The organism is Pantoea sp. RSPAM1, assembly GCF_038816185.1.
Classification (GTDB): domain Bacteria; phylum Pseudomonadota; class Gammaproteobacteria; order Enterobacterales; family Enterobacteriaceae; genus Pantoea; species Pantoea ananatis.
In genome coordinates this window covers 2,935,666-2,992,395 of sequence record NZ_CP046137.1, presented here as the reverse complement: position 1 = coordinate 2,992,395, position 56,730 = coordinate 2,935,666, and the positions used below count along the sequence as shown (strand labels likewise).

Annotated in this window: 58 protein-coding genes (2 of these 58 cut by a window edge); 38 read left to right on the top strand and 20 right to left on the bottom strand. The window is 54.7% G+C overall.

Annotated features, from left to right (window positions below):
• Window positions 1–850: the 5' portion of an AraC family transcriptional regulator gene (locus tag GKC68_RS14535; RefSeq protein WP_342656281.1), read on the bottom strand. It extends 5 nt beyond the left edge of the window; only the first 850 of its 855 coding nucleotides appear in the window; it begins with the start codon at window positions 848–850; its stop codon lies beyond the left edge, outside the window.
• 154 nt (window positions 851–1,004) lie between these two features.
• Here GKC68_RS14535 and GKC68_RS14530 point away from each other — a divergent pair, with 154 nt between their 5' ends.
• From GKC68_RS14530 to GKC68_RS14505, 6 genes are all read left to right on the top strand, one after another.
• Window positions 1,005–1,433, top strand: coding sequence for a MarR family transcriptional regulator (locus tag GKC68_RS14530; protein ID WP_028722387.1), 429 nt, complete (start codon window positions 1,005–1,007; stop codon window positions 1,431–1,433).
• A 2-nt stretch (window positions 1,434–1,435) separates the two neighbouring features.
• Complete coding sequence (locus GKC68_RS14525) at window positions 1,436–3,121, top strand: MFS transporter (protein ID WP_014606155.1); 1,686 nt, start codon at window positions 1,436–1,438, stop codon at window positions 3,119–3,121.
• Window positions 3,118–4,224 carry an HlyD family secretion protein gene (locus tag GKC68_RS14520; RefSeq protein WP_342656280.1) on the top strand — a complete coding sequence of 369 codons (1,107 nt, stop codon included), beginning with the start codon at window positions 3,118–3,120 and terminating at the stop codon, window positions 4,222–4,224. Before GKC68_RS14525 ends, GKC68_RS14520 begins: the two co-directional genes overlap by 4 nt.
• Window positions 4,221–5,600, top strand: a complete 1,380-nt coding sequence (locus tag GKC68_RS14515; protein ID WP_064367289.1) for an efflux transporter outer membrane subunit — start codon at window positions 4,221–4,223, stop codon at window positions 5,598–5,600. The genes GKC68_RS14520 and GKC68_RS14515 overlap by 4 nt, the downstream gene beginning before the upstream one ends.
• A gap of 156 nt (window positions 5,601–5,756) precedes the next feature.
• Window positions 5,757–5,900 (top strand): hypothetical protein, encoded by a 144-nt coding sequence (locus GKC68_RS14510; RefSeq protein ID WP_014606152.1) that lies wholly within the window; start codon window positions 5,757–5,759, stop codon window positions 5,898–5,900.
• Window positions 5,901–5,932: 32 nt separating this feature from the next.
• Window positions 5,933–6,106 carry a hypothetical protein gene (locus GKC68_RS14505; protein WP_173647320.1) on the top strand — a complete coding sequence of 58 codons (174 nt, stop codon included), beginning with the start codon at window positions 5,933–5,935 and terminating at the stop codon, window positions 6,104–6,106.
• Here GKC68_RS14505 and GKC68_RS14500 read toward each other — a convergent pair.
• Window positions 6,097–7,257 (bottom strand): beta-glucosidase, encoded by a 1,161-nt coding sequence (locus GKC68_RS14500; protein ID WP_342656279.1) that lies wholly within the window; start codon window positions 7,255–7,257, stop codon window positions 6,097–6,099. The genes GKC68_RS14505 and GKC68_RS14500 overlap by 10 nt on opposite strands.
• Window positions 7,258–7,413: 156 nt before the next feature.
• Here GKC68_RS14500 and GKC68_RS14495 point away from each other — a divergent pair, with 156 nt between their 5' ends.
• Entirely contained in the window at window positions 7,414–8,874 is a 1,461-nt protein-coding gene (locus tag GKC68_RS14495) for a phospholipase D family protein (RefSeq protein ID WP_028722391.1), read from the top strand.
• 31 nt (window positions 8,875–8,905) lie between these two features.
• Here the strand turns inward: GKC68_RS14495 and mdoC are convergent, their stop codons facing one another.
• Window positions 8,906–10,030 carry a glucans biosynthesis protein MdoC gene (gene mdoC / locus GKC68_RS14490; protein ID WP_110145833.1) on the bottom strand — a complete coding sequence of 375 codons (1,125 nt, stop codon included), beginning with the start codon at window positions 10,028–10,030 and terminating at the stop codon, window positions 8,906–8,908.
• Window positions 10,031–10,311: 281 nt separating this feature from the next.
• Here mdoC and GKC68_RS14485 point away from each other — a divergent pair, with 281 nt between their 5' ends.
• The 3 genes from GKC68_RS14485 to GKC68_RS14475 all read left to right on the top strand — a co-directional run bounded on the left by GKC68_RS14485 (window position 10,312) and on the right by GKC68_RS14475 (window position 14,782).
• Window positions 10,312–11,850, top strand: a complete 1,539-nt coding sequence (locus tag GKC68_RS14485) for a glucan biosynthesis protein G (protein WP_342656899.1) — start codon at window positions 10,312–10,314, stop codon at window positions 11,848–11,850.
• Window positions 11,843–14,395, top strand: a complete 2,553-nt coding sequence (gene mdoH / locus GKC68_RS14480) for a glucans biosynthesis glucosyltransferase MdoH (RefSeq protein WP_028722394.1) — start codon at window positions 11,843–11,845, stop codon at window positions 14,393–14,395. The genes GKC68_RS14485 and mdoH overlap by 8 nt, the downstream gene beginning before the upstream one ends.
• 147 nt (window positions 14,396–14,542) lie before the next feature.
• Window positions 14,543–14,782 carry a YceK/YidQ family lipoprotein gene (locus GKC68_RS14475; RefSeq protein WP_047713787.1) on the top strand — a complete coding sequence of 80 codons (240 nt, stop codon included), beginning with the start codon at window positions 14,543–14,545 and terminating at the stop codon, window positions 14,780–14,782.
• Here the strand turns inward: GKC68_RS14475 and GKC68_RS14470 are convergent.
• From GKC68_RS14470 to GKC68_RS14460, 3 genes are all read right to left on the bottom strand, one after another.
• Window positions 14,773–15,174 (bottom strand): MysB family protein, encoded by a 402-nt coding sequence (locus tag GKC68_RS14470; RefSeq protein ID WP_028722396.1) that lies wholly within the window; start codon window positions 15,172–15,174, stop codon window positions 14,773–14,775. The genes GKC68_RS14475 and GKC68_RS14470 overlap by 10 nt on opposite strands.
• 175 nt (window positions 15,175–15,349) lie before the next feature.
• Entirely contained in the window at window positions 15,350–15,700 is a 351-nt protein-coding gene (locus tag GKC68_RS14465; protein ID WP_028722397.1) for a DUF3147 family protein, read from the bottom strand.
• Window positions 15,701–15,844: 144 nt separating this feature from the next.
• Complete coding sequence (locus GKC68_RS14460) at window positions 15,845–17,332, bottom strand: MFS transporter (RefSeq protein ID WP_342656278.1); 1,488 nt, start codon at window positions 17,330–17,332, stop codon at window positions 15,845–15,847.
• A 114-nt stretch (window positions 17,333–17,446) separates the two neighbouring features.
• On the opposite strand from GKC68_RS14460, the gene GKC68_RS14455 reads away from it, so the two are divergent.
• Complete coding sequence (locus tag GKC68_RS14455) at window positions 17,447–18,055, top strand: TetR family transcriptional regulator (protein WP_047713785.1); 609 nt, start codon at window positions 17,447–17,449, stop codon at window positions 18,053–18,055.
• Between the two features lie 26 nt (window positions 18,056–18,081).
• On the opposite strand, the gene GKC68_RS14450 is transcribed toward GKC68_RS14455, so the two are convergent.
• A complete protein-coding gene (locus tag GKC68_RS14450; RefSeq protein WP_013025329.1) occupies window positions 18,082–19,005 on the bottom strand; it encodes a Kdo(2)-lipid IV(A) acyltransferase in 924 nt (307 codons plus the stop codon).
• Window positions 19,006–19,265: 260 nt separating this feature from the next.
• On the opposite strand from GKC68_RS14450, the gene GKC68_RS14445 reads away from it, so the two are divergent.
• On the top strand, window positions 19,266–20,315 hold the full coding sequence (locus tag GKC68_RS14445; RefSeq protein ID WP_028722400.1) for a rhodanese-related sulfurtransferase: 1,050 nt from the start codon (window positions 19,266–19,268) through the stop codon (window positions 20,313–20,315).
• Window positions 20,316–20,353: 38 nt separating this feature from the next.
• Here the strand turns inward: GKC68_RS14445 and GKC68_RS14440 are convergent, their stop codons facing one another.
• The 8 genes from GKC68_RS14440 to GKC68_RS14405 all read right to left on the bottom strand — a co-directional run bounded on the left by GKC68_RS14440 (window position 20,354) and on the right by GKC68_RS14405 (window position 26,005).
• A complete protein-coding gene (locus GKC68_RS14440) occupies window positions 20,354–20,929 on the bottom strand; it encodes a YceI family protein (protein ID WP_028722401.1) in 576 nt (191 codons plus the stop codon).
• A 1-nt stretch (window position 20,930) separates the two neighbouring features.
• Window positions 20,931–21,506, bottom strand: a complete 576-nt coding sequence (locus GKC68_RS14435) for a cytochrome b (protein WP_047713784.1) — start codon at window positions 21,504–21,506, stop codon at window positions 20,931–20,933.
• Between the two features lie 295 nt (window positions 21,507–21,801).
• Window positions 21,802–22,917, bottom strand: coding sequence for an N-methyl-L-tryptophan oxidase (gene solA / locus GKC68_RS14430; protein ID WP_342656277.1), 1,116 nt, complete (start codon window positions 22,915–22,917; stop codon window positions 21,802–21,804).
• Window positions 22,918–23,013: 96 nt separating this feature from the next.
• A complete protein-coding gene (gene bssS, locus GKC68_RS14425) occupies window positions 23,014–23,268 on the bottom strand; it encodes a biofilm formation regulator BssS (protein WP_013025334.1) in 255 nt (84 codons plus the stop codon).
• Between the two features lie 247 nt (window positions 23,269–23,515).
• Window positions 23,516–23,788: a hypothetical protein gene (locus tag GKC68_RS14420; protein WP_014606143.1), complete on the bottom strand. Its 273-nt coding sequence runs from the start codon at window positions 23,786–23,788 to the stop codon at window positions 23,516–23,518.
• A 145-nt stretch (window positions 23,789–23,933) separates the two neighbouring features.
• Window positions 23,934–24,179 carry a DNA damage-inducible protein I gene (gene dinI / locus GKC68_RS14415; RefSeq protein ID WP_028722405.1) on the bottom strand — a complete coding sequence of 82 codons (246 nt, stop codon included), beginning with the start codon at window positions 24,177–24,179 and terminating at the stop codon, window positions 23,934–23,936.
• Between the two features lie 62 nt (window positions 24,180–24,241).
• A complete protein-coding gene (gene pyrC / locus GKC68_RS14410; RefSeq protein WP_013025337.1) occupies window positions 24,242–25,285 on the bottom strand; it encodes a dihydroorotase in 1,044 nt (347 codons plus the stop codon).
• A 156-nt stretch (window positions 25,286–25,441) separates the two neighbouring features.
• Window positions 25,442–26,005 carry a lipoprotein gene (locus GKC68_RS14405; protein WP_014593411.1) on the bottom strand — a complete coding sequence of 188 codons (564 nt, stop codon included), beginning with the start codon at window positions 26,003–26,005 and terminating at the stop codon, window positions 25,442–25,444.
• A gap of 433 nt (window positions 26,006–26,438) precedes the next feature.
• On the opposite strand from GKC68_RS14405, the gene rimJ reads away from it, so the two are divergent.
• The 5 genes from rimJ to GKC68_RS14380 all read left to right on the top strand — a co-directional run bounded on the left by rimJ (window position 26,439) and on the right by GKC68_RS14380 (window position 32,313).
• Window positions 26,439–27,029: a ribosomal protein S5-alanine N-acetyltransferase gene (gene rimJ / locus GKC68_RS14400; RefSeq protein WP_014606141.1), complete on the top strand. Its 591-nt coding sequence runs from the start codon at window positions 26,439–26,441 to the stop codon at window positions 27,027–27,029.
• 15 nt (window positions 27,030–27,044) lie between these two features.
• The gene (locus GKC68_RS14395) at window positions 27,045–27,686 is read left to right on the top strand and encodes a DUF480 domain-containing protein (RefSeq protein ID WP_064367281.1); all 642 of its coding nucleotides are present in this window, start codon (window positions 27,045–27,047) and stop codon (window positions 27,684–27,686) included.
• Window positions 27,687–28,607: a Gfo/Idh/MocA family oxidoreductase gene (locus GKC68_RS14390; protein WP_028722409.1), complete on the top strand. Its 921-nt coding sequence runs from the start codon at window positions 27,687–27,689 to the stop codon at window positions 28,605–28,607.
• A 119-nt stretch (window positions 28,608–28,726) separates the two neighbouring features.
• Window positions 28,727–30,265, top strand: a complete 1,539-nt coding sequence (murJ, locus tag GKC68_RS14385) for a murein biosynthesis integral membrane protein MurJ (RefSeq protein WP_221611094.1) — start codon at window positions 28,727–28,729, stop codon at window positions 30,263–30,265.
• A 356-nt stretch (window positions 30,266–30,621) separates the two neighbouring features.
• A complete protein-coding gene (locus tag GKC68_RS14380) occupies window positions 30,622–32,313 on the top strand; it encodes a methyl-accepting chemotaxis protein (RefSeq protein ID WP_342656276.1) in 1,692 nt (563 codons plus the stop codon).
• 370 nt (window positions 32,314–32,683) lie between these two features.
• Here GKC68_RS14380 and flgN read toward each other — a convergent pair whose 3' ends face one another.
• The 3 genes from flgN to flgA form a co-directional block, all read right to left on the bottom strand.
• Window positions 32,684–33,115: a flagellar export chaperone FlgN gene (flgN, locus tag GKC68_RS14375; RefSeq protein WP_028722412.1), complete on the bottom strand. Its 432-nt coding sequence runs from the start codon at window positions 33,113–33,115 to the stop codon at window positions 32,684–32,686.
• Window positions 33,116–33,120: 5 nt separating this feature from the next.
• On the bottom strand, window positions 33,121–33,423 hold the full coding sequence (gene flgM / locus GKC68_RS14370; RefSeq protein WP_028722413.1) for a flagellar biosynthesis anti-sigma factor FlgM: 303 nt from the start codon (window positions 33,421–33,423) through the stop codon (window positions 33,121–33,123).
• A 103-nt stretch (window positions 33,424–33,526) separates the two neighbouring features.
• The gene (flgA, locus tag GKC68_RS14365; RefSeq protein WP_047713776.1) at window positions 33,527–34,186 is read right to left on the bottom strand and encodes a flagellar basal body P-ring formation chaperone FlgA; all 660 of its coding nucleotides are present in this window, start codon (window positions 34,184–34,186) and stop codon (window positions 33,527–33,529) included.
• 153 nt (window positions 34,187–34,339) lie between these two features.
• On the opposite strand from flgA, the gene flgB reads away from it, so the two are divergent.
• From flgB to flgL, 11 genes are all read left to right on the top strand, one after another.
• Window positions 34,340–34,753: a flagellar basal body rod protein FlgB gene (flgB, locus tag GKC68_RS14360; RefSeq protein ID WP_015700561.1), complete on the top strand. Its 414-nt coding sequence runs from the start codon at window positions 34,340–34,342 to the stop codon at window positions 34,751–34,753.
• 2 nt (window positions 34,754–34,755) lie between these two features.
• Window positions 34,756–35,160, top strand: a complete 405-nt coding sequence (gene flgC, locus GKC68_RS14355; RefSeq protein WP_013025348.1) for a flagellar basal body rod protein FlgC — start codon at window positions 34,756–34,758, stop codon at window positions 35,158–35,160.
• Between the two features lie 12 nt (window positions 35,161–35,172).
• Window positions 35,173–35,844: a flagellar hook assembly protein FlgD gene (flgD, locus tag GKC68_RS14350; protein WP_028722415.1), complete on the top strand. Its 672-nt coding sequence runs from the start codon at window positions 35,173–35,175 to the stop codon at window positions 35,842–35,844.
• Window positions 35,845–35,870: 26 nt separating this feature from the next.
• Window positions 35,871–37,118, top strand: coding sequence for a flagellar hook protein FlgE (flgE, locus tag GKC68_RS14345; RefSeq protein ID WP_014606134.1), 1,248 nt, complete (start codon window positions 35,871–35,873; stop codon window positions 37,116–37,118).
• A gap of 20 nt (window positions 37,119–37,138) precedes the next feature.
• Window positions 37,139–37,897 carry a flagellar basal body rod protein FlgF gene (locus GKC68_RS14340; protein ID WP_028722416.1) on the top strand — a complete coding sequence of 253 codons (759 nt, stop codon included), beginning with the start codon at window positions 37,139–37,141 and terminating at the stop codon, window positions 37,895–37,897.
• A 17-nt stretch (window positions 37,898–37,914) separates the two neighbouring features.
• Window positions 37,915–38,697 (top strand): flagellar basal-body rod protein FlgG, encoded by a 783-nt coding sequence (gene flgG / locus GKC68_RS14335; RefSeq protein WP_006118820.1) that lies wholly within the window; start codon window positions 37,915–37,917, stop codon window positions 38,695–38,697.
• A gap of 65 nt (window positions 38,698–38,762) precedes the next feature.
• Window positions 38,763–39,467: a flagellar basal body L-ring protein FlgH gene (locus tag GKC68_RS14330; RefSeq protein WP_014593420.1), complete on the top strand. Its 705-nt coding sequence runs from the start codon at window positions 38,763–38,765 to the stop codon at window positions 39,465–39,467.
• 9 nt (window positions 39,468–39,476) lie between these two features.
• Window positions 39,477–40,586: a flagellar basal body P-ring protein FlgI gene (locus GKC68_RS14325; protein ID WP_047713775.1), complete on the top strand. Its 1,110-nt coding sequence runs from the start codon at window positions 39,477–39,479 to the stop codon at window positions 40,584–40,586.
• Entirely contained in the window at window positions 40,586–41,530 is a 945-nt protein-coding gene (gene flgJ / locus GKC68_RS14320) for a flagellar assembly peptidoglycan hydrolase FlgJ (protein ID WP_028722417.1), read from the top strand. Before GKC68_RS14325 ends, flgJ begins: the two co-directional genes overlap by 1 nt.
• 124 nt (window positions 41,531–41,654) lie before the next feature.
• Complete coding sequence (flgK, locus tag GKC68_RS14315) at window positions 41,655–43,295, top strand: flagellar hook-associated protein FlgK (RefSeq protein WP_110982977.1); 1,641 nt, start codon at window positions 41,655–41,657, stop codon at window positions 43,293–43,295.
• A 14-nt stretch (window positions 43,296–43,309) separates the two neighbouring features.
• Window positions 43,310–44,272, top strand: a complete 963-nt coding sequence (gene flgL, locus GKC68_RS14310) for a flagellar hook-associated protein FlgL (RefSeq protein ID WP_110145825.1) — start codon at window positions 43,310–43,312, stop codon at window positions 44,270–44,272.
• Window positions 44,273–44,559: 287 nt separating this feature from the next.
• Here flgL and rne read toward each other — a convergent pair whose 3' ends face one another.
• On the bottom strand, window positions 44,560–47,832 hold the full coding sequence (gene rne, locus GKC68_RS14305) for a ribonuclease E (protein ID WP_342656275.1): 3,273 nt from the start codon (window positions 47,830–47,832) through the stop codon (window positions 44,560–44,562).
• 571 nt (window positions 47,833–48,403) lie between these two features.
• Between rne and rluC the strand changes: the two genes are divergently transcribed.
• Window positions 48,404–49,360 carry a 23S rRNA pseudouridine(955/2504/2580) synthase RluC gene (gene rluC / locus GKC68_RS14300; RefSeq protein ID WP_028722421.1) on the top strand — a complete coding sequence of 319 codons (957 nt, stop codon included), beginning with the start codon at window positions 48,404–48,406 and terminating at the stop codon, window positions 49,358–49,360.
• Between the two features lie 11 nt (window positions 49,361–49,371).
• On the opposite strand, the gene GKC68_RS14295 is transcribed toward rluC, so the two are convergent.
• Window positions 49,372–49,959, bottom strand: coding sequence for a nucleoside triphosphate pyrophosphatase (locus tag GKC68_RS14295; protein WP_028722422.1), 588 nt, complete (start codon window positions 49,957–49,959; stop codon window positions 49,372–49,374).
• A 140-nt stretch (window positions 49,960–50,099) separates the two neighbouring features.
• Between GKC68_RS14295 and yceD the strand changes: the two genes are divergently transcribed.
• From yceD to pabC, 9 genes are all read left to right on the top strand, one after another.
• A complete protein-coding gene (gene yceD, locus GKC68_RS14290; RefSeq protein WP_028722423.1) occupies window positions 50,100–50,621 on the top strand; it encodes a 23S rRNA accumulation protein YceD in 522 nt (173 codons plus the stop codon).
• A 14-nt stretch (window positions 50,622–50,635) separates the two neighbouring features.
• Window positions 50,636–50,806, top strand: coding sequence for a 50S ribosomal protein L32 (rpmF, locus tag GKC68_RS14285; protein ID WP_013025362.1), 171 nt, complete (start codon window positions 50,636–50,638; stop codon window positions 50,804–50,806).
• Between the two features lie 25 nt (window positions 50,807–50,831).
• Entirely contained in the window at window positions 50,832–51,872 is a 1,041-nt protein-coding gene (gene plsX / locus GKC68_RS14280) for a phosphate acyltransferase PlsX (RefSeq protein WP_110145823.1), read from the top strand.
• Window positions 51,873–52,826, top strand: coding sequence for a beta-ketoacyl-ACP synthase III (locus GKC68_RS14275; protein ID WP_013025364.1), 954 nt, complete (start codon window positions 51,873–51,875; stop codon window positions 52,824–52,826).
• 16 nt (window positions 52,827–52,842) lie between these two features.
• Window positions 52,843–53,775: an ACP S-malonyltransferase gene (gene fabD / locus GKC68_RS14270; protein WP_263794254.1), complete on the top strand. Its 933-nt coding sequence runs from the start codon at window positions 52,843–52,845 to the stop codon at window positions 53,773–53,775.
• A gap of 10 nt (window positions 53,776–53,785) precedes the next feature.
• Window positions 53,786–54,520: a 3-oxoacyl-ACP reductase FabG gene (fabG, locus tag GKC68_RS14265; RefSeq protein WP_047713769.1), complete on the top strand. Its 735-nt coding sequence runs from the start codon at window positions 53,786–53,788 to the stop codon at window positions 54,518–54,520.
• A gap of 153 nt (window positions 54,521–54,673) precedes the next feature.
• Complete coding sequence (gene acpP / locus GKC68_RS14260; protein ID WP_003849865.1) at window positions 54,674–54,910, top strand: acyl carrier protein; 237 nt, start codon at window positions 54,674–54,676, stop codon at window positions 54,908–54,910.
• Window positions 54,911–54,995: 85 nt separating this feature from the next.
• Window positions 54,996–56,237, top strand: coding sequence for a beta-ketoacyl-ACP synthase II (gene fabF, locus GKC68_RS14255; protein ID WP_028722427.1), 1,242 nt, complete (start codon window positions 54,996–54,998; stop codon window positions 56,235–56,237).
• Between the two features lie 122 nt (window positions 56,238–56,359).
• Window positions 56,360–56,730, top strand: the beginning of a protein-coding gene (gene pabC, locus GKC68_RS14250; protein WP_176438557.1) for an aminodeoxychorismate lyase. 445 nt of this gene lie beyond the right edge of the window; only the first 371 of its 816 coding nucleotides appear in the window; it begins with the start codon at window positions 56,360–56,362; its stop codon lies beyond the right edge, outside the window.

Here is a 56,730-nt window from a genome sequence, read left to right as displayed (position 1 = left end):
CGTCTGGAAGATTTGTGCACAGTTGCTGGTAATGCGCGGGCGTCAGTTGGCAGGCGCGTTTGAACCAGCGCCCCAGATGGCTCTGGTCGGCGAAACCCAGTTCGGCTGCAACCTGTGCGGGCGATTCACCAATAGCCAGCCGACGGCGCGCCTGGCTCAGGCGCCACTGCACTAACCAGGCGTGCGGCGGCAGGCCCCATTGTTTTTGAAACAGCCGGGAGAGGCGAAATCGATCGACGTTGAGCGCCTGCGCCAGCTCGGCAATGCCGGGATTTTCTGCATGATAAGCCATCAACCAGTCGCGCGCCTGATGCGCCAGCGACGGTGCTGTCTCTGCAGGGGCGACGCGCAAGACGGGAGAATAACGGAGTTGCTGGAATAAACGATCCAGTGCTGCATCTTTAATAAGCTGGGGATGATCGTGCCAGAATGCGTCAAACGCGTGAAACGCGTGCCAGACCGCCCAGGAGAGTTGCCCATCGTCTTTCAGCGTGCTGGCAAAGCGCAGCTCTCCGCAGGGAAGTCCATCAGGACAGGCTGGCGCAAGCTGCTGATGTAGCTGGTGAGGCGAAAAATACAGCATACGGTAGGTAAAACCCTGGGCATCAACGGCATCGCCGTCATGCAGTTCTTCAGGTTCTAACATAAAAACGGTGCCGGGGCGGCTGTGATGACGCTGACGTCGGGAATGGAACTGCTGTACCCCTTGCTCAGTCACGCCAATTAAATAGCTGTCATGACAGTGAGGATCGTAGGCATGACCGGTAAAATGCGCCCGTAAAGATTCAATACCGCTGTTTGGGTCGCGACGCAAATCCACCCAGCTGTCTGTTGAGTCTTTCACACGCATTTTACTCCACTAAACTTTTACGACAGTATCAACCTGGACATTCTGCCGCGATTATCCAGTATTTAACAGAGCAGACACTTTTCATTCGTAATTTGCTTTGCGTATAATAACTTATTCGACTAATTAGATCTCTAATCATTAGGTTGCTATTTAAATGTCATCTACCCGTACCTTTACGCACTTGCTCCATCTTACTGCTCATGCCTGGCGTCTGGCCGTCGATCGTCATTTGAAAGACAGTGGCTTGAGTACCAGCAGTTGGATGGCGATTGGGCTTATCGCCAGCGAACCTCAGCGGCTTACGCAAACGGAACTGGCGCAACGGATGGGGCTGGAGGATGCCAGTATGGTGCCGCTGGTGGATCGTCTGGTGAAGCAGGATTTACTGACGCGCGTGCAGCCAGCTGAAGATCGCCGCAAACGTCACCTGGTGCTGACCGAAAAAGGGAATGAAGCGTTCGCCAACGTTAAAACCCACGCGGATGCCTTACGTGCCGAGCTGCTGGCTGATATCGATCCTCGGGAGCTCGCGGTGGTTGAGCGAATTTTAGAGACACTGCTGACCCGAATGGGAACGATGTAATTATGGCCCGGCGCAATCCCTACGCTGCGCGTGAATGGTTGCCACATGAAAAACCTATGCTGCCGGGGTCGCCTTCGACGCCGCTGCACTCAACGCCTAAACGCATTGCGTTTGGGCTCATTGGCCTGCTGATCTCCCTGACCGGTGCACTGAGCAATGCGCTGGTCAGTGCAAACCTCACGAACCTGCAAGGAACCTTCGCCGCTTACTCCAATGAAATCGCCTGGCTACCGGCGGTCTATGTGATGGGGAATATCTCCATCAACCTGCTGCTGGTGAAATTTCGTCAGCAGTTTGGACTGCGGGTTTTCACCGAAGCCTTTCTAGTGCTTTATGTCTTAGTCGCCTTTTTCCATCTCTTTGCCAACGATCTCAGTTCGGCGATTATCGTTCGCACCGCCCATGGCATGGTGGGCGCTGCCCTGAGCTCGCTGGGAATCTATTATCAGGTGCAGGCGTGGCCGGCTAAACATCGCCTGAAGGCCCTGGTTATTGGCCTGACCGTTTCGCAGTTGGCGATTCCGCTGGCCCGACTCTTTTCCAGCGAGTTGCTCCAGCTTGAGGAGTGGCGCGGGCTTTACCTGTTTGAACTGGGATTAGCGCTGATTGCGTTAGGCGCGGTATTAGTCGTCAAGCTACCGCCGGGCGATCGTATTAAGGCGTTTGAGAAGATGGATTTCGTCACCTTTATGCTGCTGGCGCCGGGCATGGCCCTGCTGTGCGGCGTACTGTCACTGGGCCGAATTGAATGGTGGTTTAGCACGCCCTGGCTCGGCGTTTGTGCTGCGCTGGCGTTGGTGCTGATCGTGACGGCTTTCGTGATTGAGCATAACCGCCGTAATCCGCTGATCAATACGCGCTGGCTCAGCAACGGGATGATTGTGCGTCTGGGCATCGTGATGATCATGATTCGTATCGTGCTGGCGGAGCAGAATACCGGTGCGATAGGTTTTCTGCAGCAGATTGGCCTCCAAAACGATCAGCTGCACGGCTTAGCCTGGGCGATCATCGCCGGAGTGATTGCCGGCATTGCAGCCAGTGCGCTAACCATTAAGCCAACGCATCTCAACTGGCCGATTGTGGTGTCACTCATCGTGATGATCATCGCCTCACTGATGGACGCGCAATCCAGCCCGGTTACCCGCGCGAACAACATGTACTTAAGCCAGTTTTTACTGGGATTCGGCAGCGCCTTTTTTATGGCGCCCGCCATGCTGATGGGCATTGGTAGCGTGGTGACCCAGCCGAAAAATCTGGTCAGTTTTGTGGTGTTGTTTGGCATGAGCCAAAATCTGGGCGGCTTAATCGGCTCGGCGATTCTGGGCACCTTTCAAACCTGGCGTGAAAAATATCACTCCAGTCTTCTTGGCGATCAGTTATCGTTACTGGATCCCAACGTCAGTGAACGGCTTAGCCAGTATGGCGCCCTGTTTACCAGTCAGATCAGCGACAGCGCCCTGCTAAGTGCACAAAGTACCAGTCAGCTTCAGTCAGTCGCAACCTTACAGGCCAACGTACTGGCCTATAACGATACCTATCTGCTGACGGCGGCTCTGGCGCTGATTACCCTGATGTGGGTGCTGTGGCGCTTAACGCGTCGGCGCTATCTCGACTGGCGACAGGCCACCTTCAATCTGGCAGAGCAGCGTCAGCTTGCCGCCGCACAAGAACGAACGGAGCAACAATGAGTCAACAGGATGAACTTCAGGCAGCAGAGCGCGATCGGGCCAACCGCCGTCGTATTCTCTCGATTGCCTTAGGCAGCGGTATTGTGGTGACGGGCGTGCTGGTGATTCTGTATGCCTGGCAGCTTTGGCCTTTCACCAGTTCCGTGCAGAGCACGGAAAATGCCTATGTCCGCGGGCAGGTCACGTTTATCAGCCCGCAGGTCAATGGTTATCTCACCCAGGTGGATGTGGTTGACCTGCAGCCGGTTAAAAAAGGTCAGTTACTGATGACCATCGACGATCGTATCTATCGTCAGCGCGTGCACCAGGCTCAGGCGCAGCTGGCCATGAAGCAGGCTGCACTCAATAATAATCAGCAGCAGCGCCTCAGCGCGCAGGCCACGATTCAGAGCAATAAAGCGGCGCTGGAAAACGCCAAAGCCCAGGCGGTCAAAAGCGGTCTGGATCTAAAACGTGTTGAAAATCTGGCTGCAGACGGATCGCTCTCGGTGCGCGAACGCGATGCAGCGCGCGCGGCGAATGCGCAGGGATTGGCTCAGCTGCATCAGGCGGAAGCGCAGGTTGCGGTGGCTCAGCAAAACTTGCAAACGGTCATTGTTAACCGTGCCTCGCTTGAAGGGGACGTGGCCAGTGCGAAGGCCGCTCTGGAACTGGCGGAAATCGATCTGGCCAACACGCGCATTACCTCACCTGATGAAGGGCAACTCGGACAGTTGTCCGTGCGTAAAGGCGCCTACGTGACAGCCGGTACGCGCCTGACGTCGGTGGTGCCCAACCATAAGTGGATTATCGCGAATTACAAAGAAACGCAGCTGGCGCATATTCGTCCGGGGCTGCCGGTAACGATTCGTGTGGATGCACTGGACGGTAAAACCTTCCAGGGTCGCGTTGAATATCTCTCACCTGCTGCAGGTTCAGAATTCAGTGCCATATCGCCGGACAATGCGACCGGCAACTTCGTTAAAATCGCTCAGCGTATTCCGGTACGTATTGATGTGGCGCCAGAGGTTCAGCAACAGCTGCGTCCCGGTATGTCGGTTGAGGTCAGCATTGACACGGCTGCACACGTGGACGGAGAGGGAGAGGGAGAGAATACGCCATGAAGGGCTTGCGTATAGCCGCTGCCGTGCTGGCGGCCGTGCTGGCAGGGTGCAGCACCCAGGTCGACAAAGCCCCGTCCGCCTTGCCCATTCCCCCACAGTGGCGCGATCGGGTAGGGCCTTCTGCGCCACCGGAAGCCGCATGGTGGCAGGCTTTTGGCGACGCCGATCTGAATCGCCTGGTGGACCAGGCATTGCGTCATAATCCGGATATCCTGATCGCCCGTTCACGGGTTGATCAGTATCGGGCCCAGCTACGTGCAACGGAAGGGGACAATTTTCCGACGCTCAGCGGCGGTGTCGCGGCGACGCGTCAGCGCGCATTATCCGCGGCGACGGGACAGCCTAATGACACCTCGGTTTTTCAGGGACAGCTACAGGCCAGCTACAATGTAGATTTGTGGGGCGCGCGCAGCCGGTCAATCGATGCGGCGCAGGCGACGCTGGAGGCCCAGCAGGCCGCCGCCTCGGCAGCCGAGCTGACCATCGCCAGTTCGGTGGCATCCGGTTATATGACGCTGTGCGCGCTGGATGAGCAACTGCGCGTTACCGAGGCTACGCTGGCAACGCGGCACAACTCGCTCACACTGGCGCAGCGCCAGTTCGAAACGGGATATACCTCCCGGCTGGAGTGGATGCAGGCTTCATCTGAGTATCAGTCCGCTAAAGCTCAGGTTCCGCAACTTCAGCATCAAATTGCGCAACAGGAAAATGCACTCAGCATCCTGGTAGGGATGAATCCACGAGAAATTGCACGCCATCGGGCGTTCACGGCCATCATGCCGCAGGTTATGCCGGGCGTGCTGCCATCTGCATTGCTGAATCGTCGTCCTGATATCGTGCAGGCACAGCGTCAACTGCTGGCCGCCGATGCGACGCTGGCGTCATCCAAAGCGAAGCTGCTGCCGGGAATTAACCTCACTGCCTCAGGCACGCTTCAGAGTTCCGTGCTGCATCAGCTGGTGGACGATCCTTTCCGCCTGTGGAGCGTCGGCGGCAGCATTCTGGCCCCTTTACTCAATCGTGAAGCCTTAACCGCGCAGGTGGATGTCTCCATGGCTTCGCGTAATCAGGCGTTGTTCAGCTATGAGAAAGTGGTGCGAAACGCCTTTTCAGAGGTGAATAATGCACTGGATGCGATTCGCCAGGGCGAGGCGCAGCAGGAAGCGCTTCGTCAACAGGAACAGTTTGTCGCCGACGCGTTACGCATCGCGACCGAACGCTACCAAAACGGTTATGCCTCTTATCTGGACGAGCTGGATGCACAGCGCACCCTGTTTGCGACTCAGCTGAACCTCGTGACGGTCAAAAATAATCTCCTGCAGGCGCAAATTGAGCTGTATCGCGCGCTGGGCGGCGGCTGGTCTGCCGGGAAATAGCCCTGCACGATTCGCTATGGCGGGAGCTGAAGGGCGGCACATCCCGGTCGTGCCGCTCCATCAGGCGGGTTTGTAAAATAACGGATTCCTGAATAAGATTGCTCTACACTGTAGCCCGCAAATGCACCTTTGAGCCACGCGTTAACCAGGAAGAGCATGCTTTTACCCAGCCCACCAGAAGAGCACGATGAACCTGTGGTTCAGCCCCTTGCCGATGCTCATTTTGCGATTGTGGTGCTGGCAGTAACCTCGGTCACGCTGATTATTTTCGTTTTAATCGTCACGCTTTGGATGAGTTAGTGTTTATCAACCGGACCTGAAAGGAGTGAGGGATGGAATCGAGAGATGATAAACTGATTGCGATTATTGGCCTGCTGACCGCTTGCCTGATCGGTGTCACTTTCTTGTTTGTGGTGACGTGGCTAAACGACAGCCACCTTGCCTCGCCGCCGGAGCGCCTCGATACGCAAACCTGTTATCCTAAACCGCCCTCGCGTCAGCTCTGATCGCGCTTAGCGAACTTTATCTGCTGACTACGCAGCACCAGTGCCAGGTCCTCATGCACGGTGCGGTTGCCATTAGGATCGGCGAGGCCCAGCAGTGGCCCCGGAGAACGCCTGTCGTCTGCCCATGCCGGGTACTCCACCACGGGATACAGCGAAATGCCCTCCATCGCAATGCCTTGATCCAGGGCAACGGCAACGTTTTCACTGACCTCCTGTAGCCAGGGCGCGCGCGCTTCGCCTTCGGCACCGGTTTCGGCTATTAGCATGGGACGTTGATAACGCTGCCAGTATTCTGCCAGCAGAATATGAAGCGGGGCGCGTACCGGGTCGTCTCTGTCCATTGGCCGATCGGGGAAGAACCAGTGGTTATCCGGATAGTAGTTCAGTCCCAGAATATCCAGAAAATCTTCGTGCCCGCCCAGTTCTTTATCGACACGTCCGGCTAACATATCCCAGGCTTCAAACTGCGCCTGATGCTGTGCATCAGCCCCGGGTTTACTGTCGGGGTTATCAGGATGATGGGCAATCTGCACCAAAGGATCGGTCAGCACAAAACGGGCGTCGGGTATCACCTCACGAATTGCCTGCATGGCAGCCAGAGAAGCACGAACCAGTTGCCGCTTAAGCTCTTTACCACGCTGACTGGCATGGGGATTAAACCAGGCCACGTCGGCACCTGCCCAGGACCAGAATGAGATCTGGTTTACAGTCGTGAAAAAAGCCTGCTGGATGCCCTGATCGCGGATAATGCGCGCCATTTCCCGGGCATAACGTTCGAAGTGGTCGACGAACCCGGCTTTCCAGACAGAAATATGATCGGGATAGCCAAAGTGGGCCAGTTCCCAGATGACCTGTAACTGGTTATCCCGTGCCGCTTCGACCATTGGCAGGAAACTGCTCCAGTCGTACTGGTTAGGCGTTTTTTCAATCAGGTGCCAGCGTGCACCATCCCGCGCGGTCAACAGATGCAGATCGACCAGTGACGCATAGTCTTTTTTAAGCAGCATATCGTGCCCGCTGCTGATCACCATATCCAGCCGTTTGCCCGGCGTGCGGCAGGCGGTGGAACAAGGGAAGCTGCCCTGAAAAAAGCTCTGGAACAGGCGGGGATGATGGCGTAAACGGTCGTCAGTTAAGGGCGATTGACTCATATTCCTCTCCTGCCGGACAAATGACAGTCACAGATCGTTCGACTAAGTCTAGACTAAAAAACGGTGCCATCAGCATGGCTGATGTGCAACGGGCGCTGGCATACCCTGGCGCCCGGAGGAATAATAATAAATGACAGTATGATTCAGGGAATCGCCATGACCGAAGCGTTTGATTTGCCCCAGAGCCCCTCACGGCAGAGCTGGCTTGAAGAGCGGCTGGTTCCACTTTGTTTGCACCATCCGGGGTTAAGCGGCATTCATCCACTCAGTGACGGGCTGGATGCTTTTGCCGCACGTTACCTGCTGATGGAGAAAGCCGCGAAGACGCTGGATATACAATACTATATCTGGCAAAACGATATGTCGGGCAGGTTGCTGTTCAGTGCCATGCTGGAGGCCGCCAATCGCGGGGTGATCGTACGGCTGCTGCTGGACGATAACAATACGCCAGGGCTGGATGATACGCTGGCGCAGCTGAATCACCATCCCAACATTACCGTCAGGCTGTTCAATCCGTTCTCCTTTCGTACCCTGCGCGCGCTGGGCTATCTCACCGACTTCGCTCGCCTCAACCGGCGGATGCATAACAAGAGCTTCACGGCGGATGGCGTCACAACGGTCGTCGGTGGACGTAACATTGGCGACGAATATTTTGGTACGGGCAACGAACCGCTGTTTGCCGATCTCGACGTGCTGGCTATCGGCTCGGTGGTTAACGAAGTGGCCGAAGATTTTGAACGCTACTGGAACAGTAAACCCGTTTCGCCGCTCAGCGAGGTGCTGGATCAGCCGATGTCGGCGCATCCGGATGTGGTGTTACCCCCGGAGTGGCGTGAAAGCGAGACCGTACAGCACTATCTTCAGCGCCTGAATAAGTCCTCGCTGATCGAGCAACTGACTCAGGACTTTCTGCCTTTTGTCTGGGCCAAAACGCGACTGTTGAGTGACGATCCGCGTAAGGGCCTGGGAAAAGCCCGACGCAAGTCACTTCTGCCTCAGCGTATGATGGAAGTGATCGGCGCACCTCAGCACCAGTTCGACATCATTTCCGCTTACTTTGTGCCGACCCGCGCGGGCGTTGCCCAACTGCTGGCGATGAAGCGCAAAGGGGTGAAGATCGCGGTGTTAACCAACTCGCTGGCGGCAAACGATGTGTCCATTGTGCATGCGGGCTATGCAAAATGGCGGAAAAAACTGTTGCGGCATGGCATTTCGCTTTTCGAATTAAAACCCCAGGCCGGCCTGAATGACACGCCGCACGATCGCGGCTTGACCGGTAATTCGGGCTCAAGTTTGCACGCGAAAACCTTTTCAGTGGATGAAAAAATCCTGTTTATCGGCTCATTTAACTTCGATCCACGCTCGGCGGTGCTCAACACGGAAATGGGGCTGGTCATTGAAAGTGAAAAACTGGCCGCCGAAACCCATCAGCGTTTCAGCGACTCGATGCGCGATCGGGCCTGGACGTTGCGGCTGGACAAGTGGGGAAGAGTAAACTGGCTGGAGTATCCCGGCGAGCCGCAGCAGGTTGTTCACAAGCATGAACCCGGCTGTAGCTGGTGGCAGCGTCTGCAGGTTCGACTGGTGTGGCGATTACCTATTGAGTGGCTGCTCTGAAGCAAGGCGATCGGCAGCGATCGCCTTATCATTAGCGCTTCTGCGGCTTACCGGAAAACAGAAAACGCAGAACAGGAATGCGCAGGTGCAACTCATACAACGTGAATGACACGCCAAATACCATGACCAGACCCAGCAGGAAGCCCAGCGTATTGTTATGCAGTACAGGCGTCACATAAATGCCGTACAACAGCGTCAGGGGATGGTGCACCAGATAAATAAACAGCGAGGCATTAACCAGATACATAATGCCTGGCGAATGCGAGTTAAGCAGTTTATGTCCCAGGCTGTAACAGACGTTCAGCATGCAAAGCCCCATCATGCTGCTGATTAACGCGTCCAGCTCATACAACCAGCCTTCACCACTGCTTGTGCGTTGATTGACAATGTATGCCACCAGCAGCAGCACTGCGCCAATGAACAGCACGGGATTCACCCGCACGAACAGCTGTTTCAGCGCCTGATGTTTCCAACTGAGTGCGCCCAGCATAAAAAAGGGCAGGTAGAACAGGGACTGCATCACCACGAAATTAAACAGCGCATCGCTTAACAGGCTGGGATTCGTGTAAAAGACAACACGTCGAAAAGCGCCCCACATCAGGCCCCAAATTAACAGGCCAAGCGCCAGTTTCCCCCAGCCCACGCGTTGATAATCAATGTTACGCTTTTGATCCCGCAACCAGCGGAACGTGATCATGCCGAGTGTGGTAAGAATTAACAGCACCAGTAAAAACCACAGATGGGAGATCAGCTCCCACATCAGGTTGTTGAATTTCGCGTAGGGCGGCAGGGTGCTCCAGTCCGCGTATTTGCTTGTCCATGCCTTCAGCATAAAGAACTGCGGCAGCGTAATTAAGGGCACCGCCGTCAGCATCGGAATGCCGACCCGCTCCAGACGAACTTTCAGAAAGCGTCGGGGCTGATAGCGCAGATAGAGCATGTAAGAGAAGTAGCCGGAGATGACAAAAAACACCTGCATGCGGAACGCATGAATAAAATCATTCAGGGTCGTAAGCCATAGCGAAGCATCGCTGCTGTTGACGGCCCATTTCTGTGACGAATAGATCAGGGAAACGTGAAACGGCACGCCCAATAACATCAAACAGGCCCGGATCGAGTCGAGAAAATACTCACGCTCAGTTTTTGTTGTACTCATAAAGTTCCAGTTCGTTAGTACGTTTTTAGCCGGTTTCGCCCTGAAACCGTATTATGTCGGAAGGAAATTCTAGCTGCAGATAACAGAGTATACTATCAGTTGAATCTCAGTTGAGCCCGTAACGTTTAATTGTCCTAAAATCACCCCTCGAGCAGAGGATTATCGGGAACATTGTTGTGCATGTGCTGTCGGAAAGCCGAATTATCCATTAAGATAAGCGGGTTTGTATTAAGCACACGAAAGGGGGGGATGTGCTGACTAAAGAAAAAAATTATGTTGGGCTGACGAAAATGCGCTGGATTGGCGCGGCAGTCCTGCTGGCTTTGTATGCCAACAACAGTTGGGCGTTTAATTTTGATGATGTGGCAAAACAAGCCAAAGATCTGTCCGGAAAAAGCTTCGAAGCGCCAAAAAGCAATTTACCCTCTCAATTTCGTGATATGAAATTTGCTGACTACCAGCAGATTCAGTTTAACCACGATAAAGCGTATTGGGGCAAACTGCGCACGCCGTTCAAACTCGAATTCTACCATCAGGGGATGTACTTTGATCTGCCGGTGAAAATTAACGAGATCACCGCCAATACCGTACGCGAAATCAAATACAGTCCTGATTATTTCAACTTCGGCAACGTGAAACACGATGCCGATGCGGTGAAAAACCTCGGCTTTGCGGGTTTTAAAGTGCTGTATCCGTTGAACAGCAAGAACAAGAAAGATGACGAAATCGCCAGCTTCCTCGGTGCCAGCTATTTCCGCGTGATCGGTGCGGGTCAGGTTTATGGTCTGTCTGCCCGTGGTCTGGCTATCGACACTGCGCTGCCGTCAGGCGAAGAGTTCCCGCGTTTTAAAGAGTTCTGGATTGAACGACCCAAACCGCAGGACAAGCAGCTGGTGATCTACGCACTGCTGGATTCTCCACGCGCGACCGGTGCTTACCGCTTTACTATCCATCCAGGCCAGGAATCCACGGTTGATGTGCAGACCAAAGTCTATTTACGCGACAACGTAGGTAAACTGGGTATCGCACCGTTAACCAGCATGTTCCTGTTTGGCCGCAATCAGCCGTCGCCAGTGTCTAATTTCCGTCCTGAACTGCATGATTCAGACGGTCTGTCGATTCACAGCGGCAACGGTGAGTGGATTTGGCGTCCGCTGAATAACCCGCGTCACCTGGCTGTCAGCACCTATACCATTGAAAATCCAAAAGGCTTCGGGCTGTTACAGCGCGGACGTGATTTCAATAACTATCAGGACCTGGATGACCGTTACGACCTGCGTCCAAGCGGCTGGGTTGAGCCAATCGGCGACTGGGGTAAAGGGCGCGTTGAGCTGGTTGAGATTCCTACCGCAGATGAGACGAACGATAACATCGTGACGTTCTGGACACCGGAAAACATGCCGGAGCCGGGTAAAGCGATGGATTTCAAATACCGTCTGCACTTTGGCCGTAATGAAAACAAACTGCATTCTGGCGATGTTGCCTGGGTGAAAGATACGCTGCGTTCAGCGGGCGATGTGAAGCAGTCGAATTTAGTCCGTCAACCGGATGGCACTGTTGCCTTCACCATCGATTTCGTCGGCAAAGACATGAGTGAAATGCCTGCTGACAGTCAGGTTGCGCCGCAGGTCAGCGTAGGCAAGAACGCCGAAGTGGTCGAACAAAGCGTTCGCTACAATCAGGTCACCAAAGGCTGGCGTCTGGTATTGCGTCTGCGCGTGAAAGATAACAAGCAGGCGACAGAGATGCGTGCAGCGCTGGTCAGCGGTGACAAGACATTGACGGAAACCTGGAGCTATCAGTTACCTGCCAATGAATAATTTGACTTTTACACCTCAACGCTATGTAGAAGCCCTGCCGCTGGATGCGGCAGGAAAAACGCGTCTGGCCGCTTCGTTGCAAAATGCGCAGACGTTTCACCAGTTACACGAATCGCTGGGCCAGGATGTGGCTGCCAGCGATCGCCCTGAGGATGCACCTTTAAAATCGGTGTCGTCACGAGTGGAAATGGCCTGGCCCGATTCACTTGCCGGGGGACAGCAGTTAGGCAAGGACTATCTTGATCGCACCACGTTAAAGGCGATGCCAAAAGTGAAGCGTTCCTTGATGTTCCCGGAAGCCTGGCGCACTAACCCGCTGGCGCGCGCATGGGACTCACTACGGGGACACAAGTCTGTTCCCCGTTATGCTTCGGCCGAAGAGCAGCGCGCTGAAGAGAAGTGGCGCCATGTGGGGTCCATTCGTCGTTATATTCTGTTGATCCTCACGATTATGCAGACCGTGGTGGCGACGTGGTACATGAAAACCATTTTGCCTTACCAGGGCTGGACGCTGCTGGATCCCATGGACATGATCAACCAGAACTGGCAGCAGTCAGTTATGCAGATTCTGCCTTATGTGTTGCAGACCGGGATTCTGTTCCTGTTTGCGATCCTGTTCTGTTGGGTCTCGGCGGGTTTCTGGACGGCGTTGATGGGCTTCCTGCAACTGCTGATTGGTCGGGATAAATACAGCATTTCCTATTCTACCGTCGGTGATGAACCCCTTAATCCCGCGCATCGTACCGCGCTGATCATGCCTATCTGTAATGAAGATGTGGGACGCGTTTTTGCCGGTTTACGGGCGACCTGGGAATCAGTGGTGCGTACCGGCAATGCTGAGCACTTTGATGTTTACATCCTGAGTGACAGTTACGATGCCGACATCGCTATCGCTGAGCAGAAAGCCTGGATGGAGCTGGTACGTGACGTCGGTGGCGCGGGCAAAATTTTCTATCGCCGTCGTCGGCGCCGTGTGAAGCGTAAAAGCGGCAACATTGATGACTTCTGCCGTCGCTGGGGCAGCAACTATAGCTACATGGTGGTGCTGGACGCCGACAGCGTCATGAGCGGTGAATGTCTGACGGGCCTGGTGCGCATGATGGATGCTAACCCTAATGCCGGTATCATCCAGTCTTCGCCAAAAGCTTCGGGCATGGACACGCTTTATGCGCGTTGTCAGCAGTTTGCGACCCGCGTTTACGGCCCGTTGTTTACCGCCGGTCTGCACTTCTGGCAGTTGGGTGAGTCGCACTACTGGGGCCATAACGCCATCATTCGTGTGAAGCCGTTTATCGAGCACTGCGCACTGGCACCGCTGCCGGGTGAAGGTTCGTTTGCCGGTTCCATCCTGTCGCATGACTTCGTGGAAGCGGCACTGATGCGCCGTGCTGGCTGGGGCGTCTGGATCGCCTATGATTTGCCGGGTTCGTATGAGGAGCTTCCGCCAAACCTGCTGGACGAACTTAAGCGCGATCGCCGCTGGTGTCACGGTAACCTGATGAACTTCCGCCTGTTTCTGGTGAAAGGGATGCACCCGGTGCACCGTGCTGTGTTCCTGACGGGCGTGATGTCTTATCTGTCGGCGCCGCTGTGGTTCCTGTTCCTGGCACTGTCCACTGCCTTACAGGTGGTGCATACGCTCATGGAGCCCACCTATTTCCTGCAGCCAAGGCAGCTGTTCCCGGTCTGGCCCCAGTGGCGTCCTGAACTGGCAATTGCGCTGTTCTCGACCACGCTGGTGCTGCTGTTCCTGCCGAAACTGCTCAGCGTCGTGCTGATCTGGTGTAAGGGGGCGAAACCCTACGGCGGTGCGCTACGTCTGTTCGTCTCGCTGCTGCTGGAGATGCTGTTCTCGGTGCTGCTGGCACCGGTGCGTATGCTATTCCACACCGTATTTGTGGTAAGCGCGTTCCTGGGCTGGGAAGTGGTCTGGAACTCACCGCAGCGTGACGATGATGCCACACCCTGGAGCGAGGCCTTCAAGCGTCACGGTTCGCAGATGGCCTTGGGCATTGTCTGGGCTGCCGGGATGGGATGGCTGGATCTCAACTTCCTGTGGTGGTTGGCGCCAATCGTGTTCTCGCTGATTCTGTCGCCGTTTGTATCGGTGATGTCGAGCCGCTCCGGCATCGGCATCAAGAGCAAGAAAGCGAAGCTGTTCCTGATCCCGGAAGAGTACGATCCGCCGAAAGAGCTGGTGGATACCGATCGCTATGTGGAACTCAACCGTCAGCGCGTGCTGAAAAACGGCTTTATGCATGCGCTGTTCCATCCTGCGTTTAACGCCCTGGCGACCGCGCTCGCGACCTCGCGCCACAAGCAGAGTCAGCTACTGGATCATGCGCGCGATCGCCGCGTCGATCAGGCACTGAGCGATGCGCCGGAAAAACTGAATCGAGAGCAGCGCTTGCAGCTGATCAGCGATCCGGTTGTGTTGGCGCGTGTGCATACTCGCCTGTGGGAAAGTGGTGAAAAGTATCATCAGTGGGTAGAGAGCTATCAAAAAATGCCTCTCAACCCCGATGCCTTACCGCATCAGGCGTAGCAACGAAGAAAGCGGCAGAAATGCCGCTTTTTTTACGTCAGTCGCCGGTTACAGGCGGCAACATTATTTTGCACTTTGCGCGAATGGGGATGGCAACCCGGCTCAACTCATGATTAAAATAGCGCCTGTTTAACCTGAGTCGCCATTGTGAATACATTCGCTAAAGTCATCCTGTTATCCCTTGCCGTCGTGACGCTGAGCGGCTGCGGCAGTATCATCAGCCGTACCATGCCTGGGCAGGGACACGGTAATCAGTTTTATCCCGGCGTAAAGTGGGATATCCGTGATGGTGCATGGCGGGTTATCACCATTCTCGACCTGCCGCTGTCACTGGTGGTCGACACGCTGCTGATTCCGGTAGATGCCAGCCATGGACCTTACGAGTAACTGCGGTCAGAGTCGCTGTTATCGTCTTCCCATTCCTGCGCCGCGGCTTTACCTTCTTCGCTGTCCAGCGGAGGTTCAAGTTGAAACTCACCGTCGTCCCACTCGTGCAGTGTATTTTCTTCTAACCACTCCTGACGCAGTTCAATCTCATCAAAATCGCCGTCAAAGATGGCCTGAGCGGCTTCATTGCTGCGCACAGGCAAACATTCGCCCGAATCCCCTTCGTCTTCGAAGAACTCTGCCTGCCACATGATGTCACCGTCCTGCATCACATATTTTTGCAGGCCAAACTGGTTGATGGCCGCATCTTCCTGCTCAATATCCGGATGGCTGGCGAGAAACTCTTCACGCGCAGCATCAATCGCTTCTTCCAGTGTAGTGAACATACTCATGCTTCTCTCCTTGCCTGATTAACGTGATTTCAGTGAAGAATAGACGAAAATCTCAAGAGGGAAAGTCGGGCCACTTTAGAGGACGAACGTTCTGCACATACAGCCAGTCCTGAATCGCATCTGTTAGCTGCTGTAGCTCGGTGTTGTGTGAACACCTGCTGGCCATATCGGCAGGCTACAACAGGTCAATACCAAACCTTTTCAGAAACCCTGCCCAGAGCATGAACAGGACGATCGTGATCAGGCAACTCAGCCCCAGCGTGAGCCAGAAGCCGGTACGTTGGTACAAAAACGGGAAAAGGATAAACATCGGCAGGGTCGGTACCACATACCAGAATGTATACCAGGCATGAGCGGCGATCTTTGTCTGGCTCTGTCCTTCAAGTTTCATCCAGATCAACACCAGAAGGGTGACAAGCGGCAGGGCGGCCAGGAGCCCACCCAGGCGATCGCTGCGTTTAGCTGCTTCAGAAATAATGACCACCATCAGGGCAGTTATCGCATATTTAGAGAGAAGCCAGATCATCGGTTTTTCCGTTGTTGAGCCGCTTAGCGGCGCTATCGCCAACCTGATCACAGGGCTTCAGGCAGTCACGATCGCGAATATTATCACGATCGTGACTGCGGTGTCGTTCTCCCGTTGCAGCGCCGGTTCGCGGCAACGCAGCGGTTACTTCTGCGCGCGCTTTGCCAGGCTAAATCCAATACCGGTAGCCAGCAGGAGTAACAGCACAGCCGCGCTGACCAGCGCCACGCTGTGAGAGGTGATAAAGGCTGCTTTTGCCGCCTGAATCGTTGGCCCGGCGAGTGCAGGCTCCAGCGTCTGTGCCACGTTAATGGCCTCACCGATAGAGGATGAGGCTTTTTCTGCAAGCGCAGGGTCCAGTGCCGACGGCAGCACAATCGAAGCGGTAAAGCTACGGGTCAGCAGCAGACCAAAGAGGGCAATGCCCAGTCCGGCACCCAGCTCATAGGACAGGGTTTCAATGGCGCCAGCTGCGGCGGCTTTTTCTTTTGGCGCGGCCGCCATAATGGCAGAGGTCGACGCCAGCAGGGCACTGGATACGCTAAAGCCCAGCAGTACCATCAGGCACCAGGCCTGCCACTGCTGGGTACTGAAGTCCAGCATCGACAGCCCCAGAAAACTGATGCCGCTTAAGCCCATGCCGCCAACTGCAACCGGCCTCAGGCCCAGCTTGCCGACCAGTATCCCTGCGATGGGGCCGCTGACGCCGCTGGCAATCATGACCGGCAACATAAATTTTCCGGCTTCGAAGGGCGTAAAGCCATGAACAAACTGCAGCTCCTGCGCCATGAGCAGTTCAAACCCCACCAGCGCAATCATCGCGGTCAGGGCCATCACCACCCCACTTAAAATTATGCGATGGCGAAACAGCTGCACATCGATCATCGGTTGTTCCGCTCGCCGTTGAAGACGGATAAACAAGGCAAGCATCGCGGCGCCTGCGATCAGGGCCGCCGTGACCTGCGACGGCGATACATCGCCCTTGAGCGCCGTTTTGGCGCTGTAGACCAACAGCAGTATGGCCACGATCAGCAGCAGCGCATGGGGCAGATTCAGTTTTTGATCCGTTCGCCCTGGCTGTCCCGGAATCAGCCAGACGGCGAGTACGACCATCACAACGACAAGCGGGACGTTAATTAAAAAAATCGCTCCCCAGGCAAAATGTTCCAGTACGGCACCGCCAAGCAGCGGGCCAAACGCGGCGCCACCGGAACCGACGGCGGCCCAGACGCCCAGCGCAATATTGCGATCGCGCGTCTCAACAAACAGTGTTCGGATCCCGGCCAGCGTTGCCGGGATTATCATAGCCGCCCCGATGGCCAGTGACGCGCGGGTTGCTATCAGCCACGCAGCCGAAGGGGCCAGCGCCGCCGCCAGCGATGACAGGCCAAACAGCAGGCTACCCGTTATCAGCAGGCGTTTAAATCCGATACGATCGCCCAGTGCCCCCATAGGTAACACCATACCGGCCATGACCAGTGAGTAGATATCAATGATCCACAGCAGCTGGTTACCACTGGCGTTTAGCGTCATGCTCAACGTCGGTACTGCAACATGCAGCACCGTGGCATCGATTGCGACCGGGATATACAGCATGACGATAATCACTAGCGTAACCCACTGACGAAACATATCGATCCCTCTGAAATAAAGTTGAACACATGTCCAAAACGAATCCTACTTATTGTTGAACACTTGTCCAGCTTTTTGTTAGACTCGTGGCTTTACCGTTTCAGGTAGGCTGAGATGAACTATTTAAGTCGGGATGAGCGCCGGGAAGGCATACTGCAGGCCGCCATGACCGTTGCCCTTCAGGAAGGCTATGCGGCCATGACGGTAAGACGTATCGCCGCAGAGGCGCAGGTTGCCGTCGGCCAGGTGCATCATCACTTCTCGGGTATTGGCGAGCTTAAGTCCCAGGCGTTTATTCGCCTGAGCCGAAGAATACTGGACACCGAAACTGTAACGGAAAACGCCAGCTGGCGTGAGCGACTCTTCTCCATGCTGGGTAGCGATGATGGCCGGTTTGAGCCCTACATTCGGCTGTGGCGCGAAGCCCAGATCCTGGCCGGACGCGATGCAGAAATGCGCGGCGCCTATATCGTTGCAATGGAGATGTGGCAGCAGGAAACCGTCGCCGTCATCAAGGCGGGGGAGGAAGCCGGCGAGTTCAGGCTATTTGATAAAGCGGAAAATATTGCCTGGCGGCTGATAAGTCTGGTCTGTGGGCTCGACGGGCTTTGCATACTCAACATGCCAGGGCTGGACATCGCCGTCTCCGATAACCACATTCATCGCCTGATTACGTTGGAACTGTTCAGTCCGTCATCCCCTGGCAGCCGCTGCTCGCAGTAAGTGCGAACAGCGGCTGAGTGGCGAACCTAATAGCGTGAAGGCTCACCTTCTGGCCGGGTTTTGAAACGGCGGTGCAGCCACATATATTGTTCAGGGGCGATGAGCACGCCTTCTTCAACCACCTTGTTCATGCGCAGCGCCGTGTCTTCGTCGCTGGTCAGAGGGAAATTCGCGCTGACGTCAGGCAGAATAATCAGTTCGTAGCCGCGTCCTTCGGGCAGGCGACGAGGAACAAAGGGGATGACGGCGGGTTTACCGGTGCGGATCAGCATATGCGTACCCACGGTTGTTGCCGCCTTTTCCACGCCAAAGAAGGGCACAAATACGCTGCTGCGCGGGCCATAATCATGGTCGGGCGCGTACCAGATGATATCGCCGCGCTTTAGCGCCCGAATCATGCCTTTGAGATCTTTGCGATCTAACATCCCTTTGTTTGAGCGCATACGACCGCGCGTCTGCAGCCAGTCGATCAGTTTATTGTCGTTGGGCCGGTAGACGCCAATGCCGGGATTATGGATGCCAAACATGCGAGCACCGATCTCCAGCGTTAAGAAATGCATGCCAATTAACAGCACGCCGCGTTGGCTGTCATGGGCCTGCTGAATGTGTTCCAGACCAGAAGGTTTGTGCCATTTATGGATGCGCCAGTCTGGCCAGAACCAGGCCATGCCGGTTTCGATCAGCCCCATTCCTACGGATTCAAAGTTATGCTTAATCATGGCTTCGCGATCGACTTCCGGCATCTCGGGAAAGCTGAGCTCCAGATTACGGCGCGCAATGGCCACGCGTCGCTTCATGAAGCGCATACCAAGGCGACCAATACGGCAACCGAGTGCATAGAGGAGTGGATAGGGCAGCAATACCAGGATATACAGCAGAATTATGCCCAGCCAGGTTAACCAATAGCGGGGATGCAAAAGCGCGCGTGAAAATTGGGGCAATTGGGTCATCTTAAATATTATTATCCTGCGTCGTGCACCAGCGGTGCTGTTTTTCGTCAGTTGCGGTTATTGTGCCATTTTTTTCCCACTGCTGAAATGTTACAGCATTTCGCAGGTTGTTGTCGGGAACAAAAAGAGAAGTATGAATACCCGGACCGACGAAAATGTACAGGTTAAACTATCAATTTTTCTTATACGCTTCGCATTTTTTTCAATTCAGGTATCATGTGCGCGCTAAATTTCTTCTATTGATAACAGGAACGAACACCATGCCAGTGTTACACAACCTTGTTTCCAATAAAGAGCTGAAGGCGCGCATGCTGGCGGAAACCGAGCCGCGCACCACAGTCTCTTTTTACAAGTATTTCACTATTGCCGATCCAAAAGCGTTTCGCGACGAACTCTATCTCGGGTTAACCGCATTGAAGGTGTTTGGGCGTATTTACGTTGCGCACGAAGGCATCAACGCCCAACTGAGCGTGCCCGCCAGCCAGTACGAGGCGATGAAGGCCTATTTGTACGGTTTTGATCCGGCGTTAAATCAGCTGCGTATGAATATCGCGCTCGACGACGACGGCAAATCGTTTTGGGTATTGCGTCTGAAAGTGCGTGACCGCATTGTCGCGGACGGCATCGACGATGAGACTTTTGATGCCAGCGACGTCGGCAACTATCTGAAAGCGGCGGAAGTGAACGCTATGCTTGACGATCCCGATGCGGTATTCGTGGATATGCGAAATCATTACGAGTATGAAGTCGGGCGCTTTGACAATGCGCTTGAGGTACCTGCCGATACCTTCCGTGACCAGTTGCCGATGGCGGTGGAAATGCTGAAGGATAAGAAGGATAAAAAAATCGTTATGTACTGCACCGGAGGGATTCGCTGTGAAAAAGCCAGCGCCTGGATGCGCCATAACGGGTTCGAAGATGTTTATCACGTCGAAGGCGGCATTATTGAGTATGCACGCCGCGCACGGGAACAAAATCTTCCGGTGCGTTTCAAAGGCAAGAACTTTGTCTTTGATGAACGCATGGGCGAGCGTATTTCGGATGATGTGTTATCCCACTGCCACCAGTGCGGGACGCCGTGTGACACCCACGTAAACTGCGTGAATGACGGCTGTCACCTGCTGTTTATCCAGTGTGAACGTTGTGCCGAAAAGTACGAGCACTGCTGTAGCCCGCTCTGCCAGGAGGAAGCCCGCCTGTCACCTGAAGAGCAACGCGCTCGCCGGGCAGGACGTGAGAATGGCAATAAAATTTTCAACAAGTCGCGTGGCTTGCTGAACATGACCATTCCTGCGCCAACCCGCAAATAGCCGGAGCCGCCTGAAGCCTGGCTTCAGGCGGCTTAAGATTACTGACGCACGCCTTCTACTGAGATAATTAAGTCAACGTTCTGAGAGGCTGGCCCAAGATCCTGAGTAATATTAAAGTCTTTCAGCGCAATCTCGCCTTCCGCTTCAAAGCCGGCACGATAGCCGCCCCACGGATCCTTACCTTCACCCATCATTTTGGCTTCCAGCGTCACAGGTTTCGTCACGCCATTCAGCGTTAAATCCCCTGTAACGGCCAGTTTATCGCCGTCTTTCTTCACCGAGGTTGATTTAAAGGTCGCCGTGGGATGTTTGGCCACATTCAGGAATTCAGGACCGCGAATATGCTTGTCACGCTCGGCATGGTTGGTGTCCACGCTGTTGGTGTTGATGGTTACATCCACTTTATCGGCTGAAGGATTACTGGCATCGAAGCTGAACGAACCGTCGAAATCTTTAAAGGTGCCGTATAGCCAGCTGTAGCCTAAGTGCTTGATACGAAACTGTACAAAGGCGTGCTGGCCCTCTTTATCAATTTTGTAATCAGCGGCACTGGCGGTCAGGGAACCCAGCAGCAGGCCGGCACCGGTGATGGCCAGAAGCGTTTTTTTGAACATTTTATTTTTCCTTTTCAGAGGGTGAACGGATGCCCAGACCCAGCATCCTTTTCAGGGTGATATCGCGATCGATAAAGTGGTGCTTTAGTGCGGCCAGGCCATGTAACACAGACAGGATCACGATGCTCCAGGCCAGCCATAAATGAATATCTCCCGCTAAATCTGCCTGTTCGCCCGCGCCGGTCAGTACAGCAGGCAGAGAGAACCAACCAAACACCGAAACCGGTTTGCCGTCGGCGGTAGAGATCAAATAGCCACTGAAGAGGATAGCGATCAGCAGGCCATAGAGTAATCCGTGCGCCAGGACAGCCGTGATGCGCACAAGAGGGGAATAACTGCTCAGGGGTTTAGGCGGCGGCGAAACCACGCGCCATATCAGGCGAATAATCAGGACCAGCATCAGAATGACCCCGATGCTCTTATGAATCTCTGGCGCATTATGATACCAGGTGTCGTAATAGCTCAGCCCAACCATCCATAATCCCAGGGCGAACATGGCATAGATAACCAATGCCATTGACCAGTGTAAGAAAATGGAGAGCCATCCATAACGACCGGGTGAATTTCTTAGCAACATTTTTGCAGCGGTATCTTGAGAATAAGTAGAAATAAGAATCTATAGAATGAAACACAAAAGCAATAATGCTTACTTTTCTATAAATATCTTCTGTACTAATGAAATCGGCTCGCGTAGCGGTGCGCGTAAGCACAATATTATTGAACAAGGTTTTTTTACGCCGGCGCTGAGACGTGGAAAAGTGGATAAACGGGCCTGTTTGCGTGGATATCACCGCAGGAAGGGCGTCAGAAAAAACCGGAATGTAAATATATGTCAGTGCGGCGCCGCCTAAAACCGGGCCGCCGCACCCTGTTTATTGAAAGCGTGACAGCCTGAACGGTGTGAGATCAAAACTGAAAGGCTGATTCTGAGCAAACTGACAGGCAAGCTCGCCTAACACGCTGGCAAATTTGAAACCGTGTCCGCTTAAGCCCGTTATCACCAGACGGTCAGGATCGCCCGGCGCGGTATCGATAATAAAGTCTTCGTCGGGGCTGACATCATAACTGCAGGCTTCCCCGTGCAAACACACGCCAACGCCGGGTAAAAACTGGCGCAAAAAGCGGAATGTTTCGCTGCCATCGACGGCCAGACTACCGAAGGGTTTGCGATCTTCGGGTTGGGTCATCAACTGGCCTCCATCATGGCGGCCTAACTTCAGGGCATTGTTATCGGCAGGGAAACCATAATACTGGCTGCCATCGGCCATTTCGCAGGTAAATCCGGGAAAGGCATTGTTTTCACTGTAACGACCATCGGCCTGATACCAGGCAAAGACCTTACGCGTGGGTGCCACCGGCAAATTCGGCACCAGTTTGCTGACCCATGTCCCGGCGCTCACCAGCATTTTTCGCCCACGGTAAATGCCGTCAATCGTGGTGACCTGCTGTAAATCGCCTTCACGACTGATTTGCGTCACGCGGCAGTTAAACAGCTGCGCGCAGCCCTGTTTTTCCGCCAGCTTAATCCAGCTCCGCACCGCCTGTTCACTTTTTAAAAAACCGGACTGAGGCTCAAATACGCCCAGGTACTCATCGGGGACGTTAAACTGCGGCCAGCGTTTTCTGACCTCCGCGGCCTGTAATATCTCGACGTGAAGCTGCCAGGCTTTTGCGCTGTTGATGACGTTTTGAATAAACACGGAATGGGCAGGGGCGATATTCAGGACGCCGCACCGGTGCATAATGCGCTCGCCAGCCTGCTGCTCAAGCGCATCCCACAACGTCTGCGCACGCAATACCAGCGGCACGTAGCGCTCGCCCTCTCCGTAAGCATGACGAATCAGGCGGCTTTCGCCGTGGTGGGCGCCCTGAGTATGAGGCGGATGGGCGCTGTCAATCATCAGTACGGAGAGGCCGGCCTGCGTGGCGTAATAGCCTGCTGCTGCGCCGACTGAGCCGCTCCCGACCACAATAAGATCGTAAATCATGAAAATGGAACTCCTGAAAGGGTTACATAATCAATAGCATACCAGAAAGCCCAATAAAAAAGGCACCCTGAAGGGTGCCTTGCTGATGCAGCAGTATTAATGCTTCTTTAGTAGTCGTTCTACTTGCTCGGCAGATTCTATCTTGGCGATACCGGCTTCAAGAATGGAGATGAACTGCTTTGCTACATCAGTCGTCAGCCAGTAAGTTGGGCCAACGTCTGCGTCTTCTTCTGTTTGATCTTGCGACGAAAGAGAGTGCAGGCGGATCATCATCGCATCATAGCTGTCAACAGTACTGATATCCCAGCCCACCAGTGGATGGGTCTGAATTACATCTTTGCGACTGTCCATTATAACCTCCTTATTACTCGTTAAACGAAGTGCATGATGAGGTTCAATGCGGCTTTTTTATTTCCACTGCGAAACAATTATAACAGCAATATAGCGATTTACTGATTAAAACGTATCACGGAACGCCTGAAAGCAGAATGTTTTCCCTAAAACGGTAAAGCTGAGAAGATATAATACCAGAATGACAGGTAGGTAGTCGTCCTGATTTAAACAGTAAAAATGGTTTATCTCTGACGTTAAACGCAAGTCAGATCAGGGCGGTCTCCGCGCCGGTTGTCCCACTGCGCTTCTGTAACGTTTCGGCCAGGCGCGCAAACTGCTGCTGCAGTTGCTCATCATGGTTTTGATTCTGGGCTTCAAGAGAAAGATTGTGCACCAGTAACTGACTGGCCCGGTCATCAAGACAGAAAATCAGGCTGGAGAACGCATTTTCCAGCACCGTTAAACGACGCTGCTGTTCACCAATCAGCGTTAACAACTCGCCAAAGGTCATCGCTTCTTCGGGTTTATCTGTAGTCATGGGATGCAACTCCTTTTATGCATGATCAGCGCCAGCATAGGACATTGATCATTCAGAGTCCAGATGGGGAGAGGGGTTAGGCAGACTTTAAATGAAGATAAAAAAACCGGGTGGCGAAACCCGGCAAAAAACAGCACAGTGGCGGTTAATCGGTAATGAACCAGTCGTCAGCGCTTTCCCATGTTTGTTGCAGGATTTCGCTGATTTGTTCACGCGTCTCTTTATCTCCGCCCATCACGCTTAGCTGGTTAGCCGTGGCGTAACGCACTTTGACGTGATTGGTGAATTGCGGGAAGTGTTCATCGATACGGCGCGACAGTTCCTGGCTCAGGGCTTCTATCGCACCAGCGGGTAGAGGTTGGGTCTTGGCAACGGTAATTTCAACACGCATAAAAGCCTCCGTATAAGATACTGTATATAACTACAGTATAAATATGCCGGAGGCAAGTGAAATTATTTTACACGCCAGTTCAGCGTTTCACCGGCCAGGAACGGCACCAACTGATGTGATCCCATTTCAATTGTTTCTGCGACTGTCCAGGGCTCACGTACCAGCGTGATGGTGCCTTCGTTCAGCGGCAGACCATAGAAGCGGGGACCGTTCTCTGAACAGAATGCTTCAAAATGCGCCAGCGCACCGATCTCTTCAAACACCGTGGCATAAGCGGGCAGGGAGGTCGGCGCATTAAATACGCCAGCACAGCCGCAGCTGCTCTCTTTCAGATGGCTCAGGTGAGGCGCGGTGTCGGTACCCAGGAAGAAACGTGGATGACCGCTGGCCACCACCTTGCGCAACGCCTGCTGATGCGTATTGCGCTTCAGAATGGGCAGACAGTAAAGGTGCGGACGAATTCCGCCCACCAGCATATGGTTGCGGTTAAACATCAGGTGCTGGGGAGTAAGGGTAGCGGCCAGGTTTTCATTGGCGCTTTCCACATAATCTGCGGCATCTTTGGTCGTAATATGCTCCATCACGACTTTCAGCGCAGGGAATTGCTTACGCAGGGGTTCCATCACCGTTTCAATAAAGCGGGCTTCACGGTCAAAGATATCAATATGTGAATCAGTCACCTCGCCATGCACTAACAGCGGCATGCCCAGCGTTTGCATCCGCTCCAGCACCGACGCGATTGACGCAATATTGGTCACGCCATGGCTGGAGTTGGTTGTGGCATGGGCAGGATAGAGCTTGGCCGCAGTGAACAAGCCGGAGTGGTAACCGCGCGCCAGTTCTTCGGCGTCTAACGAGTCGGTCAGGTAGCAGGTCATCAGCGGGGTAAAGTCATGACCGTCAGGCAACGCGGCCAGAATGCGGTCGCGATAGGCTTCGCCCGCCGCGACGCTCACCACCGGCGGAACCAGGTTGGGCATCACGATAGCCCGACCGTTCACCGCGCTGGTGTAGGGCAGCACCGTTTTAAGCATCTCGTCATCACGAAGATGGATATGCCAGTCATCTGGGCGGCGGATAGTAAGTTGCTGAGGTTGTGCGGTCATTAATACGGCTCCGGCATGAAGGATAAACGAATGGCGTGTTTAGGCCGGGTTATAAGCATAAGGACTCAGGCAACCGTTTGCACCTGTTTTTGCATCTGATAAGCAATCCGCGCCGAAAGGCGCGGATCAGGCAGGCGATAAATGTGTCGGAACGCGCTAATCGGTGAACGGGATCACCAGCTCGCCTGGCTTCACTTCCAACCCTTTAGCAAATTTCTTCGCCAGCGATTCGGCTTTACTGCGATCGGCACTCAGCACATAGGCAGGCTGCTGGTCAAAATAGCTTTTCAGCGATTGATTCAGGTACGGCGTCAGCGTTTTCATAATGGACGCCATCTTGTCTGGCTGAACCTGTGCATCCACAATTTCCATATCGCGCAGATAAATCGCACCCTGCTGTTTGTCGAACACCGGTTGCGCACGCATCTTCAACTGCATATCGGCCTGTTGCGGACCAAACAGCGAGGACACGTTGATTTTCGCATTACCCGATAACGTTACTTTACCCGGCTCTTCGCGACCAATCTGACTGGTCAGGTTATTCAGGACAATATGGGCATTCACCAGCCCTGATACGCCAACGTCTTTTTCGAAATTATTGTGTTTTTGCAGCGCCTGATTGACCTCCTGCTCGCTGATGGTGTACTGGGTTAACTGATTACAGCCGCTCAGCAATACCGCGAAAAACAGGGCAATCAGCCCGTGAAAAGCCTTCTTCATAATTCCCTCGTTTAAATGAAAAAGTAGATCAGGGCATAGCCTGCCCTAATGCGTGCAGTCTGTCATCAGGAATGGGCTGAGTTAGGGTAGCCGAACGTGCCTTTCGCGGCAGGGCTGGCCGCCCTTCGCAGGCGATCACCGGCTCAGCCAGGCCCCGTCCAGCAGGTCAGGCATCGTTATCCGTGGCGGCTGACCCCTCAATGCCAGCATGGGCAACGGTTCACGTGCAGGACAGGGCACGTGATGCATCTTTTGTGTCGCGCAGACTGCAGCGCAACAGTTAAGAGCGGTTTCACTGTAATCGTACGGGAGCATAAACGGCCAGCCCGCCTGTGATTGCGTGCGTAACGTTTTACCGCAGACCTGGCGACGGTTATAGTGAACGTTATCAAAGACTGGCATTTCCTTCCCGCCATGGATTTCAGGAGAGATGATGTTTGGCTATCGTTCTGCCGCGCTGAGGGTGAGACTCACGACCGAGCGGCTGGTGGTAAGACTGGTTCACGAACGCGATGCGTGGCGGTTAGCGGATTACTATGCGGAAAATCGCGATTTTCTCAGGCCGTGGGAACCGGTTCGCGATGACAGCCATTGTTATCCCTCTGGCTGGCAGGCGCGGCTCGGCCTGATTGCGGATATGCATAAACAGGGATCGGCTTTCTACTTTGTGTTGATGGACAGCAACGAAACCGAGGTACGCGGCGTGGCTAACTTCAGCAATGTCCTGCGCGGGGCGTTTCATGCCTGTTACCTTGGGTATTCCCTCGGCGAAAAATGGCAGGGGCAGGGCATGATGTTTGAGGCGCTGCAGTCGGCGATTCGTTATATGCAGCGGCAACAGTATATTCATCGCATCATGGCTAACTATATGCCGCACAACCAGCGTAGTGGCGATCTGCTGGCGCGCCTCGGGTTTGAAAAAGAGGGATATGCTAAAAATTATTTAATGATTAATGGCGAGTGGCAGGATCATGTCCTGACGGCGTTGACCTGCAAAGAATGGACGCCCAACCGTCGTGGATAACCCGAGGAGGGGTAAATGAAGATAGCCTTGTCGGTACAGGCTCTGCGCGTGTTAGGTTGCCTGCTGGAAAAACAGGTGACCACGCCGGAACAGTACCCGCTTTCGTTGAATGCGGTGGTTAACGCCTGCAACCAGAAGTCAAACCGCGAGCCGGTGATGGAACTGAGCGAAAGCGATGTCCAGAATGCGCTCGATCAGCTGGTTAAAAAACACCTGGTGACGGCGAACAGTGGCTTCGGCCAGCGGGTCGTTAAATATGAGCAGCGCTTCTGCAATTCGGCATTTGGACATCTGCATCTCAGCAGTGCAGAAGTGGCCGTTCTGACGCTTCTGTTCCTGCGCGGCGCGCAGACGCCGGGTGAACTGCGCACGCGAAGCGGACGCCTGCACGAGTTTGCCGACGTGGCTGAAGTTGAACAGACCCTGGAAGGGCTGGCGTCACGCGATGACGGCCCGATGGTTGTACGCCTGGCCCGTGAGCCCGGCAAGCGTGAAAGCCGTTTTATGCACTTGTTGGCCGGCGAGGTAGCGCCCGCACCGATGCAGGTTGACGCAGTCACACATGATGTCGCCCTGCTGGAGCGCGTCGTCGCGCTGGAGCAGCAGGTGGCAGACTTACAGGCGCAGCTGGCGCTGTTACAGGAAAGAGAACACTAAATGACAATTCGTATTGGTGTGGTCGGCTTAGGCGGCATCGCGCAAAAGGCCTGGCTGCCCGTATTATCGCAGGCACGTGCCTGGCAGTTAGTGGGTGCCTTTTCGCCTAACCAGGCGAACGCGCAGGTCGTATGCGAACGTTACCGGATCCCCTGTTTCAGCACGCTGAATGCCCTGGCGGCCGCCTGCGATGCCGTGTTTGTTCACACCAGTACGGCCAGTCACTATGAGGTCGTGCATGCACTGCTGCAGGCGGGAAAAGACGTCTGTGTCGATAAGCCGCTGGCAGAAACCCTGAATCAGGCCGAGGCGCTTGTTACGCTGGCCGAAAAGAAACAGCGCCGACTGATGGTGGCCTTTAATCGCCGTTTTGCACCCGCCTATCAGCAGCTCAAAGACGAGATGGCATCGGTTGCTTCGCTGCGTGTTGAGAAACACCGTAGCGACAGCGTGGGTCCACAGGATCTGCGCTTCACGTTACTGGATGATTATCTCCATGTTGTCGACACCGCCTTGTGGCTGGCCGGGGGACGTTCGCTTCCGCGTCAGGGGCATATCTCGACCAATGAGCAGGGACAGATGCTGTATGCTGAGCACCATTTCAATGCCGGACAGTTGCAGGTCACGACCAGCATGCATCGTCGGGCAGGAAGCCAGCGCGAACGCGTCAGCGCCATTGGCGATGGCCAATGCATTGATATTCATGACATGCGCGATAGTCAGGTGGAGAGAGGGGCGGGCGTGGTGATTACGCCTTCTCCGTCCTGGCAGAGCCATCTGGCCCAGCGCGGATTCGTCGGGGCCGCAGAGCATTTTATCCAGTGTGTCGAAAATCAGACAAAGCCGGAGACCAGTGGCGAGCAGGCCCTGCTGGCGCAACGCGTGGTCGAATCGATGTGGCGTGATGCCGAACGGGAATAACGCCTTGTAACACTCAGCACTGGTCATTTCGCGCGATGGCAGTAGACTATCGGCCGAGATGTGACATAACCCGTGCTAAGTCACGCATTTTGCCGATTTTTCAGGATGCCCCGTCAATTATGAATTTGTTGAAATCGCTGGCAGCGGTCAGTTCCATGACGCTGTTTTCCCGCGTGCTGGGCTTCGCCCGTGATGCCATTGTGGCGCGCGTATTCGGGGCCGGTATGGCTACCGATGCCTTCTTTGTTGCCTTTAAACTGCCGAATCTGCTGCGACGCATTTTTGCGGAAGGCGCATTTTCACAGGCTTTTGTGCCCATTTTAGCCGAGTACAAGAGCAGGCAGGGCGAAGAGGCGACGCGGTTATTTGTTGCCTACGTATCAGGGCTGCTGACGCTGGCATTGGCTGTTGTGACGGTTGCGGGAATGGTTGCCGCGCCCTGGGTGATTCTGGTCACTGCGCCAGGATTCGCGGATACGGCGGATAAATTCGCCCTGACCAGCGCGCTGCTGCGCGTGACCTTTCCCTATATTCTGTTGATCTCCCTTGCCTCCCTGGCCGGGGCAATACTTAACACCTGGAACCGCTTTTCCGTACCGGCTTTTGCCCCCACGCTGCTGAACGTCAGCATGATTGGTTTTGCCCTGTTTGCGGCGCCGCATTTCCATCCGCCAGTGATGGCGCTGGCGTGGGCCGTCGTCGTGGGTGGACTGCTGCAGTTAGGCTATCAGTTACCGCATCTTAAGAAACTCGGCATGCTGGTACTGCCGCGTCTTAATCTGCGTGATGCAGGCGTATGGCGCGTCATGCGTCAGATGGGGCCGGCCATCCTGGGCGTCTCCGTCAGTCAAATCTCGCTGATTATCAACACCATTTTTGCCTCTTTCCTGGTATCGGGCTCGGTCTCCTGGATGTACTATGCCGATCGCCTGATGGAGTTTCCTTCCGGCGTGTTGGGCGTGGCGCTGGGCACCATTTTGTTGCCGTCGCTGGCGAAAAGCTTCTCCAGCGGCAATCACGATGAGTATTCACGCTTAATGGACTGGGGCCTGCGTTTGTGCTTTTTGCTGGCGTTACCCAGCGCGGTAGCCTTGGGCATGTTATCCGGTCCCCTGACTGTCGCGCTGTTCCAGTATGGCAAATTCACCGCGTTCGATGCCGCCATGACCCAGCGCGCGCTTATTGCCTATTCGGTCGGGCTGATGGGGCTGATTGTCGTGAAAGTCCTGGCACCGGGATTTTATTCGCGCCAGGACATTAAAACCCCGGTCAAAATTGCCATTATCACGCTGATCGTGACTCAGCTCATGAACCTGGCCTTTATCGGTCCCCTTAAGCATGCTGGCCTCGCGCTCTCGATTGGTCTGGGGGCCTGCCTCAATGCTTCACTGCTTTACTGGCAGTTGCGCAAAAAGAAGATCTTCCAGCCGCAACCGGGCTGGCTGGGTTTCCTGCTGCGCTTACTGGTGGCCGTTGCGATAATGGCAGCCGCGCTGTTTGGCATGTTGTACTGGATGCCCGTCTGGGAACAAGGGAATATGCTCTGGCGCCTGCTTCGACTCGCATTCATCTGCGCGGTAGGCGGGGGAGCCTACTTCCTGGCCCTGGGACTGATGGGTTTTCGCCTGCGGGATTACGCACGGCGCACAACCGTCTAGCTATAAACCTGCGCCGAACCTTATTCGGTGCGTCATCTGTCAGCAAGGCCGCAACGGCGCACGTTGCGGCCTTTCTGTTGTTTAACCCAGGGCGATGGTGAACGTCATAAGCTGCCGCGTGAATATCGCGCTCAGCCTGATATTCACGTTGAACGTCTTTGTGACAGTAAGATGTTTTTTCCTGAAAAATCGCTAAAAACACAGGTCTGTTGACGTGATATTTAGCTTGATTAAAAACATCACGTGAGAATGATGACATGTTGTAAGGAATTGATTCTGAGGTCAATTTCATCGTAAAAACTGCCCTTGTCCTGCCGATGACTATAAACAGTTCATCACATAAGGAGAGAACGAAAATGCACATCACAGCCAATGACAACGTCAAGCTGAGTCTCTGGCATAACCTTAAGCTTGTTCCTTTATTCAGCCTGATATTTGGCTGCATCTTACTGTTATTCGTCTCTGGCATAGGCCTTTCGGCCTGGTTTCTTGCTCAGGGCAAACACTCGCTGGATGATTCGACTGACGAGATTGCGGTTCGCCAGGGGCTGCTCGACAGTTCGACACATATGCGTTCGGCACGGCTGCAAATCATTCAGGCGGGTGCCGCCGCGCGCATTGCGGACACGGATAACTATAAAGCGCATTTACTTGCAACAGATGTCAGCCTGAAGAAGGCAGAGAAAGGGCTTAACATTTATCTGCATCGCGCCGTCACATCGCCCGAAGGCGCGGATATTGATACACAGCTTCAGGCACGTTTTAGCGATTATCTTCGTAAAGGTTTGCTGCCGATGATTGACGCGGCGAAACAGGGGAGCTTTGAAGAAATCATCGCCGATGAAACAGAAGCCGACAGACTCGATAAAGCCTATAAAGATGTGTTGATGAAAGCGATTGATATGCGCAATCAGCGGTCGCAGGCGATAAAACAGGGTGCGGTGGATCAGGTGAATACGGGCTATGTCACGATGCTGGCGGCTTTTGTGGCATCGGTGACGATCGTACTACTGGCTTTTGTTCTGTTAAAAAAGGTCATTATTACCCCGTTACGGCAGTCCCTTTCGCGCATCGACCTGATTGCACATGGTGACTTGACGCTGCCGCCCGACGTTTGTGGCCGAAACGAGCCAGGCCTGCTGCTCTCGCGTCTTCAACTGATGCAGTCCTCGCTGTCGAGTACGGTTGGAACCGTGCGCGACGGCGCCATTGCCATTCTCCAGAGCGCGGGCGAAATTTCATCCGGAAATACCGATCTCTCCTCAAGAACAGAACAGCAGGCGGCGTCACTGGAACAGACAGCGGCAAGCATGGAGCAACTGACCGCCACGGTGAAACAGAACGCTGACAATGCTCACCACGCCTGTCAGCTTGCCTCTGACGCTTCTGACAAAGCCCATACGGGCGGGGACATCGTTAATCGCGTGGTGAAAACCATGGACGATATCTCTGGCAGTTCGAAAAAGATTGCCGAGATCACCAGCGTCATCAACAGCATTGCCTTCCAGACCAACATTCTTGCGCTAAATGCGGCGGTGGAAGCCGCGCGGGCAGGAGAACAGGGCCGCGGATTCGCCGTGGTTGCCAGCGAAGTGCGCAGTCTGGCGCAGCGAAGTGCGCAGGCGGCCAAAGAGATCGAAGGGCTCATTTCTGCTTCGGTCGGGCTTATCAACGGCGGCACCACGCTTGTCAGTAATGCGGGTAGCACCATGATGGAAACGGTAGAAGCTTTCCGTCGGGTAAATGACATCATTTCGGAGATCGCGGCGGCCTCCGATGAGCAGAGCCGGGGCATTCAGCAGGTCAGCCTGGCCGTTACCGAGATGGATGATGTGACACAGCAGAACGCGTCGTTGGTTGAGCAGGCCTCGGCTGCAGCCGCCTCGCTTGAAGAGCAGGCTGACAAACTGACCCGGGCCGTTTCGGTTTTCAAACTTAAAAGCTCGCCTTTGAAACATGCGAACACCACTCCCCCTGTGCCCCTGAAAGCGGCTGTGGCGCCCGTCATTCCGCCTGAGCGTGGACAGGAAAACTGGGAGGCATTTTAAGCCGGGAAAGGCTCAAGGCGCGCGTTTTACCTGTGTGGTGAACGCGCGTCCGGCGGCACTCCGCACAAGCTGTACAGCAATAACTGAAACGTTCAACCGAAGGCCTTTGGGCGAACAGGCTGAATCGCCTGTATTGCGGAGAATATCGCGGGATGCGCCTGGCGTACCCGTGAGTGCATTGCGTCATTCCGTCAGGCGCTGAGCAGAGAAAAGAAGGGCTACGCCTTGCGCAGACGAGAGATGAACCCAGCGAATGGGCACAAAAAAAACCATCTTCTCAGCGAGATGATGGCTTTTTAACGTCTGCCCGGGTCACGCCTGCATCAGATTCGCTGAGACAGCCCGCGATACCGGGAGGGAGGAGAACAGATCAGATTTTACGACTTAACGTTGCCTGGCCCTGTCCTTTACCATCCGGACCATAAAACGCCTGCGTCTGATGCGGCTTCAAAATGTCTAACGCGTCATGGGTAAAGGTAATTTGATGCTGCAACAGAATACCATTGTGTGTATTTGCGTTATGTAACCGACGCGTATGCTGCTGAATACCTTCCCAGCGGCGCGCCATGTCACTTTGACCACGATAAGGTGCAGATGTACCCAGACTTTTCTCGTTGCTACGACGCATCTCGTCTAAATAATTCAACGTACTCAGCAGCGCGCTCTTGTCTTCCGTAATACGCTGCAGGTTGTTGCTGTTGATCATTCCAGACGACAGCTGCTGTTGCTCTTCATCCAGAACGGTGGCAAGAGACACCAGCACTTCCTGCATCTTATCTAACGTGGTCAGCAAATTACTCATGGGGATTATTTACCCTCTAAATACGCCTTAGTGTCGGCAATCAGCGCATCAGCGATTTTGCCGGTATCCATCTTCAACTCGCCATTGCGAATGGCGGTTTTTAATTGTTCTACGCGCTGGACGTTGATGTCCTGGCTGCTCGGCTTCATCAACTGCGCCTGTGCGCTGCTCAGACTTACCTGGGCGGCGGCTGGCGTGGTCGCTGTGGTGCTGTCACTCTGACGCACACGCGCCGTTTGTGGCTCGCTGCTGTCACGTGTTTGCACAGTGCTGGCGGGCTTTGTCGGTTGTGTTCTGTCGATGCTCATATTCGGGCTCCTGTAAAGTCAGGGGAGTCTGCCACCTGAATCATAATAGCGTAATCGCTTAGCTGATTCTTCTATCGGCAGATAAACAGCCTTCTTTAATGTTTTATAGTGTTATAAGAATTTTCCCATCATCGCTCACCCGGCCACTCACAACCTGGCCATTTCCCATGCGCACCCGAACCCACTGTGAAATCGTACCGTTGTTTAACGCTTTGCCTTCGCCGCTGGCGTCAAATCCCTCACCGCTGGCCACCACCATCACGTCCTGACCCGCTTTGACGCGCCACGGCTGGCGCAGCATGGACTGACTCACGGGTTGTCCCGGCTGGATGTCACGCAGGACCACCGAATCCGCTACAGACTCATCGGTAAACAGTGTGCGCGGGGGCAGGTTATCAAGACGTCCGTTTTGAATACGGAAGTCCTCTTTGGTGACGGCGCTGCCACGGGTAATTAATTTTGTTGCGACCAGATAATCACCGGTGACCTGAACCTGGACCTGAATATAACGACGGTTCTCACCACAGTTAGCCGCCACGCTCATGTTGCCCCAGGCCCGGCTGTTGCCCGGCAGGGTAAACTGCGGGGCATCACATTCTGGCCACTGGGCCTGCGGCGTACGAATCACCACATTCATTCCGGCCGCGTGCTGGGGATCGCGTGCCTTAAAAAACTGGCTCAGTTGGGCGCTGAAATCGCCTGCCATTACGGGTAGGGCAATCAGGGCCAGCAGGCTTGCTAACAGGGCTGAATATCCACGCATGTGCTTTTCCTCACTGATGATGCCAACGAGTGTACGCGCATAAAAAAAAACTCAAGAGCAAAAATAGCGACGATTTGAGGCGTTATTCAGACGATGGCTCTTGCTTTTTCCCGATTAAGCTGCCAGCTCGAAATTCTCATTTGCGGAGGAAGCATGCTCGACAAACTCGATGCGGCGCTACATTTCGGTACCGAAGCCCTTAACCTGCGAGCTCAACGTCAGGAGATTCTGGCATCAAACATTGCCAACGCCGACACCCCGGGCTATCAGGCCAGGGATATCGACTTTGCCAGCGAGCTGAATCGGGCAATGGCGAATGGACGTGCTGAAGGCAGTAGCCTGGCGCTCAAAGTCACGTCGGCGCGTCACATTGAAGCGCAGACGAATTCGGCACCGTCAATGGACTTGCTGTATCGCATTCCGGATCAGCCATCTGCCGACGGTAACACCGTGGATATGGACCGTGAACGTACCCAGTTCGCGGATAACAGCCTGAAATATCAAACCGACCTCACGCTTATCAGTAGCCAGATCAAGGGCATGATGAGCGTGTTACAAGGGCAATAATTATGGCCTTGCTTAATATTTTTGACATTGCCGGTTCAGCGATGACCGCGCAATCACAGCGATTGAACGTAAGCGCCAGTAACCTGGCAAACGCCGACAGCGTAACCGGTCCGGACGGACAGCCTTACGTGGCAAAACAGGTTGTTTTTCAGACCGATGCCGCCGCCGGTGCCGCAACGGGTGGCGTGAAAGTGGCGCAGGTGGTGGACGATCCGACCCCGGCAAAACTGGTCTATGACCCAGGCAATCCCATGGCCGATGCCAAAGGGTACGTGAAGATGCCTAACGTGGACGTGGTAGCCGAAACGGTTAACACCATGTCGGCGTCACGCAGCTACCAGGCTAACGTCGAGGTGCTGAATACCGTGAAGTCGATGATGATGAAAACGCTGACGATGGGTCAGTAACGGAGAAAAATAATGGCGATTGCAGTAGGCGTTAACGAGAAGCTGGACCCCACGGTACTGAGTTCCTCCAGCACCGGAACGGGGAACAGCTCTCAGGACCTGCAAAACCAGTTCCTGACCATGCTGGTCACGCAGCTACAAAACCAGGATCCAACTAATCCGATGGATAACAGCCAACTGACAACGCAGCTGGCACAGATCAACACCCTGAGCGGCATTGAAAAACTCAATACCACGCTGGGATCCATTTCCGGTCAGATCAGCACCAGTCAGTCTCTGCAGAGCTCCACGCTGATTGGGCATGGCGTGATGGTGAATGGCTCTCAGATTCTGGTCGGCAAAGGCACCACGACGCCATTCGGCGTTGAGCTGACCAACGCGGCCACTACCGCCACGGCGACGATTAGCGACGCGCAAGGCAACGTGGTGAGCACCCAGGATCTGGGCGCACTGAGCGCCGGCGTCCATACCTTCTCGTGGGACGGCAAATTACCGGATGGCAGCGTGGCGCCAGACGGGAAATACAAGGTTGCGATTGCTGCCAGTAACAGCAGCGGTCAACAGGTGGCTCAGCCACTTAATTATGCCTACGTCAATGGCGTAAGCACGGCGGGTAATACCGCAAAACTGGATCTCGGCACCATGGGCTCCGCCACCCTTGACGACGTACGTCAGATTCTCTGATTCACCTGTAGACAGGAGAGGTTTAAATGTCATTTTCACAAGCGGTCAGCGGTCTCGGCGCTGCCTCAAGTAACCTGGACGTTATCGGTAACAACATCGCTAACTCCGCCACAGCGGGCTTTAAATCCAGTACCATCGCGTTTGCCGATATGTTTGCCGGCTCTAACGTGGGCTTGGGTACAAAAGTTGCGGCCGTTATCCAGAACTTCAACGATGGCTCTACCACCACCACCAGCCGTGGGCTGGATGTTGCGCTGAGCGGCAACGGTTTTTTCCGTCTGACCAACTCGGCGGGTGCGGTTTCCTATTCCCGTAACGGCCAGTTTACGTTGGATCAAAACCGTAACCTGGTGAACACCCAGGGTCTGAATGTGACTGGCTATCCGGCGTCAGGCGTGCCACCGACAATTCAGACCGGTGCGAGCCCGGTTGCGATTAAAATCCCTACCACGCAAATGCCAGCGAATGCCACCACCACGGCAAATCAGGTTGCGAAGCTGAACTCCACGTCTGCAGCACTGGATGACACCAAGTTCTCGGCGACAGACCCAACCACGTACAGTGCCAAAAACACCATTACCATGTACGACACGCAGGGTAACTCGCACTCGCTTGACCTGTACTTCGTTAAAACCGCAGACAACACCTGGAAAATTCACGGCATTGACTCCACTGCGGGCTCAAACGTGGGTAATTACCAGATGAGCTACAACGCCAACGGTCAGCTGACGGGCGTTTCTTCACTGGATGCGACCGGCAACGTCGTTGCTGGCTCAACCACGGCCAGCACCGCTACCGTGACCATTCCCGGTGTAAATGGCGCAAACGGTACCACCGTCGCCTTAAACTTTGTGGGCAGCCTGCAGCAAAACACCGGTGCCACCACGTTTGGTAACGCTACACAGAATGGCTACGCGCCTGGCGACCTGACCAGCTACGCCATCAACAATGACGGTACCATCACCGGCAGTTACTCCAACCAACGCACTCAGCTGCTGGGACAGATCGTACTGGCCAGCTTCTCTAACCCGGAAGGTCTGAAATCTCAGGGTGACAACGTCTGGGCAGAAACGAATGCGTCTGGACAGGCCGCTGTTGGCCTGGCGAACACCGGAACATTTGGTTCACTCACAGCAGGTGCCCTGGAGTCCTCGAACGTCGATATGAGTAAAGAGCTGGTCAACATGATCGTCGCGCAACGCAACTATCAGGCGAACGCGCAGACCATCAAAACGCAGGATCAGATCCTTAACACTCTGGTCAACTTACGCTAATTCGCTAACGGGATTGCTCTATGGATCACGCGATATATACCGCGATGGGCGCGGCCAGCCAGACACTGGATCAGCAGGCGGTTACCGCCAGCAACCTCGCCAACGCCTCAACGCCCGGTTTCCGGGCGCAGTTGAACGCATTGCGTGCGGTACCGGTCACCGGCTGGTCGCTGCCCACGCGCACGTTGGTCACGGCGTCCACGCCGGGTGCCGATATGAGTCAGGGTGCAATGGATTACACCCAGCGTCCCCTGGACGTCGCAATGCAGCAGGATGGCTGGCTTGCCGTGCGTACAGCAGACGGTAGTGAAGCCTATACCCGCAACGGCAACATGCAGATCCGTTCGGACGGTACGCTGACGGTGCAGGGCAATCCCGTCATGGGCGAGGGCGGTCCGATTGTGATCCCTCAGGGTTCTGAAATCACGATTGCGGCTGACGGTTCGATTACCGGACTGAACGCCGGCGATTCACCTAATGCCACCGTGCAACTGGGCCGTCTGAAGCTGGTTCAGGCAACCGGTAAAGAGTTACAGCGCGGTGACGATGGCATGTTCCGTCCGACCGCCGCGACGCAGGCGACGCGCGGTGCCGCACTGCAGGCCGATCCGACGATGCAGGTCATGCCCGGAGTGCTCGAAGGCAGTAACGTGAAACCGGTCGAGACGATGGTCGATATGATTGCCAATGCCCGTCGCTTCGAGATGCAGATGAAGGTCATTACCAACGTTGACCAAAACGAACAAAAAGCCAACCAGTTGCTCAGTATGGGCAGCTAAGGCGCGAGGATAAATACATGATTCGTTCTTTATGGATCGCGAAAACCGGTCTTGATGCCCAGCAGATGAACATGGACGTGATCGCCAACAACCTGGCGAACGTCAGCACCAACGGCTTTAAGCGTTCACGTGCCGTGTTTGAAGATCTGATGTACCAGACGATGCGTCAGCCAGGCACGCAGTCATCCGAGCAGACCACGCTGCCGTCAGGGCTGCAAATCGGTACCGGTGTGCGTCCTGTCACGACCGAGCGCTTGCATACGCAGGGCAACCTGTCGCAGACCAATAACTCAAAAGACATTGCCATTAACGGTCAGGGTTTCTTCCAGATCCAGATGCCAGATGGTACGTCTGCCTATACCCGTGATGGTTCATTTCAGGTTGACCAGAACGGCCAGCTGGTGACTAACGCGGGTTTCCCTGTTCAGCCAGGCATTACTATCCCGGCCAATGCCACCAGCATTACCGTATCGCGTGATGGTGTCGTCAGTGTGACTCAACAGGGGCAAACGCAGGCGGCTCAGGTTGGGCAGTTAACGCTGAGTACCTTCATGAACAATGCGGGTCTCGATAGCGTAGGTGAAAACCTCTACAAGGAAACCCAGGCATCCGGTGCGCCAACGGACAGTACACCGGGCCAGAACGGTGCCGGTTTGCTGTATCAGGGTTATACCGAAACCTCTAACGTAAACGTTGCGGAAGAGCTGGTCACCATGATCCAGACGCAGCGTGCGTATGAAATTAACAGCAAGGCGATCAGCACCTCCGATCAAATGCTGGCGAAGTTAACTCAGCTGTAATACGAACAGGGCCGGCTCAGGCTGGCCTGAAGAACAGTCATTTATAAGGTCGTGACTCCGTGGCGATGCAACATATTCTCAAGCCTGGACATTGGTTAGTGGCAAGCTTGCTACTCACTCTTAACGGTTGTGCACTGGTACCGCGCACGCCGTTGGTGCAAGGGGCGACCACGGCTCAGCCGTTGCCATCTGCACCACCGGTGGTGAACGGGTCAATTTTTCAGGGCGTCGCGCCGCTTAACTACGGTTATCAGCCGCTGTTTGAGGATCGTCGTCCACGTAATATCGGCGATACGCTGACCATCACCTTGCAGGAAAACGTCAGCGCCAGCAAAAGTTCAACCTCGAATGCCAGCCGTAACGGCAGCGGCAGTCTGGGGATCACGGCCGTTCCTACCGGTTTAGCCGGTTTAGCCGGCGCATCGGGCGAGAAAGCCAACTTTGCGGCGGGTGGCAAAAATGATTTCGCAGGTAAAGGCGGGGCGTCTGCCAATAACACCTTTACCGGCACCATTACCGTCACGGTGGATCAGGTTCTGTCGAATGGCAACCTGCACGTGGTCGGGGAAAAACAGATTGAGATCAACCAGGGCACCGAGTTTATTCGCTTCTCAGGCGTGGTTAACCCACGCACCATCAGCGCCAGCAACGCGGTGTTATCAACGGCCGTCGCCGATGCACGTATTGAGTACGTCGGAAATGGTTATATCAATGAAGCGCAGAATATGGGCTGGTTGCAGCGCTTCTTCCTGAATATCTCGCCGTTCTAAGAGGTTGCAATGAAAAAGTTAGCATTATGGCGTGTCGGTCTGGGGTTACTGTTAGGCATAAGCCTGATGGCCCGTGCCGATCTGATTCGCGATTTAACCACCGTTCAGGGCGTGCGTGATAACCAACTGCTGGGCTACGGACTGGTGGTTGGCCTTGACGGTACCGGTGACCAGACCACCCAGACGCCTTTTACCACGCAGACCGTGAGTAACATGCTGTCTCAGCTGGGCATTACCGTCCCGCCTGGTACCAACATGCAGCTCAAAAACGTGGCGGCCGTTATGGTGACGGCAAAACTGCCTTCGTTTGCCCGCCAGGGGCAGACGCTGGATGTGGTGGTCTCGTCCATGGGTAACGCGAAAAGTCTGCGCGGCGGTACGCTGTTAATGACGCCGATGAAAGGTGTCGATAACCAGGTCTATGCGCTGGCTCAGGGCAACATCCTTGTCGGTGGCGCGGGTGCCGCAGCAGGCGGCAGCAGCGTGCAGGTCAACCAGCTTAACGGGGGACGTATTACCGATGGAGCCACGGTTGAACGTGAGCTGCAGAGCAACTTTGGCTCGCAGAACACCATCAACCTGCAGCTCAACACCGAAGATTTCTCGATGGCGCAGCGTATTGCGGATGCCATCAACGCCCGTGGCGGATACGGTTCTGCTCAGCCGCTGGATGCGCGCACTGTGCAGGTTCGCGTATCGCCGAATAACGGTGCACAGGTTCGCTTACTGGCTGAGATACAGAATATCGATGTGTCTGTCCCTGTAGAAGATGCCAAGGTGATCATTAACTCACGTACCGGCTCTGTCGTCATGAACCGTGAAGTGAAACTGAATACCTGTGCCGTCGCGCAGGGCAACCTGTCAGTCACGGTCAATCAGCAGCAAAACGTGAGCCAGCCTGATACGCCACTGGCGGGTGGACAAACCGTGGCCACCACCAATACGCAGATCGATCTGCGTCAGAGCGGCGGTGCCCTCCAGCGGGTTAACTCCAGCGCCAACCTGAACAGTGTCGTGCGCGCGCTGAATGCCCTGGGTGCATCGCCTATCGAACTGATGTCTATTTTGCAGTCAATGCAAAGCGCGGGTTGCCTGCGCGCTAAACTGGAAATTATCTGATGAACGATGCGCAATCGCTGATGAATGCGGCTTTCGACAGCCGCTCACTGAATGACCTTAAACGCCAGGTGAGTGTTGATCCGAAAGGAAAAGCGCTGCAGGTGGCACAGCAGGTCGAAGGGATGTTTGTTCAGATGATGTTGAAGAGTATGCGCGAGGCGCTACCGCAGGACGGCATACTCAGCAATGAACAGACCAAACTTTTCACGTCAATGTACGATCAGCAGATTGCGCAGGATATTGGTAAACGTGGCCTGGGCCTGGCGGATATCATCGTTAAACAGATGGAACCCGCCAAAGCCCCGGACGAAACCGCCGGAACCGTACCGATGAAGCTGGATAACAGCTTTATCATGAGCAGCATAGGGGCAACGCCGCTGGAGCAGATGGTGCGTAAAGCGATGCCGCGCCTGCCCGCGCCATCGCCGACCGGTCTGCCCAGTGACAGCCGCGATTTTATTGCGCAACTGACGCAGCCTGCTCAGGCTGCCAGCCAGCAAAGCGGTATTCCTCACCACCTGATTCTGGCGCAGGCCGCGCTGGAGTCGGGCTGGGGGCAGCGTCAAATCCTGACCCGTGACGGCAAGCCGAGCTACAACGTCTTCGGCATTAAAGCCAGCGGTAACTGGAAGGGCGAAACAACCGATATCATGACCACCGAATACGAGCATGGCGAAGCGAAAAAAGTACGCGCGACGTTCCGGGTCTATGGCTCCTATTTCGAAGCGTTAAACGACTACGTCAAACTGATTTCGAATAATCCGCGTTATGCGGCCGTAGCCAATGCGCAAAGTGCCGAGCAGGGTGCGCAGGCATTACAGGCCGCGGGTTACGCGACCGATCCGAAATACGCACAAAAACTGGTAGGAATGATCCAGCAATTCAAGAACATGGGCGAGAAAGTCGTGAAAGCCTATAGCCAGGATTTAAGTACGCTGTTCTGATAATTCCGCCTCAAGTTTCACTTAAGCATGCCGATAATAACAGCAAGAGCCAGGCGCGCCAGCGCATGTTGGCGACCACACTGATGACAGCGACCCGGTTAACGGGGGAATGTAAGGAACCGAGATGTCCAGCATAATTAACTCCGCAATGAGCGGGCTCAGTGCCGCACAGGCCGCCTTAAGCACAACCAGTAACAATATCAGTAACTACACTGTCGCGGGTTACTCACGTCAGACCACCATTCTGGCCGAAGCAAACAGTACCCTGCAGGGGAAAAGCTATTACGGCAACGGCGTTAACGTCACTGGCGTTCAGCGTGAATATGACAGTTTTATCGCGGCTCAGCTGCGCGGTTCGTCAGCCACGTATAATGCAGCGAATACACAGTATTCACAGGTTTCGAACATTGACGATCTGATGTCGACCTCGACCACTAACCTGTCGACGGCGATTCAGGGCTTCTTCAGCAACATGCAGAACGTGGTCAGTAACGCCAACGATCCGGCGGCGCGCCAGTCGATGCTCAGCAACTCGCAGGGGCTGGTTAATCAGTTCCAGACCCAGGCGCAGTACCTGACCAACATGCAAAACAGCGTGAACACCAATATTGCCTCTGACGTCGATCAGATTAATACCTTCACCACGCAGATCTCGAATCTTAACCAGCAAATTGCCAAACTCAGCACGGCGAGCGGTGCAACACCGAATGATTTGCTGGATCAGCGCGACCAGTTAGTGAACGGTCTGAATAATCTCGTTGGTGTGACAGTGTCACAGCAAGATGGAAGCTACACCGTTTCCATGGCTAACGGTCTTTCGCTGGTGAATGGTTTTCAGTCCACTAAGCTGGTGGCTATGCCCTCCAGCAGTGACCTGACCCGCACCACAGTTGGTTATGTTGACCCACAAGCTGGCAATGTGCAGCTCCCCGAGTCCTCCATAACAACGGGTTCGCTGGGCGGTATGCTGAGCTTTCGCTCGCAGGATCTGGACCTGGCACAAAACCAACTGGGCCAGTTAGCCGCAGCCTTTACAACCAGTTTTAACGCCGTGCACAAGCAAGGCTTCGACAGCAACGGTAATCAGGGCGTCGACTTCTTTAATATTGGCAGTCCTACGGCGCAGGGGGACAGCAAAAATACCTCTTCTGCCACCCTGACGGCAGCGTGGACTAATACCAGTGCCCTGCAGGCATCCAACTATACCGTCAGCTATGACGGGACAAACTGGTCAGCGACACGTTTGTCAGATAACAGCAAAACCACGCTGACACCCACTACCTCGGGCGGCGTCACGACGCTTAATCTGGATGGGATGAGCCTGACGGTCAACGGCACGCCAAACGCCAAAGACAGTTTTCTGGTGAAACCGGTTCAGAACGTGGTTAACGGTATGTCGGTTGCTATTACCAGTGGATCGCAAATTGCCGCTGCGGCCGCGACCGGCGGGGAAAGTGATAACCGCAATGCGCAAAAGCTGCTGGCGTTGCAGGATGCCAAAATCGTTAACGGCAACGCGACAATTTCCCAGGCTTACGGCGCCATGGTAAGTACCGTCGGCAACAAAACCCAGGCACTCAAAACCGCCAGCACGACACAGCAGAACGTGGTGACGCAGCTGACCAACCGCCAGCAGTCTGTTTCCGGGGTGAACCTGGACGAAGAGTACGCGAACCTGACGAAATACCAACAATATTACATGGCGAATGCGCAGGTTTTAAAAACGGCCTCTACCGTTTTTGACGCCCTGCTTGGCATTAACTAAGCGCAGAGGACATCATGCGACTCAGTACAAATATGATTTTTGATCAGCAGGTTCGCGGCGTTAGCGATGCGCAATCCTCCTGGTTAAACGCGGGAAAACAGCTTTCCACCGGACTCAGAGTGTCGAATCCTTCAGACGACCCGATTGCCGCGTCGCGTGCGGTCGTGCTGTCGCAAACGCAGGCGCAGGCAAGCCAGTATGCTGTTGCGCGTACCTTTGCCGACCAGGGGTTATCGCTGGAAGAAAACACCCTTAACGGCGTCACGAACAGCATCATGAGTGCACAGTCGATGATCGTGGCCGCGGCAAACGGTTCCTTAAGCGATGATGACCGCGCCTCCTATGCGACTCAGCTAGAGGGCGTGCGTGCGCAGTTACTGAACCAGGTCAACAGCAAAGACGCCAACGGTCGCTATATTTTCGCGGGTTACAAAACGGACAGCCCACCGTTTGTAGACGGTGCGGGCGGTGTGACCTATCAGGGCGGAACCGACGCCATTACGCAAAAAGTGGACACGGACCGTACCATGACCATCGGTCATACCGGTAACAGTATCGTGATGGCTGTCACCAGCAACGCGGTGAAAGAGCCTAACGGCGGTACCAGTGAAACGAACTTGTTTAACATGCTGGACAGCGCCATCAGTGCGCTGAAAGTGCCGCAAAACGGCGCGGACGATGCGACGAAAGCCACGTTTTCTGCGGCAATGGACAAAACCAGCCGTGGTTTGAGCAACTCGTTGAACAACGTGCTCAGCGTCCGTTCCGAGATCGGTACTCAGTTGAAAGAGCTGGATACGTTGAATGCGCAGGGGGACGATCGCAAGGTCATTTATGATTCCCAGATGAGCAGCCTGGTGGACGTTGATTACACCCAGGCGATCTCCAGCTACACCATGCAACAGCAGGCACTACAGGCTTCATACAAGACCTTTACCGATATGTCTCAGATGTCGCTGTTTCAGTTAAATTCATAAAAAAAAAATTTGGGCGTACTTTAACCGGGTGCGCTTAGTTTTTCCCACCGTCCTGATAAGGGACGGTGGGATTTTTTTTGCCTGCAGCCTGTACTTTGCCACGAGGCCACTCTGAAAAGCATGCGTTAACGCGTGACGCGCACGCGCGGTTTTTTACCTCTCATGCTGCCCTGGCTGAGAGACGCATTCAGTTAACGGCTGCGCATCCCCGTTCCATCACCTGTAACGCCGCGCATGCAATAAAAAAACCCGGCCGGAGCCGGGTTCATGTGTACTGCTACCGCGCCTTACGGCTTGGTGGCAGGTGCAGTAGCCTGATGGGTGGCGCTATGGCCGCCAGCAGAACCTCTGCCCTCAAATTTAAAGGCCGGACGTTGCCAGTCACTTTGACGGGCAGGCTCGGGTTGCCACACTGGTGCAGGCGCCTTGGTCATCGGTGCAGAAGCAAAGTGCTTCCAGCGCGTTTCGGCGTTGGCTTTTAATGCCTCAACAGGGATGTCGCGTGCGGCAACAGGTGCATGAGGTTCACTCACCGGCGTAATGGCTTCCTCAGCAGCAACCGGCGCGTGTAAAACCTCTTCCACCTGCGCTTCGATCGCTGCGCTGACTGTCGTGCCCGCATGCTCTTCCGCCGTTTCTTCAGGCGCGGATTCTGCGACAACCGGCACGTTTACTTCCGGCGCGTCGACAGCGTCAGCAGGCTGAGCCTGTTGCGCGATAGCTTCAGCACGGGCTTCAGCAGCGGCTGGAATCACCGAAGGTTCATGATGAACCGGGGCTTCAATGGCCTGAGTATCGTCAGTATTCACCACGGTAACCGGGGCGTCAGCCTGCGGCTCTGCAATTTGTACTGGCTCAGTCTGTGAAGCCGGCGCTTCCTCGGTGGCGACAGGCAGGGCAACAGCAGGGGCAGTCTCTTCACGGCTGTAGTCCGGTGTCGATTCAGGCGCATCCTGAACGATTTGCTCTTCATTCGCTTGCGCGACCGGATAGCGAATCCAGACTTTGCCGGACGCCATTTCAGGCGAAGCCGCAGCGGCGTCTAAAGGCATCGCGGACTGGGTCGGATAACGTTCATCACGGTAACGACGGCGACGCTGACCACTTACGCGCAGATGGCGAGGTGAGCGGCGTGAACGACGTGGCATATTGGCATTATCGCGACCTTCGTTCTCCTCCGTCTCTTCAACCTGCGACGTTTCGACAACAGGCTGCACCTTTTGAACTTCAGCCGATTCGGCTGATTCAACAGCGGCGGCCTGCGGCTGGTCATTGTTATCACCAACGCGGACTTTCTGCGTCAGCTGGCGCGGTTTACGGCGAGGCATCACCTGAACGCGCTCGTCTTCCTGCGCATCCACAGCAGCAGGCGCGACCGCTTCAGCGGTTTGTTCCACCGCGCTGTTAGCGTCCTGCTGAGCGCGTTTCTCTTCCTGACGACGACGCTGACGTTCAGCACGTTGTTCGCGGCGCTGTTGCTGCTGCTCATCACGCTGCTGGCGCGCTTCATCGCTCAGTACCGGACGCTCGTCACGCGCGTCATTAGGCTGGGCCTGACGCTTGTTACGACGATTGTCTTCACGCGTCTCGCGATTATCTCGAGACTCGCCACGGTTATCACGGTTATCACGGTTATCACGGTTATCACGAGATTCGCGCTGTTGTGTGTTATCACCGTTGCGCGGGGTTCGTTCGCGGCGGTTGTTGTTGCGACGATTATTACGACGATCGCCACGCGGGTTGCCGTTCTCGTCCTCGCTGGTTTTCTGCGGGGCCGTCGCCTCGGCAACCGGCTCGACAGTCGCCGGAGCAGGTTCGCCAGCAAACAGTTTTTTCAGTCCACTCAGCAGACGGCTGACAAAACCTTCACTGGCCTGCGCGGCCGCGGGTTGCGTCACAGTCGCTGAAGGTTTGGCCACCTCTGGTGTGGCTTCGGCCGGCGCTGGCGGCGCATCGGGCATCACAAAGGCGGCGAGAGCTGGCTGCTCTGGACGGCGGCGCTCAGCATGCTCGTCTTCAGATGGCATCGCCATCTCGGCTTCATGCAGTTTCGGCAGGTGATAGCTCAGCGTTTGCGTTTCTTCGCCTTTGCGCACACGCAGAACGGAGTAGTGCGGGGTTTCCATCCGATCGTCCGGCACGATGACCGCACGTACGCCGCCCTGACGTTTCTCGATAGCATTTACCGCTTCACGTTTTTCATTCAGCAGGTAAGAGGCGACCGGGACCGGCACGATAGCATGCACTTCTTTAGTGTTGTCTTTCAGCGCTTCTTCTTCAATCAGGCGCAGAATGGACAGCGACAAAGATTCGTTATCACGAATCGTGCCGGTGCCGCTACAACGTGGACAGACGTGGTGGCTGGACTCGCCCAGGGACGGGCTGAGGCGCTGGCGGGACATCTCCAGCAGGCCAAAACGTGAAATATGGCTGATTTGAATTCGGGCGCGATCCTGACGGACGGCTTCACGCAGACGGTTTTCAACCGCGCGCTGGTGACGAACCGGTGTCATATCGATAAAGTCGATAACGATCAGGCCGCCCAGGTCGCGCAGACGCAGCTGGCGAGCAATTTCGTCGGCCGCTTCCAGGTTGGTATTAAAGGCGGTTTCTTCAATATCGCCACCGCGCGTGGCACGGGCGGAGTTGATATCGATGGCGGTAAGCGCTTCGGTACTGTCGATAACGATTGAGCCGCCTGACGGCAAGCGAACTTCACGCTGGAAAGCGGATTCGATTTGCGATTCGATTTGGTAATGGCTGAACAGCGGAATCTCACCGGTGTAGAGCTTAATTTTGCTGCTAAAGTCCGGACGGCCCAGCGCGGCGATATGCTGACGTGCCAGTTCCAGCACTTTTGGGTTATCGATAAGAATCTCACCGATATCCTGACGCAGATAGTCGCGGAAGGCGCGCACGATCACGTTGCTTTCCTGATGGATCAGGAACGGGGCCGCGCGGCTGTCAGCCGCTTTTTTGATGGCTTCCCAATGCTTCAGACGGAAGCTAAGGTCCCACTGCAGCGATTCGGCTGATTTACCGACGCCCGCCGTGCGAACAATCAGCCCCATGCCATCAGGGAGTTCCAGCGCCGACAGCGCCTCTTTCAGTTCGGTACGGTCATCGCCTTCAATCCGACGTGAAATCCCACCCGCGCGCGGGTTATTTGGCATTAATACCAGATAGCTGCCTGCCAGAGAGATAAATGTAGTGAGCGCAGCACCTTTGTTGCCGCGTTCTTCTTTATCAATCTGAACAATGACTTCCTGACCTTCACGCAGCACGTCTTTAATGTTCGGACGACCGTGTGAGTTGTAATTAGCAGGGAAGTATTCGCGGGAAATTTCTTTCAGGGGGAGGAAACCGTGACGTTCTGCACCGTAATCGACGAAGGCCGCTTCAAGGCTGGGTTCGATACGGGTGATTTTACCTTTGTAGATATTGGCTTTTTTCTGTTCGTGTCCTGGGCTTTCGATATCCAGATCGTACAGACGTTGACCATCAACCAGGGCAACGCGCAACTCCTCCTGCTGAGTTGCGTTGATTAACATTCTTTTCATCGTAACGTACTCGTTATTCTTTCATGAGTGATTAAAGCTGCGGGCATAGTTACCCTGGACGAGTATCAACCGATGGCCCCGTGACTTAGTGCAATGTCGTCAACCTCACGGTTATCGACCGCGCGAGGGGCGCAAATAACGTCGGTGGCCTGTTTTTCATAAGGAACAACAGCACCAGATAGTGGAAATGCGAGAGATAATTCAGTAAACCCGTGCACTCCATCTCATGTCCAGGCCGCAACCCGCAGCCCGCTAAGTGTCTGATTTCGCATTACGTCTTACGCCATTGCTGCGTGTCTGCTCAATCCGACAAAATAACTAATTTCGTTTTTTTTCTTATCTGAATCTTCAGCTAAGAAACCCAAGCATTATTCCACTGCTAACCTTCATATAGCAAGGTGACTTTAACTCACTGATCAATTTTCTTTACATTTTAAGAACCCTACGACAAGAAGTGCACGCGCGCTGCTGAAAATCACAGCAATCACATTACGCTTCCTGACGAGACGCAAAGAGTTAAGCACAGAAAAAGGGGTGGCGCTATCAGGGGACACTATTTAGAATCGCCGCCATGAAAACAGAGAATCCAGGCGTACACTTTGTCGCCATCACGGCTGAAAATGCCGGACAACGCATTGACAACTTTTTGCGCACCCAGTTAAAGGGCGTGCCGAAAAGCATGATTTATCGCATCGTGCGTAAAGGCGAGGTGCGGGTTAACAAGAAACGCATTAAGCCAGAATATAAACTGGAAGAGGGCGATGAGGTGCGTATCCCGCCCGTCAGGGTGGCCGAACGGGACGAAGAGGCCGTTTCGCCCAAGCTGGCCAAAGTGGCTTCTTTAGCCAATGCCATTCTCTTTGAAGACGAGCACCTGCTGGTGCTGAATAAGCCGTCCGGTACAGCGGTACACGGTGGCAGCGGCCTGAGCTTTGGCGTGATAGAAGGTTTGCGCGCCCTGCGTCCAGAGGCTCGTTTCCTGGAGCTGGTGCACCGTCTGGATCGTGACACCTCTGGCGTGCTGCTGGTGGCCAAAAAGCGTTCAGCCTTGCGCTCGCTGCATGAACAACTGCGTGAGAAGGGCATGCAGAAAGACTATCTTGCGCTGGTGCAGGGTAACTGGCCATCGCATTTGAAAGTGGTTCAGGCGCCGTTGCTGAAAAACATTCTGCAAAGCGGTGAGCGCATGGTACGCGTGAGCAGCGACGGTAAGCCTTCAGAAACCCGGTTTAAAGTGGAAGAGCGCTTCGACTTCGCCACCCTGGTAAAAGCCAGCCCGGTTACCGGACGTACCCACCAGATTCGTGTGCATACGCTCCATGCCGGTCATCCTATTGCATTCGACGACCGCTACGGCGATCGCGCGTTTGACAGCCAGCTGTCCTCTACGGGGCTTAACCGCTTGTTCCTGCATGCGGCCGCGCTGACCTTTACGCATCCCAACACGGGTGAGACGCTCCGCATGGAAGCGCCACTGGATGACCAATTACAGCATTGCCTGACGATGCTGCGCCAGCAGAAAAGCTGAGGCGCCGGGCATCAATCCGACAAGGGGTTGATGCCTGCTTCTCGCAGCATATTGCTGAGCGCGATAAGCGGTAAACCCACCAACGTATTCGGATCGCGTCCCTCAAGACGATCGAATAAACAAATCCCCAACCCTTCGCTTTTAAAACTTCCTGCGCACTGCAGCGGTTGCTCTTTCTTTATATAGGCTCGGATTTCGGCGTCGGTTAACGTGCGGAAATAGACGCTAAACGGCTCACAGCACTGCATTAAGCGCTGGCTGGCAGGGTGGTATAGCGCCAGCCCGGTATAAAACGTTACGCGCTGGCCGCTGGCAGCCCGCAACTGTGCTTCCGCGTTTTCAACCGTGTGGGGTTTCCCGGTTATCACGCCATTCAGCACACAGACCTGGTCAGACCCAATAATCCAGTGGTCGGGATAACGTTGGGCCAGCGCCTGCGCCTTGGCGATGGCTAATCGGGTGACCAGCGCTTCCGCGCTTTCATGCGCTAATGGCGTTTCATCTGTCTGCGGCGAATCGACCGTGAAAGGCAGGCCCAGCCGCGCTAACAGTGCCTGACGAAAGGGCGACGTTGATGCTAAAAGAATCGATGCTGTCATTTTTTTTCAATATTGATAGCGAATTGGTGACAGTCATTTTAAACTGTGCGCCGCACTGGATGCGAATAGTGGTTGAAAGATGCTGGTAAACGGCCTTTTTCTTTGACTCTATGTGATTACAAAGTTAATATGCGCGCCCTATGCAAAAGGTAAAATTACCCCTGACGCTGGACCCAGTCCGCACCGCTCAAAAACGCCTGGATTATCAAGGTGTTTATACCTCTCAACAGGTAGAGCGTGTTGCTGAGTCGGTCGTCAGTGTGGACAGTGATGTAGAATGTGTCATGTCGTTTGCGGTTGACAACCAGCGTCTGGCAGTACTGACGGGTACTGCTGATGTGCAGGTTACGCTACGTTGTCAGCGTTGCAACCAGGTTTTTCCACATCATGTACACGTAAGCTATTGCTTCAGTCCTGTGTCGTCTGACGAGCAGGCCGAAGCGTTGCCGGAAGCGTACGAGCCGGTTGATGTCAACGAGTTTGGTGAGATCGACCTGCTGGCAGTGATTGAGGATGAAGTTATTCTCGCGCTGCCTGTGGTTCCGGTGCACGATTCTGAACACTGTGAAGTGTCCGAGGCGGACATGGTCTTTGGTCAGTTGCCTGCAGAGGCAGAAAAACCAAACCCATTTGCCGTATTAGCCAGTTTAAAGCGTAAGTAATAGGAGTAAGGTCCATGGCCGTACAACAGAATAAACCCACCCGTTCTAAGCGTGGTATGCGTCGTTCGCACGATGCGCTGACCACTGCCACTCTGTCAGTAGATAAAGTTTCTGGTGAAACTCATCTGCGTCACCACATCACTGCGGACGGTTACTACCGCGGTCGCAAGGTTATCGTTAAGTAAGTTCTTTGCTTAGCAAGGCGATACCTTGGCACGTTTGACCCTGGCTATCGATGCCATGGGCGGGGACTTCGGTCCCTGCGTGACGGTGCCTGCAGCATTGCAGGCACTGGCCTCTCATTCGGAAATTATCCTTCTTCTTGTCGGAGATCCCGACATTCTCACGCCATTGCTTGCCAAAGCGGATTCCTCCTTGCTGGAGCGACTGCAGGTTGTGCCTGCCGAATCAGTTATTGCAAGTGATGCGCGACCCGCACAAGCCATCCGTAACAGCCGCGGCAGCTCTATGCGAGTGGCGTTAGAGTTGGTTAAAGAAGGGCGGGCTCAGGCCTGTGTCAGCAGCGGCAACACGGGCGCGCTGATGGGGCTGGCGACATTATTACTGAAGCCGCTGGACGGGATTAAACGTCCGGCGCTCATGACCGTTTTACCCCATCAGCAGAAGGGAAAAACGGTCATTTTAGATTTAGGTGCCAATGTCGACTCAGACAGTGCGATGCTGGTGCAGTTTGCGGTAATGGGCTCAGTGATGGCGGAAGAAGTGTTGGGGATTGCGAATCCCCGTGTGGCACTTCTCAATATTGGTCATGAAGAGCATAAAGGGCTTGAAAGCATCCGCGATGCGGCGTTAAGTCTCAAGGCATTGCCGCAGATTAATTACATTGGTTACCTCGAAGGTAACGATTTGCTGACTGGCAAAACGGATGTGCTGGTCTGTGATGGTTTCGCAGGAAACATCACACTGAAGACAATGGAAGGCGTAGTAAGAATGTTTCTTTCTCTGTTCAGGTCATCAGAGGAAGGTAAGAAGCGGTCGTGGTGGCTGACGTTGCTGGGGCGCTGGATGAAAAAGCGTTTGGTCAGGCGCTTCGGGCATCTCAACCCCGACCAGTATAATGGCGCTTGTCTGTTAGGATTACGCGGAACAGTGATAAAGAGCCATGGTGCAGCAAATCAACATGCTTTTGCCGTGGCGATCAATCAGGCCGAGCAGACGGTGAGGCGGCAGGTGCCTGAACGCATTGCCGCCCGTCTGGACGCTGTATTAGCCAGGAGTGACAAAGCCTAGATGTTTACCAAAATTATCGGTACGGGCAGTTATTTGCCCAGCCAGATCCGCACCAATGCCGATCTGGAAAAAATGGTGGAGACTTCGGACGAGTGGATTGTTACCCGTACCGGCATTCGTGAGCGCCGTATTGCTGCGCCGGATGAGACTGTCGCAAGTATGGGACATCAGGCTGCACAACGCGCACTGGAAATGGCAGGCGTTGACGCCAATGATATCGGTTTGATCATCGTTGCGACCACCTCCTCCAGTCACGCCTTTCCAAGCTCAGCCTGCCTGATTCAGCAGATGCTTGACATCAAAGACTGTGCGGCGTTTGACCTCGCAGCAGCCTGTGCCGGCTTTACCTATGCGTTAAGCGTGGCCGATCAATATATTAAAAACGGTGCCGTCAAACACGCGCTTGTCATTGGTGCCGATGTCCTCGCGCGTACGCTCAATCCAGACGATCGTGGAACGATCATCCTGTTTGGTGATGGTGCCGGCGCCGTTGTGCTGGGCCAGAGCGAAGAGCAGGGGATTATTTCAACCCACCTGCACGCTGACGGTCGCTATGCGAAACTGTTGACGCTGCCGTATCAGGATCGCGAAAATCAGGATCAGCCCGCTTATTTGACAATGGCCGGCAACGAAGTCTTCAAAGTGGCGGTCACCGAGCTAGCCCACATTGTGGACGAAACCTTGCAGGCAAATAACATTGCGCGTGAAGAGCTGGACTGGCTGGTGCCGCATCAGGCTAACCTGCGTATTATCAGCGCCACGGCGAAAAAACTGGGTATGACCATGGAGAAAGTGGTCGTGACGCTGGATCGCCATGGAAATACGTCTGCCGCATCCGTGCCAAGCGCGCTGGATGAGGCGGTGCGTGATGGCCGCATCAAACCCGGACAACTTATTTTGCTGGAAGCCTTTGGTGGTGGATTCACCTGGGGTTCTGCGCTGGTTCGCTTTTGATTGACAGGAATTGAAAATGACGCAATTTGCTTTTGTTTTCCCAGGTCAGGGCTCACAAACTGTGGGCATGTTAGCGGATCTGGCCGCTGCTTATCCGGCGGTCGAAGAGACGTTTCGTGAAGCTTCAGACGTTCTCGGTTACGACCTGTGGCAGTTAGTCAGCCAGGGGCCAGCTGAAGAGCTGAATAAAACCTGGCAGACGCAGCCTGCTTTGCTGGCTGCCTCGGTAGCCATCTATCGTGTCTGGCAGCAGCAGGGTGGTCAACAACCCGCCCTGATGGCAGGTCACAGCCTGGGAGAATACTCCGCACTGGTCTGCGCAGGTGTGCTGAATTTTGCGGACGCGATCAAGCTGGTTGAACTGCGCGGTAAACTGATGCAGGAAGCCGTACCTGAGGGCACGGGTGCGATGCAGGCAATTATCGGCCTTGATGACGCTGCGATTGCTAAAGCCTGTGAAGAAAGTGCGCAGGGCGAAGTGGTTTCACCGGTTAACTTCAACTCGCCGGGCCAGGTGGTTATCGCCGGCAATAAAGAGGCGGTTGAACGTGCGGGTGCAGCCTGCAAAGCGGCAGGCGCAAAACGTGCGCTACCGCTGCCGGTAAGCGTCCCTTCACACTGCGCGCTGATGAAACCGGCTGCCGATAAACTGGCATTAACACTCGAAACCATCACGTTTAATGCGCCAGCTGTGCCGGTCATTAACAACGTAGATGTCAAAGCCGAAACGGACGCCGACGCGATTCGACATGCGCTGATTCGTCAGCTTTACAGCCCGGTTCGCTGGACCGAGAGCGTTGAGGCTATGGCCGCGCAGGGCGTCACGCAACTTATTGAAATGGGACCGGGTAAAGTCCTTACCGGTCTGACAAAACGCATTGTAGACGGCCTGTCCGCAGCAGCGGTGAACGATACTGCGTCATTGACTGCGGCGCTTGCACAGGAATAAGAGGAAAATCATGAGCTTTGAAGGTAAAGTAGCGCTGGTAACTGGCGCAAGCCGCGGCATCGGCCGTGCGATTGCAGAAACCCTGGCCGCACGCGGTGCGAAAGTGGTAGGTACTGCAACCAGCCAAAGTGGCGCCGATGCTATCAGTGATTACCTTGGCGATAAAGGACAAGGTCTGCTGTTAAACGTGACGGATGCCGCTTCTGTAGACAGCGTTTTAGAGAAAATTCGCGCTGAATTTGGCGAAGTGGACATTTTAGTCAATAATGCAGGCATTACGCGTGATAATCTACTGATGCGTATGAAGGACGATGAGTGGCAGGATATCCTGGATACCAACCTCACATCGGTTTTCCGTCTTTCGAAGGCGGTGATGCGTGCCATGATGAAAAAGCGCATGGGTCGTATCATCACCATCGGTTCTGTTGTTGGAACCATGGGCAATGCGGGTCAGGCAAACTACGCTGCAGCAAAAGCGGGTTTGATTGGCTTTAGCAAATCACTGGCGCGCGAAATCGCGTCACGTGGCATTACCGTCAACGTCGTGGCTCCGGGCTTCATAGAGACTGACATGACGCGGGCACTGAACGAAGATCAACGTTCCGGTATTCTGGCGGAGGTCCCAGCGGGTCGTTTAGGCGAAGCGCAGGAAATTGCTAATGCCGTTGCATTCTTAGCCTCTGACGAAGCAGCCTACATCACGGGTGAGACGCTGCACGTCAATGGCGGCATGTATATGGTCTGATAATCACGAAATCATTTGCATTATTTGCGGATAAAACCGCACAATAGCGTAAAATCGTGGTTCGACCAGCCGGGATTTTGTTGCATCTTTTTCAACATTTTATACACTACGAAAACCATCGCGAAAGCGAGTTTTGATAGGAAATTAAATAGTATGAGCGATATCGAACAACGCGTTAAGAAAATCATCAGTGAGCAGCTGGGTGTGAAAGAGGAAGAAGTGACCAACTCTGCATCTTTCGTAGAAGACCTGGGTGCCGATTCTCTTGATACCGTTGAGCTGGTAATGGCTCTGGAAGAAGAGTTTGATACTGAAATTCCAGACGAAGAAGCTGAGAAAATCACTACCGTTCAGGCAGCGATCGACTATATCAATAGCCACAAAGGCTAATGAATATCTTCAGGCGGTCAATTGACCGCCTGAGTTTTATGTTTGCCCCACAATAGTCATTTTTTTCCCTCCCTGGAGGACGAACGTGTCTAAGCGTCGTGTAGTTGTGACTGGTCTTGGCATGTTGTCTCCTGTCGGCAATACCGTAGAGTCTACCTGGAGTGCTCTCCTTGCCGGTCAGAGCGGCATTAACCTGATCGACCATTTTGATACCAGCGCCTATGCAACACGTTTTGCAGGTCTGGTAAGAGATTTTAATTGCGATGACTTTATCTCTCGTAAAGATCAACGCAAGATGGATGACTTCATTCAGTACGGCATCGTGGCAGGCATTCAGGCCATGCAGGACAGCGGTCTGGTTGTGACCGACGAAAATGCAGGCCGAATTGGCGCGGCAATTGGTTCGGGCATCGGAGGATTGGGTCTCATCGAAGAAAACCATACCTCTCTGGTGAACGGTGGTCCGCGTAAAATTAGCCCTTTCTTCGTGCCTTCCACAATCGTCAATATGGTGGCGGGGCATCTCACCATCATGTATGGCCTGAAAGGCCCCAGCATCTCCATTGCGACCGCCTGTACATCTGGCGTGCACAATATCGGTCATGCTGCACGTATCATCGCCTATAACGATGCCGACGTGATGCTGGCGGGCGGTGCGGAAAAAGCCAGTACGCCACTTGGCGTTGGCGGATTCGGCGCGGCACGTGCGCTGTCGACACGTAACGAAAATCCCCAGGCGGCAAGCCGTCCATGGGATAAAGACCGTGATGGATTTGTACTGGGCGACGGCGCTGGCATTATCGTACTGGAAGAGTATGAGCATGCTAAGAAACGTGGCGCAAAAATCTATGCGGAAATTGTGGGCTTTGGGATGAGCAGCGATGCTTATCACATGACCTCACCGCCGGAAGACGGTTCAGGTGCAGCCGCTGCGATGATCAACGCGCTGCGTGATGCGCAGATGACGCCAGATAAGATTGGTTACGTCAATGCGCACGGTACCTCGACCCCAGCCGGCGATAAAGCGGAAGCCCAGGCGGTGAAATCCGTTTTTGGTGCAGCAGCCAGTACGGTAATGGTCAGCTCCACCAAATCCATGACCGGCCATCTGTTGGGTGCGGCGGGCGCGGTTGAGTCGATCTATTCGATTCTGGCCCTGCGCGACCAGGCGATTCCACCGACGCTGAACCTGGACAATCCTGATGAAGGTTGCGATCTTGATTTCGTTCCGCACACCGCTCGTCAGGTCTCGGGGCTGGAATACACGCTGTGTAACTCCTTCGGCTTCGGCGGTACCAATGGCTCGCTGATTTTCCGTAAAATCTAAACATTCCGTTTATGATTGCTGTAAAGGCCCGCAATGCGGGCCTTTTTTCTATCCAGCGTCGTGAAGAAACCGATAAAATCATGGCCATCGTCAAGCAACGTTCTGATACCGGAGAAACGGCAATGTGGATAAACGGCACTGAGCAATCCCAGCTGGCGGCCACCGATCGTGCCGTGCAGTTTGGCGATGGCTGCTTTACGACCGCCGCGATTGGCAACGGCAAAATCCTGCTGTTTGACAGGCACATGCAGCGATTGCAGCAAAGCTGTGAACGGCTGTGGCTGAATGACGTCGACTGGCCCGCGCTGGCGCAGGAGATGCAGCGCGCGGCCAGCGGACATGACAGGGCAGTGCTTAAGGTCATCATCAGTGCGGGCAGCGGCGGGCGGGGCTACAGCCGCAGCGGCTGTAGCGGCCACACGCGAATCGTTTCGGTATCCCCCTGGCCTGCGCATTATGCGGCGCTCCAGCAAACCGGCGTCAGGCTGGTCGT

Coding starts and splice junctions, on each gene's coding strand:
- GKC68_RS14530 (WP_028722387.1), top strand. CDS start 1,005: ATGTCATCTACCCGTACCTTTACGCACTTGCTCCATCTTACTGCTCAT.
- GKC68_RS14525 (WP_014606155.1), top strand. CDS start 1,436: ATGGCCCGGCGCAATCCCTACGCTGCGCGTGAATGGTTGCCACATGAA.
- GKC68_RS14520 (WP_342656280.1), top strand. CDS start 3,118: ATGAGTCAACAGGATGAACTTCAGGCAGCAGAGCGCGATCGGGCCAAC.
- GKC68_RS14515 (WP_064367289.1), top strand. CDS start 4,221: ATGAAGGGCTTGCGTATAGCCGCTGCCGTGCTGGCGGCCGTGCTGGCA.
- GKC68_RS14510 (WP_014606152.1), top strand. CDS start 5,757: ATGCTTTTACCCAGCCCACCAGAAGAGCACGATGAACCTGTGGTTCAG.
- GKC68_RS14505 (WP_173647320.1), top strand. CDS start 5,933: ATGGAATCGAGAGATGATAAACTGATTGCGATTATTGGCCTGCTGACC.
- GKC68_RS14500 (WP_342656279.1), bottom strand. CDS start 7,257: ATGAGTCAATCGCCCTTAACTGACGACCGTTTACGCCATCATCCCCGC.
- GKC68_RS14495 (WP_028722391.1), top strand. CDS start 7,414: ATGACCGAAGCGTTTGATTTGCCCCAGAGCCCCTCACGGCAGAGCTGG.
- mdoC (WP_110145833.1), bottom strand. CDS start 10,030: ATGAGTACAACAAAAACTGAGCGTGAGTATTTTCTCGACTCGATCCGG.
- mdoH (WP_028722394.1), top strand. CDS start 11,843: ATGAATAATTTGACTTTTACACCTCAACGCTATGTAGAAGCCCTGCCG.
- GKC68_RS14470 (WP_028722396.1), bottom strand. CDS start 15,174: ATGAGTATGTTCACTACACTGGAAGAAGCGATTGATGCTGCGCGTGAA.
- GKC68_RS14465 (WP_028722397.1), bottom strand. CDS start 15,700: ATGATCTGGCTTCTCTCTAAATATGCGATAACTGCCCTGATGGTGGTC.
- GKC68_RS14460 (WP_342656278.1), bottom strand. CDS start 17,332: ATGTTTCGTCAGTGGGTTACGCTAGTGATTATCGTCATGCTGTATATC.
- GKC68_RS14455 (WP_047713785.1), top strand. CDS start 17,447: ATGAACTATTTAAGTCGGGATGAGCGCCGGGAAGGCATACTGCAGGCC.
- GKC68_RS14450 (WP_013025329.1), bottom strand. CDS start 19,005: ATGACCCAATTGCCCCAATTTTCACGCGCGCTTTTGCATCCCCGCTAT.
- GKC68_RS14445 (WP_028722400.1), top strand. CDS start 19,266: ATGCCAGTGTTACACAACCTTGTTTCCAATAAAGAGCTGAAGGCGCGC.
- GKC68_RS14440 (WP_028722401.1), bottom strand. CDS start 20,929: ATGTTCAAAAAAACGCTTCTGGCCATCACCGGTGCCGGCCTGCTGCTG.
- GKC68_RS14435 (WP_047713784.1), bottom strand. CDS start 21,506: ATGTTGCTAAGAAATTCACCCGGTCGTTATGGATGGCTCTCCATTTTC.
- solA (WP_342656277.1), bottom strand. CDS start 22,917: ATGATTTACGATCTTATTGTGGTCGGGAGCGGCTCAGTCGGCGCAGCA.
- bssS (WP_013025334.1), bottom strand. CDS start 23,268: ATGGACAGTCGCAAAGATGTAATTCAGACCCATCCACTGGTGGGCTGG.
- GKC68_RS14420 (WP_014606143.1), bottom strand. CDS start 23,788: ATGACTACAGATAAACCCGAAGAAGCGATGACCTTTGGCGAGTTGTTA.
- dinI (WP_028722405.1), bottom strand. CDS start 24,179: ATGCGTGTTGAAATTACCGTTGCCAAGACCCAACCTCTACCCGCTGGT.
- pyrC (WP_013025337.1), bottom strand. CDS start 25,285: ATGACCGCACAACCTCAGCAACTTACTATCCGCCGCCCAGATGACTGG.
- GKC68_RS14405 (WP_014593411.1), bottom strand. CDS start 26,005: ATGAAGAAGGCTTTTCACGGGCTGATTGCCCTGTTTTTCGCGGTATTG.
- rimJ (WP_014606141.1), top strand. CDS start 26,439: ATGTTTGGCTATCGTTCTGCCGCGCTGAGGGTGAGACTCACGACCGAG.
- GKC68_RS14395 (WP_064367281.1), top strand. CDS start 27,045: ATGAAGATAGCCTTGTCGGTACAGGCTCTGCGCGTGTTAGGTTGCCTG.
- GKC68_RS14390 (WP_028722409.1), top strand. CDS start 27,687: ATGACAATTCGTATTGGTGTGGTCGGCTTAGGCGGCATCGCGCAAAAG.
- murJ (WP_221611094.1), top strand. CDS start 28,727: ATGAATTTGTTGAAATCGCTGGCAGCGGTCAGTTCCATGACGCTGTTT.
- GKC68_RS14380 (WP_342656276.1), top strand. CDS start 30,622: ATGCACATCACAGCCAATGACAACGTCAAGCTGAGTCTCTGGCATAAC.
- flgN (WP_028722412.1), bottom strand. CDS start 33,115: ATGAGTAATTTGCTGACCACGTTAGATAAGATGCAGGAAGTGCTGGTG.
- flgM (WP_028722413.1), bottom strand. CDS start 33,423: ATGAGCATCGACAGAACACAACCGACAAAGCCCGCCAGCACTGTGCAA.
- flgA (WP_047713776.1), bottom strand. CDS start 34,186: ATGCGTGGATATTCAGCCCTGTTAGCAAGCCTGCTGGCCCTGATTGCC.
- flgB (WP_015700561.1), top strand. CDS start 34,340: ATGCTCGACAAACTCGATGCGGCGCTACATTTCGGTACCGAAGCCCTT.
- flgC (WP_013025348.1), top strand. CDS start 34,756: ATGGCCTTGCTTAATATTTTTGACATTGCCGGTTCAGCGATGACCGCG.
- flgD (WP_028722415.1), top strand. CDS start 35,173: ATGGCGATTGCAGTAGGCGTTAACGAGAAGCTGGACCCCACGGTACTG.
- flgE (WP_014606134.1), top strand. CDS start 35,871: ATGTCATTTTCACAAGCGGTCAGCGGTCTCGGCGCTGCCTCAAGTAAC.
- GKC68_RS14340 (WP_028722416.1), top strand. CDS start 37,139: ATGGATCACGCGATATATACCGCGATGGGCGCGGCCAGCCAGACACTG.
- flgG (WP_006118820.1), top strand. CDS start 37,915: ATGATTCGTTCTTTATGGATCGCGAAAACCGGTCTTGATGCCCAGCAG.
- GKC68_RS14330 (WP_014593420.1), top strand. CDS start 38,763: ATGCAACATATTCTCAAGCCTGGACATTGGTTAGTGGCAAGCTTGCTA.
- GKC68_RS14325 (WP_047713775.1), top strand. CDS start 39,477: ATGAAAAAGTTAGCATTATGGCGTGTCGGTCTGGGGTTACTGTTAGGC.
- flgJ (WP_028722417.1), top strand. CDS start 40,586: ATGAACGATGCGCAATCGCTGATGAATGCGGCTTTCGACAGCCGCTCA.
- flgK (WP_110982977.1), top strand. CDS start 41,655: ATGTCCAGCATAATTAACTCCGCAATGAGCGGGCTCAGTGCCGCACAG.
- flgL (WP_110145825.1), top strand. CDS start 43,310: ATGCGACTCAGTACAAATATGATTTTTGATCAGCAGGTTCGCGGCGTT.
- rne (WP_342656275.1), bottom strand. CDS start 47,832: ATGAAAAGAATGTTAATCAACGCAACTCAGCAGGAGGAGTTGCGCGTT.
- rluC (WP_028722421.1), top strand. CDS start 48,404: ATGAAAACAGAGAATCCAGGCGTACACTTTGTCGCCATCACGGCTGAA.
- GKC68_RS14295 (WP_028722422.1), bottom strand. CDS start 49,959: ATGACAGCATCGATTCTTTTAGCATCAACGTCGCCCTTTCGTCAGGCA.
- yceD (WP_028722423.1), top strand. CDS start 50,100: ATGCAAAAGGTAAAATTACCCCTGACGCTGGACCCAGTCCGCACCGCT.
- rpmF (WP_013025362.1), top strand. CDS start 50,636: ATGGCCGTACAACAGAATAAACCCACCCGTTCTAAGCGTGGTATGCGT.
- GKC68_RS14275 (WP_013025364.1), top strand. CDS start 51,873: ATGTTTACCAAAATTATCGGTACGGGCAGTTATTTGCCCAGCCAGATC.
- fabD (WP_263794254.1), top strand. CDS start 52,843: ATGACGCAATTTGCTTTTGTTTTCCCAGGTCAGGGCTCACAAACTGTG.
- fabG (WP_047713769.1), top strand. CDS start 53,786: ATGAGCTTTGAAGGTAAAGTAGCGCTGGTAACTGGCGCAAGCCGCGGC.
- acpP (WP_003849865.1), top strand. CDS start 54,674: ATGAGCGATATCGAACAACGCGTTAAGAAAATCATCAGTGAGCAGCTG.